This window comes from Paenibacillus sp. FSL R7-0302 (assembly GCF_038006885.1).
In the GTDB taxonomy this organism is placed as follows: domain Bacteria; phylum Bacillota; class Bacilli; order Paenibacillales; family Paenibacillaceae; genus Paenibacillus_AQ.
The window spans coordinates 53,183-110,853 of the sequence record NZ_JBBOWB010000003.1 but is presented as its reverse complement, the minus strand read 5'-3'; the positions used below and the strand labels follow the sequence as shown (position 1 = coordinate 110,853).

The following is a 57,671-nucleotide window of genomic DNA, read 5'->3' as shown; positions in this document are numbered from 1 at the left end:
CAAGTATTCTTTGACTGAAGAAGGTATTCAAGCGAAGGGATTTAAGCTTGAAGATTACACTTCGGAAGACGAACTTGATGCTAAGTTGGCTGAATTCGCTGGCGAAGAAGCTCCTGCTGCTGTTGTAGAACCTGACGTAACACCTGACCCAGAACCAGATAACAACAGTATAGATTTCGCTGCACAAGCAGAAGCGCTGAATACACAACTTACTACTCTACAGGGTGAGTTTGAAACTCTGAATGCTGAGTTTGAAGCGCTTAAGAAAGCGAATACTGATCTGGAAACGGAAGCCCAGGAATTGCGCAGCTACAAAAGTGCAAAGCTTGCTGACGAAAGACAGGCACAGGAAGACGAATTGTTTGAACAATTTGCTGAACAGCTATCAGAAGACGAAATGAAAGAAGTGAAAGCAGTAGCTTCGAATATGGAAATCGCTGATATCGAAAAGGAATTATTCGCAATTGTCGGCAAAAAGAACGCTAAGTTCTCTCGTAAAGAAAAGCAGCCAACGAACGTTAAGGTTGACTTTACGAAGCCAAAAGAAACTGACGTTTCTGATTACAGCTACATCTTGGAGAAGCATCTTAAGTAAAGGCTATCCAAGCAAAAAATAAAGTAATAATAGGAGGAAAATAGAAATGGCAAATGCAATTGTTCGTTTGGACAGAGTGAGAGCCGTATACAACGGTAACATTGAGTCTGTCGTTTATAACGCAGGTGTGCTTCAGAATGGATTCGTAGGGATCGCTGGTGGCTACGCTACTGCGGCTGATCGTGAACTGCGTACACTGGTACAACCTACCGCTGGTGCAGGTAATCTGGTACTTATCTATTCACCTGAAATCGTGAAGTCAGAGTACGTAAAAACTGACAACGCCTTGGAGAATTTCAGTATTCCAGCAGGCACAGCAGCTAGAGCATACCGTATTGAAGCAAATGACATCTACTCTGTAACAACTGATGGTCTGACACTGATTGGTGCTGAACCAGTTAAGGGTAACTACCTGGTTGCTGACAATGGATTCAAGCTGAAAGAGGTAACTGCTCACACTACTGAAAAGTTTGTAGCACGAATCCTTGATATTGAAGTTCTTGGTACTACAACTGTAGTTGGTCAAGCTGGTGCGATTTCACGTATCAACAAATACGTAGTAATCGAAGTAATCAAAAACGAAGCGTAAGATAAACCATTTACGCTTTATAGGCACAAATATATAGAAATTAAATAGGGGGTTCATATAGCTATGAATGAAAATCTTGTAAAACTTTGCGTCGATGCTGCGAGAGGTAACGTCGTTAACTTCTCTAAGGGCCAAGCTTCTGAAGCAATCCGCAAAGAGTTTATCGAATTGATGGGTACTGATAAGCCTGATTATCGTACATTCAAAAATCACGAAAGCCAAGTGTTCCAAATCTTGGAAGTTGTTCTTGACGACCTGATTACTAAAGGCATTTCTTCAACAAACTTCTTCGATCAGTTCGTTGAATATCGTGACCTTAACCTGGGCGACACCAACATCTTCTATGTTGAAGATCGCTCCACTCTGACAGTCAGCGAAATTGCCGATGGGCATCTTAACCTGCGCAGACAGAAGCTGAACATTGGTGACACCTTCACTGTTGCAACCAAAGTGTTCGGTATCAAAGTCTACGGAGACTTCCTACGGTTTGTTGCTGGTCGTCTGGATTGGGCGGGACTTGTTGCTAAAATTGACGAAGCAGTTCGCCTGAAGCTGGCTTCAGACATTTACACAAGCTTCATGGGCGCTTCCACATACCTGCCTGCACAATTCAAGAAAACTGGTTCCTTCTCTGATGCGAACATGAGTGAATTGCTGCAACGTGTATCTACCGCTAATGGTTATGCTCCACTGATCATTGCTGGTACTCGTAACGCTCTGAAGAAAATCGGCGCTTCCTACAACGCAACTTCATTCCTTGTATCTGAAGATATGAAGAATCAACTGAACCAGAATGCAATCCTGAATGTTTATGAAGGTGTCCCACTGATGGAAATCCCACAAGTGTTCAGCCCTAATACATTCGACTTCGCTCTGGACGACAGTAAGCTGCTGGTACTGGCTGCTAACACAAAGCCTGTTAAGGTTGTACGTGAAGGTCAGTCAATCATCAAGGAAGTCACTGAAGGCAACATGGACATGAGCATGGAACACACGTTCATCACTCGGTACGGCATAGTGGTAGTATTCAACAACGCTTACGGCGTTTACACACTGGCGTAAGTTGTCAAAGGTCGGGTGGAGTAATCCACCCTTCCTATTTTATCATTTACACCTAATTAGGAAAAAAGGAGGATTCATATGGCAGCGCAAAAAACAACAGCTAAGACGGCTGAAGCAACAGAAGTTGTGGAAGTTGTAGAAACTAAACCTGTAAAGCAGGAAGAGGTTAAGAAGACGAAAGTTGAAGTTGATCGCAATCAATTGGTTGAATGCAAAAACGTAACAAATGGTTCACTTACATATATCTCTCGGAATGGATATGTGGCAGAGTGGGGTAATTTTGGTGATGTAGAGTATCTACCTGTATCAGAATTAATGACTATGAAAGCATCACAAGGACGTTTTCTGAACGAACCTTGGCTAATTATAGAAGACGAAGAAGTGGCACAATTCCTGGGACTCAAAAAGGTGTATGAAAGAATCGTTGCGGCAGATGAAATCACTGCACTATTTTCTAAATCACCGAAAGAGATTGAGGAAATCTTGGCAACAGCACCAAAGGGAACGAAGGATCTTGTTGCAGACAAAGCGAGAGAAATGGTTGCCAACGAAACTCTTTATGATACTCGTATCATGAAAGTGCTGGACAAGGCTTTGAACATTGATCTTAAAATGTTCCAAGACTAAGGGGGGTTGTCATTATGGCAACACCTTACACAGACGTTTATGAATATTTCCTTTCTAAAATAAGCGACTATTCATTCCTCAACATGTCAGATATCGACATTGAAGAAGACCTGGGGATTTACTTGAAATCTTCAGTTATCCACTTTGATAGCGCTCTATCCAATCTGTACGACAGGGACGAAGAGTTGAAGCAATTCAATGAAGACCTGTCAGAAAAAGAGAAAGACATTATTGCAAGCATTATGGTTGTCAATTACTTAAAACCAAGAGTGGTTACAAGCGAAACATATAAAATTGCAATGTCGGACTCGGATTATAAAATTTATTCGCAAGCGAATCATGTCAAAGAAATGCTGAATCTCTACAAAGAAATGCGCAGAGAAGTTGAAGTGTTAATGACAAAGTTCTCCTATTCGAAGAAGGACTTAAGTGATCTAGCATGAGTAAATTTAAAATGAAAAGTAAACTGTTCTCAAACTATTCATCAGCATTGGTTGATAGAGTCTACAAGATTCTACCGCTGTATGAAGAGAAGAATGAGGGCTTATTTGCGTATGTTCAATCCCTGATATATGAGCTGGAAGGTTTGTATTGGGCGGTTGAAGGAGTGCGGGACAACCCTGATTACCTAACGCTTGTAGGAACATTAGAGTCTCTTTCTGAAGATGTTATGTTCTTCGATATGGGGGATCATTCGGTGGTCAAGAGAGAGGTATTCAAGTGCCTGGAAGTTGTTAAGAAGATAAAAACCACTAGCGAAAGCGGTGAGTGAAATGAGCTTTACTGATCATTATCGAAGAAAACTCTCCAGGGATGGAAATGGTGATGCAGATGCAGTTTTCAATCATACGATGCAGATCGCAGATCGGAAATTCATGAATTCACCAAATGCACGGAAAGTAAAGATTAACGGCATCGAGACGGATGTTCGTGTGCTAGACGGTGACACATCCCAGGAAAAGAATCTGCTTCTAAGACCGAATACAACAGCGGATATAGGCAGCTTAATCGAATTGAAAGATAGTGAGTATTGGCTTGCATTTGATATTTTAGGCGAAGAGATTTCGCCAAAGTTATCTATCCAGTCATGTAATGACTATTTGCGGTGGATTGATGCAAATGGATTGCTTCATGAACACATTGTTCGTGCTGCGGCAACTCGGAGTACAAAATACGATATTCAAACCGACAAGATGCAGGTTGAAATGCTGGTCGGCGGGATTTACGCCTACGTACAGGCCAATGAAGAAACGAAGACCATAACTTCATCACAAAGGTTTATCCTTGGTGGAAGTGTCTATGAGGTCGCTGGAGTAGATGATGTATCCAACGTTAACCAATACGGCAAGGGAGTATTGCAGATCACATGCAAGCTTACAACAAGGTCTGCTGCCGATGATTTTACTCTTCGGGTAGCCGACAACTCTCAGCTTTACAAGAGTGTTCTGGAAACAAATACAGGTGGAAATGGTGGTGACTTATGGTAAGTTTTGAACTTATGTCTGACAACCTAGTGATTTTGCTAGGTGAGATCATTAAAAATCAGAATATCGTGAAGTATGTCAGTAACAATGTGAAGAACCCATTGTCACAACCAGATATTTTACTTCCGGCAAAGAACCTTATTGGCAGCAAACTTCATCCTTATCCATTTGACCCTGTTACAACTCCTGAAGACAGTGTGGAGATTCGGGTTTATTATCCCGAAGGAGCGATTGACGACAGTAGAGCGGTTTTACAAACTACTATTTACGTGGATATTGTTTGCGCTAAATCATTATGGCTGATTAATGATGGGAAATCAGGGGTTAGGCCATACATGATCGTACATGAGTTGTTCAGGCAATTCAACAAAAAGAGTGTTAGCACGATCGGACGACTTGACATTACGGGATTTGATCACCTACACGTTAATGATAAATTCGATGCCATAAGGCTACACACTCAAATGGTGACGTTTGGTGGGTGACAACAATGGACGTAAAGGATTTTGATAATGACATTGATCTTCGGCTGAACTTGCTGTGCGGTGATCCTTTGCATGCGGATAGCGTAGAGGTAAGGCCGTTGACTTTGCGACAAATAAAGGATGTTGGATATAGTGCTTACAGCAAATATTTAAGCATTCTAACCATGGAAAAGAAAGACATTTTGCAGGATGTAGCAGAATTCGACGAATACTCATTAATCGACATTGTTATCATGTCGCAAAGTGACATTCTTTTGAAAGCGTTCTCAGAAGGTTTGGCGTTATTCCTGGGAGAGACAGTAGAAGATTTAGTGATTACGGATAAGGCGTTCATCTTCGGCGCTAAAGACTCAAGCAGAGACATTCGTGATTGCAAGGTAATTAACTTTTCGAACTTTGCGGACATTGTTCAGATTCTCAAGTATCAAAATTGCCTAATCGGAGCAACTGAGACGTACAAGCGTACCAATCCTGCTGATGAAAAAGCAAAACGAATCTTAGAGAAATTGAAGAAGTCGAAAGAGATTTTATCCAAGAAAAAGGCCGAAGAGAGTAGCCCGGATCAGGAAATTGATATTGCGGATATTGTCAGTGCAGTAAGCACAAAGAGCAATACATATAACAAGTCAAATATTTGGGATATCACAACCTACCAATTGTATGACGAATACAGAAGATTAGAAGCGATATCAACATATGAGACGAACATCCTGGCTATGATCCAAGGTGCTAAGATCGACAATCTCAAGCATTGGTCTGCAAAGATTGACTAAGGTTTCTAGGCACAAGCCTAAAAATAAATAAGCTCAAAATACAAGGAGGAAATAAAAATTATGTTGGATAAATATGGCGTAAAAGAGGTTGCGGACGTAACAATGTTCGACCTTTCAAGCAATTTGCCGTTCCTGTTCCTGGACACATTAAAAATGACGGTTATTGAAAACCAAGCTGAGACTTCTTACGCTCGGGGCGGTAAAGGTAATCCTAAGCTGCTAGGCTGGGACTTCAACCGTGAAGCTACAGTGCAGATGCAAGATGCTCTTATGAGTATGAAATCTATCTCCCTGCTAACAGGTAATAAGGTTGTTACAGGCGTGGCGAATGTACATTCCCGTGAAGTTCTGACCGCTGTAGTTGGTGCAACTGGCAAGACTAAGGTTACTCCTTCTAAGACTCCACTAGCTGGAACTGTAAGCGCATTCCTGGTTAGTGACGACTCCAATCCTGTTGAAGCTACTGTAGCCACTGGAGACATTACGTTTGACGTTGCTGACGTTGCTGTAGGTGCGCAAGTGGCTGTTTACTACCTGTTCGCAACAACTGCTGACGCTCAAACAATTCGTATCTCTGCTGACAAATTCCCTGCTTACATTAAGGTAGTTGGAGACACCGTTATTCGTAACGCTCGTACTGGTGAAGATGAAGCATTCCAGTTCATCATCCACAAAGCGAAGATCGCTCCTAACTTCACCTTGACGTTCCAAGCAGACGGTGAACCAACAGCGTTCGACATGAACCTTGACGTGTTCCGTAGAGACACTGATAGCGAAATGATTTCCATGATCAAATACTAAGTTTGTCAAGCGTGAAATATAATTGACTTGGTAGATGGAATGGTGTATAATATAGGGGTAGAGACAAGTTCTCTGCCCCTATACTTCGTTACATAGTTTCAGGGCATATAAAAAAGGACTAGCATTCAATAGCGAATGTTGGTTCTTTTTTTATTTGAATGCAAGCGTAATATAAAATACATGTTTCATTGAAGAGAATAGAAGGGGAAGTGTAGACAAATGGCTAAGAATTTAACCAGCACACTAATTACTAAAGAAGATAAGGTGCTTAACTATCGTTCGGATGCAAAGATTCAAAGTCCAGTAACAGGCGAGATTTACAAGCTTCAAATTGACAGAAAGTTCAGAAAAACAAAGATCATGGAACTAACCAGTGAATTGCTTGTCAAAATCCAAGATGCAAAGCAGAAGGGCATTAACATGGAAGCGATTTTCATTCCGTATGTAATGCTACTTATCGTTAAGCATTTCACGTCCATTGGTAATGATATGCCTGCCGATGTGACTAAACAGATTGGCCTTTTGAATAAGCTGATTGATCTGGAGCTGCTAAATCCAATCCTTATGTCTTTTGAAGATGGCGAAGTTGAGAGCGTTTACGAAGCTGTTACAGAGACGCTGGATAAGATTGAAGAAGATGCTAAAGCATTAAATGATCGCCTTGCTGCGATTGAAATGCAGATGGAGTATGACCGCATTACGTCTGAGGGGAATGAACCTGAAGACGAATAACTTTGGGGCTGATATGAATGGCGAGTAGAAAAGTTGAAAGTATTGCAGGATTGCAGAAAGAATTGAGCAAAATGATTCTTTCTGCAATGAACGATATCGCCAAATCTGGCGAAAGGACTCTGAAAGATCACATCGAGAATGAAGTTTACTCTCATAGGCCAATCAGATATGTGAGAACTAAGCAATTGCTCAATAGTACAACGCATGACGTATTCCAAACAGGAGACTTCACGACAGCAAGGATTTTCAATGATCATACTAAAATTAAATCCTATGCTCCTAGTTATGCGAACAAGTGGATGGGACAGCATCATAGCACAGTTAAGCATTACAATCCTCAAGAGTACAACTTTTTCCTAGTAGAGACAATCAATGACGGTACAAGCGGTCATATTTTCGGGGAAGGTTTCTGGACAAAGCCAAGACCATTCTTCAGCAAAGCTAAGGTGGAAATTGAAGCTTCATTCAAGAAAAAACTTCAGAGAGGGTTGCAATCCAAAGGACTGACGATTAAATAAGAAGGTGAGAATATGCCAAGGCAATACAAGCAATACGCTACTAAGGATAAGGTTAGTCAGATCAATCCGAAAAACACTGAACATATTCGGAAGTATTTTGTGGCAAAGAATATGAACTTATCAGATGCAAGTAAGAAAAGTTATGAGAACGATTACAATCAATGGCTCGTCTACATACTGGAGAATTACCGTAATGTAGATATTATGGATTTCGATGTTCAGGATGCAGCAGATATGATTGAGGATTATATTGCTTTCTGTAGTTCAGTGCTGGGGAATAATGAAAGACGGATTCAGCGAAGAATGTCTAGCATATCATCGTTTTACCTAAATCTGAAGAAGAAGCGCAGGATCGAATCGAATCCGATTGATTACCTGGATAGACCTAGAGTGGGCAAGGGAGAGAAGCTTCAAGTCAAACAGACGTTCTTAACCAAAGAGCAGGTTGAAGAACTGAGAAGACATTTAAAGAAGAAAGGGGAGTTGCAGCTAGAACTATATTTCGAACTTTCATTGAGTACAATGGCAAGAGTAAATGCTATCAGTAATATCAAGATCGAACAGATCGACTTCAAAACAGGCCGTATCAATGATGTGTTAGAAAAAGAAGGCTATCTGGTAACGCTGTTCCCATCTAAGAGAACGATGGAATTAATCAAGCAATGGCTTGAATATCGGAAGAAGAGTAAAATTGAAAGTGAATATCTTCTCCTGGCAAACTTCAAGAGTGAATGGAAAAAGGTTGAGAAGGTAACTCTTCAACAGAGCTGGGTTAAGCGTATTGGCAAGTTGATTAACCTTGATCTTCACGCACATGACCTGCGCCACAGTGGAAGCAATTTGCTGTTCCAGTCTGGAATGTCCCTAGAGACTGTATCAGGACTCCTGAATCACAAGTCCACAGCCGTTACGCAAGATCACTATCTGCAAATCAATTATGACAAAATATCTGATGAAAAGCTTAAGTATGAGATATAGGTCAGCAAGGAGATTTGTCCATATTGACAAGCGTAATATAAAATGATATAATAATAGACATAACAGGGACACGCCACGAAATGTGATGCGTGTTTATTCTATGTCAAAAATCATGAAAACGGCTATGAAAAGGGGATAAACATAATGAAAATGAAAACATTTGAAGTTGAAGGGTTCCACTCATTTTTGATTGGTTTGAAGTTGGGTGCGCAGGAATCAAGAATGCGTTCACGTCTCTGTAAATTCCTTGTTGCGAAAATGGAGCAAACGGATCAGGAACGTATGGAGTTAATCAATCAGTTCAGCGAAAAGAATGAAGAAGATGGCACACCAGTAGGTTCAGCAAATGAAGATGGATCAACTACCTTTAAAATTGCTGATATGCATGCATTTAACAGAGAGTTTCAAATCTTGATGAATGAAGACTTTATCATCGAAGAAACAGAGGACAAGAAAGCAATGTTCGAAGTAGTGCGACATGCTGCACTGAATACGGACGAAATATACAGTGGAGCCGAAGCAGTTATGTATGACCGCTGGTGCGACATTATCGAAGGCGAGTAAGGGTATTGAAAAATACCCTTCTTTTTTATTTGCAAATATGAGAGGGGTATTATAGATGCCGGATTTGAAAATTTTACTTACTGCTGACCTAAATGAAGTGCAGACGGTAGCAAATATAAATAGTGCGATTGAACGCATACAAAAGAAAATCATTAAGCTTCGACTTGAAGTTGATACTTCTTCATTAAAGAATGCTGACGTAATGCTTAAGGGTCTTGGAAGCAAGATGGCTGATCAGCAAAAGAAGATCAAAAGAGTCGTAGACCAAACATCTAATCTCAGTGGTGATGGCTTTAAAGACTTTGAAAAAAGAGTTAAGCAGATTGACACTATGATTGAGAAGACTGGTCGGCAGTCTAAGGCATCTTACGTTACAGATGATAAAGGAAAACTGAAATCGGCTACCATTGAGTACACGGATGCTGCTGGCAAAATGATTAGAGAACGAATGAAGTGGGAGACGTTTACGAACAAAGTCGTGACAGGGAAAGATTCCATCACAGGCAAGAAAAAATTCGACTATGTTCAGCAAAATGTATTCAAAACAGTTGGTCAAACCTATGTGGAAAATACCAAGCAGCTAAGACAGCAGACTGCCAAAATATTTGCTGATGCTCAGAAGGCTGCTACAACAGCTACATCTTCCACAAAGCCGTATGGCGCTAATTCCAGGAATCAAGATAATGGTCAAAGTATTGCGAACGCATACAAGAGAGTTACAGAGACTATTAAGTCTGCAAATGCTGTCGATAGGGAATTAACAGGGGAAGAAATGAAACGCATTCAGGCCCGTATGGATCGAATCAAACAATTGGAAAACAGATACAAAGAATTGGAGAAGGTTCGTGCGAAAGAAGCTGCCAAAGGAACTAAGCTTGCCGATGTTCCTGCAAGCGCTTTTAATGGAAAATATAGCGAACAAAAGATCAAAGACCTAATTGCTTCTCAGTATAAGGATGGAAAAAATAATACTATCGACAGAAGTAATGTTTCCTTCACAAAGGATATCAATACTGCAACGGGTAGGCTGATCGAATACAATGCCAAGGTGAAGCAGTCCGATGGAACAACCAAGGTGTTCAAAGGATCTGTAACGCAGGCTACGGGGGCGTTACAGCAGCTTGGTAATGGTCTAAACAATACAGCCAACCGCAACTTGGACTTCATGAGCAAGTTCAAGATCGCCTTACAGTCGATTCCGATCTGGATGGCTGGTATGACAGCATTTTACCAGACGCTACACTTCTTTACGGACGGCGTAAAATACGTAAATGAACTGAACAGATCGCTCACTGAGCTATCTATTACTCTGATGAAAAGTCAGGCTGAGGTGGCTCATTACGCTCAAGACTTCCATGATTTAGGTATGCAAATGAGTGTATCTACCCAGGAAATCGCAAGAGGGGCCGTAGAGTTTGCACGACAAGGTAAAACAGGTACAGACATGATCGAAAGCATGAAAGATGCTACTGTTTATGCCAAAATTTCCAACTTGGATTTTGTTACTTCTGCCAACATCCTAACAGCCACGGTTAACTCAATGGGTGTCTCTGCTTCACATGCGACAGACATTTTCTCATATATGGGTGATGCTACAGCAACAGGCGCAGATGAAATCGGGCGTGCTATGCAGAAGGTCGGGGGTTCTGCTGGCGCATTAAACATTCCATTTGAAAAGGTTGCATCCTGGGTTGCGGTTGTTTCTTCTCGGACGAGAGAAAGTGCTGAAACAATTGGTAACTCTATCAAGTCGATCATTGCTAGAGTTCAATCCCTTAAAGAAAGAGGTTTTGATTCTGAAAACCCTGATGGCGTAGATTACAACCAAGTAACAAAGGCGCTTGACGCTGTAGGTATTAAAGCTGTTGAAGCGAACGGCGACTTTAGAAACTTCGGTTCGGTTATGGATGATCTAGGGAAAAAGTGGGACTCATTATCGGGGAAACAAAAGAGCTATATCGCTACTACTGTGGCGGGATCATACCAACAGGCACGTTTTTTAAACATCATGGAAGGCTACGAAGATTCCGTTGATCTGTACGAGAAGTCGCTGACCAAGGCTGGTATTGCTCAGGATAAATTCAATCTGTATCAACAAGGAACAGAAGCGCAATTGACTAAGATGAAAAATGCTTGGACAGGAATTTTCCAAAGCACATTCCAGACTGACGGTATCAATAGTGCTATTGCAATGCTGACTGGCCTTGGGACTACTATTGACTCTGTAGTGAAGCATATGGGTGCATTCCCTGTAATTATGAACGTTGCAGCTATTGCGGTTATGGCGCTAAGTTCGACTTTCAGAAAAAGCTTAGGAACAATGAGTGCCGGATTGATCCCATTCGTTTCAGGACTGAATGCTAAAATCGCTGCTGTAAAATTGGAAATGGTAGGCATGACTGGTGCTGCATATGCAGGGAGAGCAGGCATGGTAGCGCTTGCTACGGCTGCGAAAGGTCTACTTGTATCAATTGCTCCGCTTGCGATCATCACAGGTATCACAATGGGGCTTCAGAAGCTTACTGAATCTTATTACGCAACTAAGCAGGCTGCTGCTGAAAAAGTTGCAGAAGAATCGAAAATTGTTGCCAGTGTTACTGAACACAGAGAAGTGCTTGATAACCTGCTTAAATCATACAAGGAATTGAATCAAGAGAAAGAAAACGGCACTTTAGATGCTGAGGGCGAAGAAAAGTATCGAGACGTTATTCAGCAAATTTCAGATATTATGCCAAGTCTAGTTGAGCGCATCGACAGTAAAGGCGAAGCACACCTTAAAAATGCCGAAGCAATCGACAGAGAAATTGCTTCAGCCAAGCAGCTTGCCGATCTTGATGGGCAATTAAAGTTAGAAAATTCTGACAAGAGCATTCAGGATTATATCGACAAGTACAAGAAAGCTCAAGAACTGATCGCTGACACAGCCATGAACCAATTTTTCATGAATCCAGTAAAAGATTACGATGCTCCTGAAGGAACCGAAGACTTCAAGAGAAGGATTGAAAATGAACGTGAAATGTTAACTGTTCAGCGTGAAGTTGCAGCTAAGGCTAATGACGCTAGGAATGAAATTAATAGCGTCATTTCGACAGCGGCAAAATTCGCTTCATTGACTATAGACGACAAGCTTAAGAATTCACTTAATGAAGTTGTTGAATCTATGGACTTTTCGAAGATTGATGGCGAAAAGATTGGATCAACTGTACGCTCTATTGTAAAAAGCCTTGCAAGCATTCAAAAAGATGGTGTTGAAAAATCATCGGTAGCTATTGCCGAACTTCAATCTGCACTGGATTCATTAGGTGTCGGAAATCAAGCTGCAAACCTATATAATAGCTTCAGCACGACGACTGAAAAAGTTGTTGAAGCTAAGGCAGAAGTCATGACGTATAAGGCCGCTATGGAGTCTTTGAATAGCTCATACGAGAACACTTCATCCACGTTAGAAATTCTTAACGGACTTCTTGAAGATAATGCTAACGGTAAGAAGGTTAGCGCTGAAGAGGTTATGAAACTTGTTCAAAAAGATGCTGCGCTTGTTAACATGTTTAAAATTGAAAATGGAATTATTCAACTGAATATTGATGCCATCAACAAGAAAAAAACATCTTCGATAAATGCAATGAACGCAGAAATGGAAGCTAAGAGACGTGCGCTTGCTCAAGATGGAGAAATCCTCCTGAAAAAGTTCGGACTTTTTGAACAAGAGATAAACGGAACTGCTCTTGTTGCTGAATCATACGACAAAGTTAACAACATGATGTATGAGAAGATGTACAATGCTACAAGTATTGCAGAAGCGCAATATTGGAATGAACAGGGAAACAAGGCTAAGGCGCTTGTGACTCAGTTAGACAATATTAAAAAGGCTGCTGAAATAGCTGCTGCTGCCGCTAAAACGGTAGGGACTTCGATCTCTCCTAAGAAAGAAAAAAAGGAAAAAGAGCCAAAAGACCCTGTTGAAGAATACAAGACGCAGCGAACTGAACTGGACAGGTTGAATGAGGAACTTCAGCGTCAAGAAAACCTCACAGCAACATATCCTGTGAATTCTGCCAAGTACAGAGATTCAATTTCAAAAGAGATCGTGCTTCTTGGGGCTTTGAAGAATGAAACTCACAAACAGGCAGAAGCTTTTAGAGCGAAAGAAGTAACTCTCAAAAGTCAGATCGCTGCAATGGGAGATTTCAACAGTCTTAATGACAAAGGCAGAGAGAAGCTAAATGATCTGAGGAAAGAGCTTGAGGACGTTCAAGGTTCGATTGCCGACATGTCAGACCAATGGTTCCAAGCTGCCAGTAAGATCAAATCAGGGAATTGGAATGTCGTTCAGAGCAAGCTTGGAGAGATTAACGAGCAACTTGAACTTAACGCACATAACACAGAATTCTCTCAGGCGAAAATGTCTGCTTATTCAGAAGATTCTAAAGAGTACCGAAATGAACTAAACCTTCAAATAGGGCTAATGAAGAATCGACAGACTGTTTTGAGTAAGGAAGCAGATTATATTAGACAAATGCTGAAGGATGATAAGTTAACCGTTGAGCAGAAAGCTGAACTTACAACTACTCTAAGAGGGTTAACTGTTGAGTGGTGGAATCTATCTGCATCAATCAAGTCGAACACAGATGCAATGAAGGCTCAACGTGAGACTGTTGCAGACGGTGCTATCCAGGCGATCAAGGACGCTATTCAGGCCCAAGCTGATGCAGTCAGTAAAATGGTTGAAGATATTGGGGAAAAACTTGAAAAAGCCCATGACGATGAAATGGATAGGCTGGAAGAAGAACAAGAGAAGTATGAGAGGAACATAAACGATAAAATCAAGGCCAACAAAAAGCTTTCCGATGAACGTTCATACGGTCAAAACCTGTCGGATGCAGAACAAAAACGCCAAGAGATTCTAAACAAAATCACTCTACTCTCTATGGACAACTCTGAAGAAGCCAAAACGCAGCTAAAAGCCCTTCAGAAGCAATTGGTTGATTCGAACAGAGAAATAGACAACCTTAAGTACGATCACGCAGCCACTCTTGAAGAAGAACAGCTTCAGAAACAGATTGAAGATTCCCAAAGAAAATTGAAGATCGACAAGGAAGAAGCCGAATTCAAGATTGAAATTTGGGATGAATACAATCAGAAAAAAGTTAGGATCGAAGAAGGCACATACAAAGAGCTGAAGAAAAAGCTTGAAGACTTTAAGGAAGATCAAGAGAAACATTATGACGATCTGCTTAATGACGAACAGCGCTTTGCGAAATTGAAAGCTGCAATTGTCGCAGGGAGCGTTCAGGGTGCAATCAATGAGCTTGGAACACTTAAGAAGTGGTTTGATGATAATCTTCCTGCTGTTGGGGAAGTGATTCAGAGAAACATGACTGACAAGATGCAAGAATTCATTGATAAGCTTGATCAAGCAAGAAGCCTTGAATCCACCATTGCGGCAATGAAAGCTAATTCTGAAGCCTACTTCTCTGCGACTGATGCAGACAAAAAAGCATTAGCAGAAGCTAATAAGAAGTATGCAGACAATATTGATGCGACTCAGGATAAGAACGGAAATTGGGTCGGTAAGGATGGCAAGCAGCTCTATACAATAGATGAAAATTCCATTGTTAAAGCCATGAAGGAAAACTCTGAAAAGTGGAAGACCGCCACTGCTACAGAGAAGGCTAAGCTTGAAGCGCAGAATAAATCGTATGGAGCAAAGATTGGAGCGACTTACAATTCTGCGACAGGAAAATGGATGAAGAATGGAATACCTCTTTACCATACAGGAGGTATTGTGAATGGTGCAGGGGATAAGCAGGTTAGTCTTGCGAACAAATTGTTCAATGCTGCACCAAATGAGCAGGTGATAATGGCCTTGAAGGATGAACTCATGGTTCCTTCTCAGAACATTGCCAAAAACTTCATTCCAAACCTGGAGAACTTTGTTCAAAGTCTGCTACCTAAAATCCCGACAAGTGGCTCTGCTGCTGGTGTGGCTGGTGGCGGCAATATCATCATCGAGATCGGAAGCGTAGTTGGCGACGAAAAGGGTGCTGATATTGTGACTAAGAAGATTGTTGCCGGAATCAAAAAACTAGGCGGTAAATTTTAAACTATAGGGGATGAATCCCCTATAGATTTTTTTATTAGGAGGGAAATATCAATGCCTATAATGGAAAGTGTCGCATTTAGCTATGACGGAAAGTACAGTAACGATTTTGGTATTGTAAATATTACTGCTGATTCAGGTATGTACAAAGAGCAATACCTTGCATCACGAAGCATTATTGAACAAACAATCGCAGGGAATCCAAAGCCTTATTTCAACAGAATTGAATACGAACCTATCGCTCTAAGTTTAACCTTTGCGTTTGAGAATGGTTGGGATGATAAGAAGTATCGGGAAGTTGCACGATGGTTAGGGAACCAGGAATATTACAAGCCATTGTTTTTTGCTGAAAACCCTACAAGGATATTCTATTGTATGCTGTCGGACGAACCAGAGTTGGTTCATAACGGTAATAAGCAGGGATACATCACACTTAATATGCGCTGTGACAGCCCATATACGTATTCTCCAATAATGGTGTCAAAGAAGCTGGACTATTCAAACAATGTTTCAGGTGCAACCTACACCATTGCAAATGATGGCGATTTGATCTGCAAGCCAGAAATCTTCATCAAGAAAATCGGTGTTGGGGATATTTCGATAGTAAATACCACGAACAAAAATAAGGAGTTCAAGTTTGTTGGGCTGGCAAACAATGAAATCGTATACATCGACAATGAAAGAGAGCATATCGAAACGGATGTGCCACTTACTTATCGTTATTCGAATTTCAATAATAATTATCTTGAACTTGTTAGAGGTATTAACACGCTGACGATCACAGGCAAGGCAATTATCAGCTTTAGATACCAATTCAAGACATTAGGATAAAGGGGAGTGAAGTGCAATGGCTATGGGCGATATTGACCTGTCGTTAAAACCTGCAAAGCTTGAACTATTCTTGGCTAAACCAGATAAGACAATTATCAAAAAGGTTAGCGAAGCGTACAATAAAACATTATCAGTTAAGCTGGGAAATATAAATGAATTGGTCTTCACGATTCCATTCAATATTGATATTGGTCATAAGCTTTCAGTGAATCCAACTGCGGACATTTTGAGGGATAGATATCTGATCAAAGCTGTGATCGGCACTGAAGAAGAATGGTATATCATCAATGCAATTGAAGATACGGCTGACGACAGTAATGAAGTGAAAATTGCTACAGCTTACCTTCTGCCTTATGAAATGGCAGGAAAGAATGTTCGAAGCTTCAGCGAAATCAGTATCAATATGACCACCGTCCTTTCTGGTGGAACCACAATTGATATAAATACAGGACAACCAAGAGAGGTTGTTGGCATTTTAAACAATACCCGATGGAAAGTTGGGTATATTGATGCTGCATTTGATGTTAAGTATAGATCGTTTGAATTTTCATCAACAACAGTGCTAGATGCGCTGTTCCAGGTTGCTGAAACGTTCAATGCGCTGATCATCTGGGATACGGAAAATAGAAAAATCGAATTCCACAATGCAGAGAACTATGGAGTTGATCGTGGATTATCTTTGAGCTATGGACACTATCTTCAAAGCCTTACAAGAGAAAGTAAGTCTGACGAAATGGTAACAAGACTCAAGGTATTCGGCAAGGAAGGTATGTCCATCCAGGATGTCAACTTAACAGGACAGAACTACATTGAAGATTATTCCTACTTCATGTATCCATTTCAAAGAGATACAAGCAAAAATGTAATTAGTCATAGTGATTACATGAGTGATGCTCTGTGTCATGCCATTCTGGACTATACAGCGTACCTTCAAGGAAAACAAGGCACTTTCTCTGCGCTCAAACAGCAAGTTGAAAAATTCCAGGTTACGTTGACTGAAAAGAATAACGATTTGTCGAAGCTTAAAGAGGAATTGAAGTACATTGATAATGAGCTGGATTCTTTTAATGCAAAGGGAGACTCTGTATCGGCTGCTGCGGAAGTGGTTAAAAAGGATGCCAAGCAAGCAGAGATCGTCACTAAGCAGGGAGAGATCACTGCTGCTCAAAGTAATGTAGTGGTCGCACAATCAAGTGTTCAGTCGCTTAGGAATTCAATGGCATATAATCAATTCTTTACTCCTGCATTACTGACTGAGCTAAATGACTATGTTATTGAGAAGGAATGGACAAACGAAAATTACAGTGACGCACAGGCGCTCTACGACGATGCTTTGGAAGACTTTGAAACTATGAAGATTCCACAGGTTGTTATTACGATTGATGCTGTTAACTTTCTTGATATTGTGGAATCTCAGCGTGACTGGTCGAAGCTTGTGCTTGGCGATATCATGACTATTCGCCATGACAGAGTGAAGGCAAACATGACTGCGAAGCTCATTGAATATACTATTGATTTTGAAGAGTCCAAGATTACTCTGACTATTGCGAACACCAAGGATATTTTGAGCGACGAAGAAAAACTGGTGAAAATGATTTATGCGTCCAGTTCGGCTTCGACAACCTTAAATGCAAGCAAGTCTATTTGGGATGGTGTGGAAGCTACCAAATCAACCGTAGAAGCCTATATTAATAGTGCTATGGATGCGACCAAACAAAGTATTCTTGCCGGGGTTAATAACACCGTTACGATCAGCGAAAGAGGTATCCTGATCAGAGATACGACAGACCCGAATACATACCTTGTAATTCAGAATGGAGTACTTGCTATTACCAGAAACAACGGGAATACTTGGTCACATGCTATTACAAAGGATGGAATTATTGGAGAAAGAATCATCGGTAAGATTCTTGCAGGAACCAACCTGACAATCGACGCTACGGACAACAAAGGTCAACGGCTGTTCCTGGTGGATGGTAACGGCGTGACTATCGCTGGTGGCTCCCTGAAGGTCGTAGGAGGGCTTCCAGCGTCAGAGCTTGACCCAACAATCCTTGCCAACATCGACACCGATATCGCTGAGGTAGAAGCGTCTGTGAACGCCCTGGAAGTTAACGTAGACAATATGCTAAGTGACGCAATGATCACTTCTATTGAAGCGAATTCCTTGAAAATCAGCTTGGCCCAGGTAGATTCGGAAAGCATTGACCTGATAAATGCTGCATCCGTGCTAGGTATTGCAGACGAAAGAACCAACTATGACACGGCTGTAAAGGCTCTGAAGACAGAGTTAAACAAATGGGTAGATCAGGCAAACTATCCGATTAGCGTCACCGCTGCTCAACGCTTGGTTATTAAACAGAGATTCAGCACCTTGCAGAGTACAAAGTCAGTCTTGATCAATAAGATTGCAGCAGTCCGGCAAGCAAACTCCCAGACGTACACCGATGGCAAGGTGACTACACTGAATGCAGCAATCAGCACTCTGGACAGCGATATCGACAGATTTTCATCTGACAATGTGATAACGCTTGCAGAAGCAAATTCGCTTAAGAATAGCTTGGCACAGGTTACTTCAGAAAGTGCAAGCATCGTTAGTGTTGCCGGAACGCTGGGGATCACAACGCTGACGACCAACTATTCCAGCGCATTAACTTCATTGACTACCGAAGTCAACAAGTGGATCGACAAGAGTTACCCTCTTACGATTACAGCAGCCAATCGAACAAGCATTAAAACAGCCTTTGAGAACCTGCAAAACCGGAAGTCGCTCCTGATCAACGAGATTGCAGCCGTCAGAGAGCAGAGGGCCAAGGATGCTTCAGTAGGTCTAGGCAAGGCGTACAACGGCGTTACAATCGACGCAGCGAATGGTTTGGTGATCGTGAAGTCGGATGTGTCTATTCGGACAGTGTTAAATGCTACACAGGGATTCATGTTCCAGAAGAATACAGGTAGCATGTCTTCTCCTACGTGGTCAAACATGCTGTTTTATGATGTCACTTCGGGGAATCTGACTGTAGACGGCATTATCAATGCCAGAGATATCAAGGTGAACGGTGCGAGTGTATTGACCAGTGATGGCAAGTTTAAAACGCAGTCGATTGAAACCTTGTACATTGGACGGAATGTGTTTATGGCTCCAGAAGCCACAATTTCGTATACGCAAATTTCGGATAAGCCGTACATCCCTACAGTTCCAGGATACATCACATCAACCAGGATTACTTCAACTACCATTGAGTCTCCGAACATATATGGGGGTACGATCACGATTGGTGCGGGTGAAGATGTATGGAAGGCTGATTCTCAGGGTGTTTATCTCGGGGCATCGACGTTTGCTGCTGCACCATTTAGCGTCTCAATGAAGGGTGTTCTTACAGCGCTTAACGGTAACTTCAAAGGGTCGATCACAGGTTCGACAATTACTGGTTCGACGATCACAGGTTCGACTATCAGATCACGGCAATCGGCAAATAGTGGTGCGGGAGTTGAGCTGTTGTCGAATTTCGGAGATATCAGAGTTTACGATGCTACTGGATCAAATATATTTAGAGTTGAGGATGGAGCTGACGGAAATATATGGCTGTATAATCCGCACAGTTTTGGGGCTTTGCAATTAAGTCGAGGTGGAGATAATGTATATGCGAATGGGAATTGGAAATTCACAGGCAATGTAACAGGGATTACGGCTACTTTTGCATAATAGTAGGATCGAGATTTATTAATCCCAAATTTTATAAATAATCTTCGGGAGTTCTAAAAATTCAATCCCTCTATCTTCAAATTCCTTCTGGATGATATTTATAGTTTCACCTCTGGAAACACCTTTATTCTTAAATTCTTTAATGACATAATTTTTAAACCTTTCGATTCTTGCACTCTTTTTGAGTTCTTCATCAGAAGAAATTATGCCAAGTTCATATTCGGAAAATGATATTCTTATCCGAATTAATTGCAGCAAAGACCATAGCTTATTTTCAGGATCATAAAAAAAGATGTCCACTGAACGCATAATTCCAACTCCTTAAGGATGTATATTCAATGCTCTGTCCTATTATATCATATGATTTTAAGGTTTGAAACTAACACAAAACAAGCTGCCTAGAAATAAAAGAAAGACTCTTAGCTGAGTCTTTCTTTTATTTCTTTTAGCTTTTCATCACTCAAGTAAACCGAACTATTGTATAGAAATGCTGTAGACGAAGCTGAGTATGCAGCATCAACTTGAATCGTCATAACAACACCGTGGCTTTCGTCATAGATGGTTATTTCTTTCTTTATTCCATCGTATAAAATGCTGTTCGGTTGAATTGAGTATTTATTTCTTCCATCACCTAGCTGATAGAATGTTTTCCCTTCTGCATTTATTGCAGGGAGCTTCAATCCATCTTCTTGTGCAAATGTGAAATTGTCCTCCATTGGTGTCACCTCACTTTCTATTGTGGATTTCGTGATGTTGACAGTTTGGTTGGATTTGTCCCATGTTGTAGTAGCGCCAAGTGCCTTTGCTACTTCAGCTACAGGTAAATAATTCACGTTATTATATGTTATCGGTTTGTTCGTCAAATTGACGTTATCACCATCGACAGTGATCTTAACAGACTTATTTATGTAAGCGTTTGTTATCTTTTCAAAGGCAGTAGCAGCAAATGAGGATGTTGAGGTTAGCACTGCTGCACCCACAACAAATCCAGTAAGGAATATTCTTGCTGATTTGAAATTCACACACGTCACTCCAATTATTATATTTTATGCTCAATAATATCACGGTTTTTATATTAAGGTCAAGTAGAAAAAGGGGATGAAGAGAAATGGCAATGAGTTATTCCGGTAGATCGCATGAATCGCTTACGTTTTTATGTGATTATCCACCAAGGGTAGTCAGCACAATCCCTGGGGTTAGCAAGTATGTATCCAAGTCTTATGATTGTACAATATCATGGGGATGGCTATGGTCAGGGGGGAAGTGGACGCAGAATGGTTGGAGTCATAATGCATCAGACACTAGAACCTATGGACCTGATACAGACGGTTACAGTGGAACAGTATCATTGGGTACTGTCTCCCCTGGAACAAGAACATCAGCGCCCACAGGAACAGGATCAGCAGGTGCTACAAGAACAACAACATCTATAGGTTCAGCATCTTACAGTGGTACAGTTAAAACACCTGATAGCACCAGTACTTCAGGTGCGGACATTACAAGAAGTACGATGTATCTAAATGGAAGTTATTATGCATCAGGTCAGGGTTCTAATTATTTCTGGTATACGTTTACAAATCTGCAACCCAACACATATTATAGCGTTTCGATAGATTGGTACTCTGGTTCGACCTACGTAGGCTCCAACTCTAGCAACGGGACGACAGATGTGCGACCATTGCCAGCAACTCCTTCAAATCTTACATCTCTAAATTTATACCCAATAACTGATTCTGGGAGAGTAGGAGGAAGAGTTACCTGGAGTGTCGGGGCGAATACCACATATGTTTCAGTAAGCCTGGGGAATGAAGTACACAATTTAACAATTGGGTCAGGAACATCTTATGATTTTTGGAGCAACGGTGGCGCTGGGTACAATGAAGGCCAATATTACACTGCTTACGCAACCCCATATAATACAGATGCTTATGGGCAGTCCAGTGCAGGGAATCAATCTGGTAGTGGAGCAGTCCAAATGTATTCTAGACCTTCCAGCACACCAGCTAATGTCAGGGTACAAGAAATAGGTTCGCCAAATGTATTCAGGGTTACATGGAACACTGTAGCGGATGCAACAACTGGCTATGCGATTTATGCCAATGACAATGAGGGAAGCGGAGACGTACTTAAGGCAAGTGTCAGCAATTCATATGACTATTACGCTGACATTGTACTGGATAGACAGTGGGTCAAATATACAGTTAAAGTCGTTCCAAGGAATAGCGTAGGGCTGGGGAGGAATCCAGGCTCCTACGACTTCAAAACGCCTGATCTAACACCGCCTACAACAAGTGGTTCTATAGGATATGGGGAAGTAACAGACTCTATGATTGATGTGTATGTTAATGGAGCTTATGATGCGGGTAGTGGAGTTTGGGGCTACATCTTCTATTATATTGCAGGCGCTAATAATGCAAATGTATTCAACTCTGGCGTTCAAACGAAATATTTTGTCAATCCTGCCGGGATGAAGATAACGGGGCTAACACAGAACACTAATTACACAATTGGAGTAAGGGCATTTGACTATTCTAATAATTTGGCAACAGACAGTAAAATGATCACTGTCAAAACAGCACAAAGCATCCCTACAATGGTTACAGTTTCTTCAAGATTCGATAATGGCTTTAACTTGTCTTGGGGTGGAGTCAATTACGCAACTCACTATGAACTGAACTATAAGCCTACAGTTAATAGCTTTTGGAATTCTTTGATTACAACGGGGAACACCGCAAGTGTAAATCTTGCTCCATATGGTATGCAGTATGATTTTAGAGTAAGAGTAAGTATGGATGGTGGAAGCTCATGGAATCCATGGTCTGGAGTTACAAATGCAACTACGAATCCAAAGACTCCAACACTAACGGGCGAATATGATGGAACAACTGCCAGCTTCATTATTGGTGGAATGTCAGGAACAACTTTCAATGCTGTTGTAGTAGAAAGAAGACTTAGATCGAATGATACATTTGTTGATCAGCAGGTAGTGACAAGTAATGGCGCTTATGTACAATGGTCAATTGCATCTAACATTGTGGGGAACTACTACTTTAGAGCGTATTCGAGCTTGACGACAAATTCAGGTGCGGTCTTGACTAGCTTAAGCTATTCTCAAAAAATCGAATTCCTTAGACCAGTAAGTTTTAACTGGACAGGTGGAGACAAGGTTGCAGGGGCCAAGCTGACAATAACTTCATCAGATTGGAATGAATTTACCAAGCGAATTAATGCCTTTAGAGCATATAAGGGATTTTCTGCTGCATCGTTCACAACAGTTTCGTCTGGAACACCAATTTCAGCCGCAATTTATAATCAAGCATCGAATGCTATAAATGCTATAAATCCACCCACAAAGGCGACGACAGTCACAAGTGGAGTTACGAGCATTTCAGCAACCTTAATCAATAGCATTAAGAACGCCCTGAATTCCATAGCTTGACAAGCGTAAAATATAATGATATAATATACTAGACAAGGAGGGGTTTTCTTGAACACATATTTACAGTACAATGACCCGATTCGGATTCAATTCAGAAGTGGGACAGCAAGTGACCCATATGTCAGCTTGAACGAATCACAGAAGATCATAAACAATGTAATCACCCTTCAGGAGATTCCAGACGAATTTACGCACGTAAATATTGCTGGTTATACTGAGGGTTATAATGATGTTCCCACATCTGCCGGAGAGTTTGTTGTTAACTATACAAACGGACTGATCACTTTTCACCCTACTCAAGAAGGTAAAACTGTAACCGCTTCCTATAAAGGTAGAGGATTCATCAAATATCCTGCTGAACGCATCTATGCTCACGGATCGAATCCTGATGTAACAATTACTCTTCAGGATATGATAGACCAGGGTATTGAAGGATTGAAAGGTTTAGAACAATTGACAACCGCATTAGCGGGAGTTGGAGCAGCTACCACTAACGCAGCTACTCAAGCTGGATACGCTAAGACTCAAGGCGACTATGCTAAGACTCAAGGTGACTATGCTAAGGTTCAAGGTGATTACGGTAAGGCTCAGGGTGATGCTGCTAAATCCGTTGCAGACGCTTTAGTTTATAAAGGTGTGTATTCATCTGGAAGCGCTTACATTTCGAGAAATATTGTATACTATAATGGTTCCACTTACATTTGTGTTGCAGCAAGCACAGGAAATCTGCCTACCAATACAACTTATTGGAGACGTATTTCTGGAACAACGTGGAGAGCAGTGTATTCGCCATCATCAACGTACAATTACGGAGACTTCGTATCCGATGCTTCTGGCAATACTCTTTACATGTCTATCATTGATTCGAACTTGAACAAGGCTCTAACAGATGCTACATCTTGGAATAAGATGATTAGTGTGCAGACTGCTATTGATAATGCTGTTACTGCAACAACAAATGCAAACGCTGCAACTACTGCTGCAAACACTGCTAAGACTAACGCCGATACCGCTACTACAAACGCTAACAATGCAACTACTGCTGCAAACACCGCTAAGACAAGTGCGGATACAGCTACAACGAATGCTAATGCTGCTACGACAAAAGCGAACACTGCTGCAACAAATGCAGACGCTAAAGCGACTTACGCAGATCAGCAAGGAGATTACGCAAAGAGCGTAGGAGATTCCCTTGTCCATAAGGGAACTTACGCTGCTGCTACTGCATATATTCCAAGAAACATCGTATATTACAATGGCTCCACTTATATGAATGTTGTTGCGAGTACAGGGGTATTGCCTACTGACACAACCAAATGGCAGAAGATCACGAACATGGCTTGGAAGGGAACCTATTCCGCTTCTATAACCTACAATTACGGCGAAACTGTTGTTGATAGCGTAAATCAAAATGTTTACATGTGTATCCTGGATGGCACATTGAATAAGGCGCTGACTACAACTACTAACTGGACATTGTTGATGAGTGTGGCTGCTGCGATTAATAGCGCAAATACAGCTACAACCGCTGCGAACACCGCAAAAGACGCTGCCAATACTGCTAAAACTAACGCTGATACTGCGACTGGTGCTGCTAATACTGCTGCTACTCACGCAAATACTCAAGGTGACTACGCCAAGGTTCAAGGTGATTACGCTAAAGAGCAGGGCGCTCTTGCTACAGCAAAGAAAGATGATCTGGATTCAAGTGTGACCAGGGCAAATACTGCAAAAACACAATTGGATGCCAGCATAGCAACTTCTGATCTGAAGAAGACTGCTCTTGATACTTCGATTTCCACTGCCGGAACTAAGCAGACGACATTAGATGCGACGAACTCAGCAGCAGATACGCTGAATACAAGTCTTGGTGGAAAGATTACTACAGGCTCAACGCTAAAAACTGATTTGGACAACAGGATCACTACAGGCTCGACACTGAGAAATGATCTGGATAGCCGGATTACTTCAGGAAACACGACAAAGACTAATCTAGATGGCTCTATTGCAACTGCCGGAACTTCTAAGTCTTCACTGGACGGAAGCATTTCTACAGCAGGCACAAAGAAAAACGATCTAGATGGTTCGATTACAACAGCTAATTCTACAAAGGTAATTTTAGATAGTTCGATCTCAAGCGGCAATGCGCTGAAGACAGAACTAGATGCTACTGTTTCGACAGGAAGTATCCTGAGAACCAATTTGGTAGATTTGTCCGCTAATGGCGAAGTTCTGAAGAGTGGCCTGCTAGAAGCGATCTCGAATGCCGATGTAGCAAGAACATTGATTGATGGAAGCGTGGTTAATGGTCAAAATAAGATTCAGCAAATGAATGACAAGATCGTAGAAGCGAATTTGAAAATACAGGACACTGAAAGTGCAAGAGTCAATGTTATTTCTACAGATGCAAGGCTTCAAGTATTCGAAGAGTATAGCGCCACAAAGACTTATTTCCCGTTAAACAAGGTTTCGTTTAACGGCAGTTCGTATGTCTGCATTAGAGAATGTAAGGGTATTTCTCCGACTTATACAAATAGCTGGCTGATCATTGCTCAAAGGGGCGCTGATGGAACTGGAACAGGAACTCTGAAGGAAGAACATTTTTCAATGACTGTAGATGAACCTGCTACAGCAGAACCCTTCTTCTGGTTTAAGGAGTTATCCAGTGAAGAAATCCAGAACTTCGGCCTTATCATTGCGAATGCATCAATGACAGAAGGCAAGTCAGACCTTTATCTTGACGAAGAATAATTACAGGAGGAATATATATTATGGCAACTCAAAAGAATATTCAAATGAAATATAATAACGGTGTTGATTGGGATAATCTATTTCCGAAAACCAAGGCAGGACTTGTTGAAGCAAGCAATGGCAAGACGCTTGAGCAGCATGTCATGGACACTGTTGCACATATAACAGCGGCTGAACGTGCGAGTTGGAGTGCAAAGGCAACACCATCAGACATTTCCGCAGCTATTGACGCTCTGGTAGGAACCGCACCAGAAACGCTCGATACATTGCAAGAAATTGTTGCAGCACTAGGCAATGACCCAAACTTTGCGCAAACCATCCTTAGTCAGTTAGCAGGCAAAGTTGATGTCGTAACAGGGAAAGGGCTTTCAACAAACGACTTTACGGTGGCACTGAAAGCAAAACTTGATGGGATTGCTGATGGAGCAACAAAAGTTCAGGTTAGTGGAAGCAACGGTAAGGTCAAAGTCAACGGAGTAGACATTGACGTTTACATTCACCCAGCAGGAACGAATCCACATGGAACGACTAAATCCGATGTAGGGCTAGGAAGTGTTGAAAACAAAAACTCTGCCGCAATTCGTGCAGAGTTAAGCGTCACCGATGTAAGCAATGCATTAGGCTTTACCCCCTCGAAAATGGCGAGTGGCAATGATGCAGGGAAACCAACCGCAACAGGTTCGAAGTCCTTATATATCGCTGTAGATACAGGTAAGATTTATTTGGATAACACTTCTGGAAGTTGGCTCCTTATCGGTGGAGGTGGAACTGTCAATTGGTCTAGTCTTACTGGAACGCCTTCAACGTCTGCTGGTTACGGGATTACTGACGTAGCTCCCCTGACTCACGTAGGAGCTGGTGGCACTGCTCATGCGACTGCAACGACTTCTGTAGCAGGATTTATGGCTGCACCTGATAAGACGAAATTAGACGGTATTGCTGCTGGAGCAAACTATTACACGCATCCTTCTGGAGACGGGAATCTTCACGTGCCAGCTACAGGTACAAGCAGCAACGGGAAGGTGCTTAAAGCTGGAGCGACAGCAGGTAGTGGAACGTGGGGCAATGTAGATTGGTCTGAAATCACGACTAAGCCAACAACATTTGCTCCGACTGCTCATACGCATGTTGCTACGGAGATAACGGAAAGCGCTTCCAAAAGGTTTTCATCCGATACAGAAAAAGCGACTTGGAACAGTAAATCTAAGGTAGCAGTAGGAACGACCACTCCTACCGATGCAGACATTTGGTTCGAAGAAGTATAAGGAAAAGAGAGGTGCGTTTTAAATGGCTGAAAAAGATATTCTTATTAAAAAGAAAAACGGTTCCGATTGGGATAATATATATCCAATAAGTAAGGCTAAGAACATCATTGCAGCAAGTGGGAAGAGTGTTGAAGACACTCTTCTTCTTAAGGCTGATCTGGTGGGAGGGAAAGTTCCATTGGATCAGCTTCCTGACGAAGCTAAGAGACAGGTGTATGTAGTTACAAATGGAACCGCCAGAAATGCCCTAACAGGTATGATCACTGGAGATATGGCCTTTGAGACAGCAACGGGCGACACGTATATCTGGAATGGAACAGCATGGAGTACGGTTGCTGATGCAGATTGGGCAAATGTAAATTTGACCTGGGCGAACATTTCAGGAAAGCCATCTTCAACAGTAGCCAATATTGATGCTGCTGTAACTAATAGTCACACACATAGCAATAAGGCTGTACTGGACGGAACAACTGCAAGCTTCACTGTGGCTTTGAATACGAAACTGAGCGGTATTGCTACAAGTGCTTCGGCTGTTGCGAATTCCGCAACAAACGGAAATATTAATATAAATGGATCTGAAGCTGTTGTGTATTCACATCCTTCTGGAGACGGAAATCTTCATGTGCCAGCTACAGGTACTGCGAATAGCGGTAAAGTACTGACTGCCGGAGCGACAGCAGGCAGCTTATCTTGGAGCGCTATTGATTGGAATTCTGTGATTAGCAAGCCGTCCACGTTTGCACCTGCTGCTCATGATCATGATGTCTTGATCACGAAGGCAGACAACTACAAGGATAGTGCGGCACTACCTTCTGCTTACGATAGAGGAACTACTGTATTCTTCAGCAACAATCCTGCTAACAAGTTTAATGGTACAGCGTACTGCACAGTACATACAATCAAAGGATATAACAATATGGCTGTGATGCAATATATCTATCCTTACAATGTGGACGCACCTATCTTTTATCGGTATGGGCTTTACAGCTCTGATACATGGACTGCTTGGAGAGCGATTGCGACAACTAATATAGTTACCACAAGTGATAACGGATTAATGAGTGCCGCAGACAAAACGAAATTAGATGGTATCACAGCAGGTGCGAATGTTGTAGCAAATCATGCAACAAACGGCGCAATTACGATCAACGGTTCACTTGTTACTGTTTACACGCATCCTTCTGGAGACGGAAATCTTCATATCCCTGCAAATGGCACATCTAATGGTGGTAAGTTTTTGAATGCATCTGCAACTGCTGGTGTCTATCAATGGGCAAGCGTTACTGCGGCTGATATTACGCAATCGTCAACAGCTAGATTCGTTACTGATGCCGAGAAAACATCTTGGAATGCCAAGTCAACTGTAGCAAGCCCTACATTGACGTTCACGGCTGGAACAGGCGCTCTGGCATTTGGACTAACCATCAATGGATCAGTGGCAAGTGCATCTGCGACTATTGCAGCAGCAACTACATCTGTGAACGGATTGTTGACAGCAGCAGATAAAGCGAAGCTTGATGGCATTACAGCGGGTGCCAACGTAGTTGCCAACTCTGCAACCAATGGTGTTATCACTATTAATGGAGCTAATCAGACAGTCTATTCACATCCGACAGGTGATGGTAATTTGCATGTACCAGCTACGGGTACTGCTAACAGTGGTAAATTTTTAACCGCTGGTGCAACGGCAGGTAGCTTATCTTGGAACACTATTCCTGATGCATCAACAGACAGTAAAGGCTTAGTGCAACTCTGCACTGACTCAGATAGCGATTCAACAACACTTGCTGCAACTGCAAGTGCGGTTAAAGATGCTAGAGATTTTGGGTCGTATGTTTTTTCTGAGTTAGAATCTGCAAAAACAATGAACTTGCAATATAAGGTGACTACTGGTATTGCGTCAAACGTAATTGCTTATTCTGTTCAATTTAACGTAATGCCGTCAACTCTAAATGGCGCTCCATATGAAGGTTTCAGATGTACAATCAAACCTCACGCACCTTCCCATCCAACAACACAACCCACGTTGTCGGTAAATGGTCTTGTTGGAGTACCTATTAGACAGGCAAATGGTGCTATAACTAGATTATTACCTAGCGGGGTATATACTTTGGTATATAACGGAAGCGCATACATTATTCAAGGTAGTGGTGGCTCCCCATCTGCTGCGGATGTAATTGAAACTACTACTAAGAAAATCATGACATCAGATGAAAGGACAAAGCTAGAATCTATTTCCAGTAGTGTTGCTAGTGTATACGCTGGGGCTTCAGCACCTTCAAGTCCAGCAACGAACATGATCTGGTTTGTGACAGAATAATAAATAAATAAATGAGGGGGGGCAGAAGCCTCCTCTTTTAATTAAAAAAGGAGATGTGAAGATATGCCAACAGTAAGGACAATAAAGCTTAACACAGGGACACCATCATCACCATCATGGACAGAGCTAACCCTTGGCGGTGGCGGTGGAGGAAAACCAATGTCTGTTTCAATAGGTTGGGTTGCATCAGACGGAGTTGACATTGTTGTTGATAGTAGCATGGATTTGGGGGCTGTTATCAATGCGCAAATAAGCAATCTGTTTATGGGTGGATCAATAATTATAAGAGAAGGTTCATATAATCTTAAAACGTCTATTGATATGAGGGAAGGAGTTGATGTTTTAGGGTGTGGAAGTAAAACCGCTATTTCTCTAGCTTCACCTGGAAGTAAATATGTTAGTTTTGGACCTAATTGCAATAGAGCGAAATTTGGAAATGTAAAGCTAGGTTCGTATTCCAGTAACGCTGGCGGTACTAATGGAGCGTTAATTGATGTAGCAGGAAGTGGTAACAGTGTGTGCAACCTGTATTTTCACGAAAATCAACTCTCTTCAGCAGACCTAATAAGCGTTACAGGAAATCAAAATCAGATTATTAATCTTCCGAATATTAATGGTGCTGGGCGAATATTGATTAGTGGTTCGGAAAATTTAGTTCATGGAGTTTCTTATAGAACTCATACCAACTATACATTTAATATGGTTGTTTCAGGAAACAGTAATATTGTTTCCGAAAATGTATTATCAGGCATTTCAATCACAGGGACTGCTACAAAAAATTCCATCTCAAAAAATGTAGTTAGGAATACTTACCAATCAATCACTACGGATGCTACAGCAAAGACAAATCTTATTATGGGTAATGTAACAGGTGGAGGAAGCGCTAGTGTCGTTGATGGTGCTAGTGGGCAGAACACACTACTAGGCAATATCTAAGTGCAGCAAGCAGATAGAGTCTACCATAAGGCAGAATGAATAAAATGTTGACATGCGTAAAATAAAATGTTATAATTTAATCATGAAGGAGAGCGGAGCAATTTGCCGCTCTCCTATTTTGCATTTCATTTTTATGAAAAGGAAGTGAAAATAGTGACAACAAGCGCTAATTACTCAAATAAGGAATTGCTTGACGCAATACTTGATGTGAGAGACAGAACAACACGTATTGAGGAAAAGCTTAATCGTGCTGAGAAGACAGAAGAAAAAGTTGATTACGCAAAGGACTTGGCAGAAGAAGCGATTGCCATGGCAAAAGCAAATGAAAGAGAGATTGAAGCGATTAAAAACAACAGCAAGTGGGCATGGGGTTTTGTAGCCACCCTGGTTGTAGGTTTGATTGCACAATTCCTTGGGTTCAGTGTGTAGACAATTGAAAGCGTTTACAGAAAGAAGGGAAAGTTATGAAGTGGATTAAAGATGGACTCTCCTTCGATGAAACAAGAATATCGGCGTTGATAATAGCTTTCTTCATCACGCTAGGGTTTTCGTTGTATCAAGTCGTGGTAGTCGGAGATATCTCTGATAATCTATTGATGCTGTTAGGCTATGAACTTGGTGCGTTCGCAGGTGTAAAGGTTGCTGAATCGCTAACTACAAAGACGATCACAAAGACTGTCGGAGATTCAATGACTCGTTTGACCACCACATCTTCGCCAAATAGCAGCGAATTAACGTTTAGTACAACTGAAGGCAATATGTATGAGGACAGTGAAATTGACACATCTAGATTGCCATAAGTAAATGATAAAACAAGTCAAAATAGAAAGGGGAAGATAAATAATGTCATTCAAAATGAAATATACGATTGCTACAAGTTATCTTACATCTAATACAAAGAGACGTTCTGGAATCAAGATGCCTGGAGTAAGATTCCTTGTCGCTCACGACACTGGTAATCCAGGTAGCACAGCAAGAGGAAACGTTAAGTTCTATGAAAATTCACGGAACGAACTCTCTGCTTCTGCACATACATTTATTGATGATGTAAGCATTATTGAGTGTATACCTGCTACTACAGGAACGCCAGAAAAGGCTTGGCATGTCCTATACAACGTAACAACAGATAACGCTCTGTATGGAGACGATGCGAACGATGTTGCTATCGGGATCGAACTTTGTTATGGCGGCAAGATCAATAACTCTGAAGCTTACAAACGCTACGTCTGGTACATAGCATATCTTTGCTACAAGTTCAAACTTGATCCAGCCAAGAAGATTGCAGGCCACAATGAATTAGACCCAAGTCGCAAGACAGACCCGTATAAGAATTCGCTAAAGGCCATGGGGATCAGCAAGACTCAGTTTATCCAGGATGTAGTCAAGGAATTGGCTGCATGTCAAGCGGTAGAACCTGTGAAGACAACTGTTCCGGCAAATACAAAAGAAGAGGATGATGAACCGATGCAACTGGCACAATGGCAAAAAGATATTATCATTAATGGTGTCAAGCAGTACAATAAGACGATCATAAACGGAAGCGCTATCATTAACAGTCCTGAAGTGTGGATTGATAAAGTCAACAAAGGTACGCTGACTGCTGGCGAACTTTCCGTACTGAATCTGTCAATTCTTATGAGAACACAGAAATAGGAGTGATTTAGATGGAATACTTAATAGCGTTACTTGTAGTGGCCTTGATCGCTGTTTTATACTTCAAGAATTCAAGTAAAGTGTACAAGGTTATTGTCGGTACACTGATTGAAGCATTAAAGAATAAGGAAGCAGAGATTGTTTACGGCTTATACAATAAGCTGCCGCAGAGCATTAAAGACAAGGTTGACTCCAGGATGATCGCAGAGATTGTAGGATTTACAATTGGAGTTGTAGCCGATATTTTGAGCGATAAAGCAGCGAAGCTAACCGAATAATAAAATGAAGCAGACCAACAAGCGGTCTGCTTTTTTTATTGCCCATATCAGACAAAATGTGGTATACTTAGAATAAGGCAGTGCAAGGTGTAGAGTGATGCGTCACCCTTCGTTTAGAGAGAGGGGGTGATGCTGATGGGAAACTTCATGGATTTTGTTGAGATAGCAGGAGTAGTGGTAGCTCTGGCTGCGGTTGTAGTCGAGATAGTGAAGCTTTCCTCTAGCAATAAAAAACAGAAGTAAGCCACCTCTTACCCTCGCAAAGTTTGAGTGGCTTACTTCTTGTCGCTACGTAGGATGAGAATGCAAGCACCTTGCACTGTCGATCCTCTCTCTAACATATGTTGATTATGCCACTATTATACATGTAAAAGTGGGAGTAGTCAATTTTTTTTGCTTATTTTTTTACAGTACATCGTGCCAAGGGGGAACTAAATTGGGTAAAAGCAAATCACTTTCCACAATACTTGCAATGTTCGATGAAGACGACGACTTGAGGGTTATGGCCTATAATGTAGGCTTCCAAAGAGATAATCGCAAAGACTTTGACATTCTATACTCCAAGGCAAAAACAGATAAAGACATTCTGCTTTGTTCCTGCGACAGTTCTTTCACAACAGGAGAGAGTGAAGAGGACTTAGTGAATCGTGAAGATTCGATTAATTCTCTGACGGACGCTGAAGCAACTCTTTTGGCAAATCATCTGTACTCAGCTTACCCCGACATGTATGCGAATGCGCACGAAAACGACGAAGACGAAGATAACTAAATTTATAAAGCGACAAAGCGCAGCAGAAATGCTGGGCTTTTTGCGTTTTGGGAATGCAATCACGTAAAGGGAAAAGATGTAAACTATGTAATTGACCAATGGATGGAAAAGGAGTAATATTGATGTCATAAAATGGAACATAAGGAGTGGACTAGGAGTTGCTGGAACTAGCTGATCTGAACGCTGATTCATTAGTAAAAATGCTAAAAGCTTCCTTCTCGCTTCGCAACTGGACAGCAATGATAACAATAGCAGACAAACTTTTAGAAAATGTTGCGGTGATTCATGGGACAAGTCCGCAGGGATCAGAAGCCAAAGAATTGCAGCGATCCCTTGTATATTATTTTGGATTTAGTCTTTGTGCGAAGGGTATAGCCTTGCAAAAGTTGGGCGATCATAAGGGTGCAAGGCAGTGCATTGAAAAATATGCTGATTTAAGTTGGACAAAACTTGAAGATGAAGAGTCATTGTCTGAAATCGAATATTATAAGAATATCGCAATTGCAAATTCTTATGTCGTCGATTTGCTTGATGGGAACCAAGAAGTTTTGCCTGAATATGTTCAATTTGTTATGGAGAATAGTAGAGAGTTGATACCTGGATTAATTACCATCCTGGAATCGGCGCTGAAGCACAATTACTCTGTGAATTGGGCTTTAAATGAATTACAGGATGAAGTGGAGATAGATGTAGATAATGAGTCAAGAGAAAGAGTTCGTAATTATACTGAATATCTTTATTTATTGTCCGTTTACAATTTTAAAGAAGGAAAAATTATTGATGCAATAAATCAAACCCTGGAAAATATAGTATTAAGTGGTAGACTAAATGATGAAACGGGTTTTAGGAAAGGTGTAGCATTTTTTGAGATGGTAAGAAGTCATGCCGATGCTTCCCAGCAACAAGAGTATTACTACATAATGAAAAATATCTTAGAGAGGGAGTTTAATGATGAAAAAGACACTTTTGTTGTTAACAACCGTTTTGCTGATTAGTTCGTTCTCAATTATAGTAACCCCTAGTGCAGATGAATTTTCAGACGCATCCAACAGCATAATAATAACGACTAACAATCACGGAATAGATCACTAACGCTAATTTGATTTTTCTTTGATGGAATGTTAAAATATCCTTGTTCATTAGAATGTGGTGTTGTGATATCAACAAAGGCTCTACCGAAAGGTGGAGCTTTTTTTTATTGCTCCGGCATGGACATTTGTCTAAAATACGTGTTTTGTGCAGATGTCTGAATGAATTGAATATTTTTAACGAACTTAGGGGCATATATCATCAATGATATATGCCCCTAAAATATTAATCCCTTTTCTTTCTGTATTTCCTAATCACATCTACTGCAATAACCGCAAGTGTTACACAGAACGATTGTATTAATGGCTTCACATAGCTAGGATCATCATAAAGAAAGTATGCTAATGCGAAATTAGCTATGAAAGTAATCAGGTATCCCAAAATTCAATCATCCCATTTCTTTCCTTAGAACCAAGGATCAATTATGGTAGAACGTCTTGCGTCTGTCGAGAGAACACCGCCAGAATAGTCGGAGTTATTTGTAACATGTATTTCTTTCAAAAGTTCATAATCGCCCATGAAATTGCCATTCGCATCAAAATATCCTGCTCCTAATTCTCTGTAGAAATATTGAATTTTGAAAAACAAGTTTTCTTCGTTACGATGAATAAAGTAATAAACTCCATACCCCATTCCTGCTGCGGCCCCGACTTTCCATGGGTCTAAAATCCCTTTACTCTTTACGAATTCGGTCACAGCAGCTCCTAAAGCATATTCTGTCGCTGCTGTAAATTTACTTGAAACGTATCTATCATATCCACCCATATGTGTATAGGGAGTAGGATAACTTCTAGCCGCAAAAGAACTATTTTTGAATTCTAAAACCAGTAAATTATTTACCTCTGTTAAAACTTCAGGAGACGTATCGACTAATTTAAGAGTACCATCTGACACGATAAAGTCAATGTTGTTTTCGGTTAGAATATTTACAATTCTATCGTTGACTAAAGGTATGCCCTTTTCGACTTCATCCACACCAACATTATCAGCTCCAGTAGCTCCGGCTAATGGAACTGCGACAAGCAATAAGCAGGCAGAGAGAAACAGTATGAGTAACTTCTTCATAATTAAACTCCTTTTTCAAACCATATTTAAGGTTTAAGAAGTTGGCGCCAACCCGTCCTCTTTGCCATTATACCATAAATGGGATAAATATCTACAAAAATCCATATAGTAGGGAATAAAATCGAATTTATTCCATTTATGCCGTCTTGATTCTTGTGAATATATGTAAAAAATACAAACTTCGATTCAATATCCTGCCAGGGATACTGAAGACAACACGAATAGCCAGAAATCCGTCGATTTCCGGCTAGGGCATTTTCTTTCCGTTCGGCTAAAGGAAATGCTGCGGTGCGCACCGCATTCGCTTGCGTATATATAAAAAGTCGGCCGACTCTCTTACGCTTATTTTTAGTATTACCCGTATATCTTTAAAGCATACAATATTACCTGATCAATATTTTTGATTTTGGTTTAGCCCAGGTTGATTCGAATGATATATCCAATGGCATCAACGGTCTTAGCAAATCAGGAATATTCTTATTATCCTCTATAGCCTTCGCATATTCGTCCAGATCGTCAAACACTTTAAATGACGCATATATCTTCCTGGCAACCGTTTCATCATTCCTATTCCCTATTGCGAATATAGTTGGATCAATAGCCTGCCCTGCACGGTTGACGATAAAGCAATGACGTACCATGAGGTTATCGACGCTACTCATATATCCATAAGCAATTTTCCAACCTTCAAAATCAAACTTGTACAGATTTTCAATTGCAATATTGAATATATTGATATAACAGTTCTTGATGCTCACACAGTCTGTATGCTCGTCATACAGGCTTTGGGATAGATCGGGTTCAAGTGTATGCTCTTTGATCATAAGGAGCTATATCCTTGAGCTAGAAGCTGTTGCAACGCCTTAGCGTGTTCGGTGTAAGCTTCTTCTTCAGTGTCCCATCTTCCTATCGTCTCAGGACTACCCGCAGAAGGGAAAAACATTGTCTCGAATATGCGAAGCCTGTCTTCGTATAGCTGCATTCCTGTAAATACTGTCGATAGCCATGATCCGTCTTTGAATGTGTTTTTTGAAACTCTATGTACATTTGGATCTTCTAGCAGTTCAGCAAGCTGTAAGAATTCAATAGGGTTACCCTGACGATCATAGAACATATGGAATATACTCATTTAAATTCTCCTTAAATTAGTGTGTCAATAGTAGCTTCTTAATTATAAGCTAGATAAGATTTAAACTCAATTAAAATACAAACTATCTAACATTATGTTCTTGAATTAATTCTACTAGAATATGGTTTGCCCTTCTCAAAATTTCAGTATACAATTAGAAACAAGGTAGATTTTAATTGAACAATATTAAAGTTGGTAATTGGCATTTACTAAAGGGAGCTGAGACATTGATAACCTTTGAAAGTTTAGAGACATATTATGATGAAAGATACAATAAACCAAAAAATGATCATGAAGCATTGGTAGTACTTTGGACTGTTTACAAGAAAGAAATGAAACACTTTGATGCAACAATTAAAGATGGAATCGCTGAGACCTACAGGGAAATGAAGAGTAAGGGGATTCCAGCATTCTATTGGTTCTTAGAAGCAATTCACAGGACTTCGAAGAAAAAACAGATTAAACACTCCTACTCATATATTGTAGGAATGCTTCGGAATTGGGTGTTATATGGGTTTGGAAACACTATGACTTCTGAAGAAGAAGAGGTTTTCACCTTTTTCGCTGAGATGGCAGACGTAGAAATGTCCAATGATGCAAGACATGCTGTATCTGCACTCATGGGGAAATATGGATCATTTAAGCTCATGAGAGTAATGCACCAGTTGGCTGCTGTAGATAAGGGTGTCCTAATGGCTGATATGCTAAACAGAATGATGATTGAGCGATTTGGCGGTGTAGCTCCTGCATTACCTCCTTCTCCATCAGATTTCGTTTCTCCTGCAATCGAAGAAGTTTCTTCATCCTCAGAGGTGGTGTCTTATAAGGATGAAGAAAGTCAGAATGAAGCGATTAAGGAGAAGAAAAAATATCACATCAGCACCCCTGCCGAATTGAAGAAAAAGCTTAATGCGACCATCAAGTTCTTAAAAGATAAAAAAGAAACAGCAAGTCCTAGTGAAATCTGTAAAATGCTAAATGAAAAAGGATTCGAAAATATTACTCAAAAAAATATGACAACACACTTGAATTCAATGATGAAGCAAACCCCTCTAATAGTTAGAGTGGGAAAAGGTCAGTATAAGTATTCAATTGAGGAAGAATAAGCAACCAGCTCTTTAGAGAGATTGCTTAAAAGTTGTAAGTAAATTGATAAACACCTAGCTAGTTTGCCCCTTCTTTTTGGGTGTTGCAGAAGTTCTCTTTTTTGCTGTCTGCTGCTTTCGGCTCGATTTTTCCCAGGGCATCTTACACTCTTTAATAAAGTAAGTCAGACCTACTGCAAAGGCATCTGACTCGTCTTCATTCTCGAACTGAACATGGGGATAAGCAAGCAGGAGCTTCTTCTGGATCGCTTCCTTAGAAGCTGTCCCAACAAGGATTGCTTCCTTGACAGACTTTGGTGTGTAGTAGAACTGTTCGTATTTGTAGAATAGCCAATTAATCAGGCCATGCACTCTGAAGATCACCTGAGTCGCTGTGTTGAATCGACTGAAGCCACGTTCGATTGCTACTACCTTACATGGGTAATTGTGCTTAAACTGCTTCACGCCCTCGTAGACTTGGTTTAGGCGCTTGCCATGGCTCCATGCCTTCTTCGTCGGAAATGAAGTGATCACCATTGGCTGCTGAGTGTCGATGTTGAATATGACAAGACCTGTGCAGTCCATGGATAAGTCAAATGCGTATAAATAATTCATCTTGTTTCCCCCTAACGCAAAAAGAAGAAAGAGATAACCCCTTTCTTCGAAACGTAATATAGTTATATTTTGTGCTTTATGAAACGTATTATATTGCCTTTCCGATTCACCGTTCGTGGTACTTTGGTAAGGTCGATATAATAATCTGGTGCTGTTGACTGATCAACCACAACCTTATCGACATGATCAGTTTCTTTAAAATGATATTGATCGTGATTTAATTGGAATCCATCATAATCGGGGTTGCGCACGTATGACCAAGCTACAATCCGTGAGTTACCCTTCCCTCCAGTTACATACACTTGCATTAGAAACTGACAACCGTATTGAATCCCAGATTAAAAGCAGCATTACCGTCAAAGCTTCTGTCTGTATGCATGCAATGAACTTTTTCACGAAACTCCAATGGTATTAACTTCTCTAGTTTCTTCAGAGACATATGTACATTGCCATCATAGTCAGCCGAACAAGTATCCTGGAAGATGTAGTCGTACAGGCCAACATGCTGCATGAACTCTTCGGGGAACATGTTTGAGTCTCCACTGTAGTAGGCAAGCTCACAATTGCTATGATCATAGATGCTATATGCGTAACTGTTCTCAAGTTCCGGTGCATGTGACACCTCAAGGGCATCAATCAGAAGATGAAAGTCCTCAGCTCTTAACACTTGTGTCTTATCAGCAGGGAAACCATTATAAGCATACGTGCCGATCTGAACCCCCATGATTTCAAGCAGCTTAACAACACTCAGATCGTTCGGAGCGTGTACAATCAACTTAGGCTCCATGAATGGCTTCATCTTGTAATAGGTATAGAATATCAAGTCTCCAAGTGATCCTACATGATCTGGATGAAGATGTGTAAGCAGAACATGGATTTCTTCTATCCCACGAAGAAGTCCAAGTCCAAGAATTCTGTCGAAGTTTGCACTGCCACAATCAATCAGCAACAAAGTCTTTCCACGTTTAATGTATGCGCTGTTGTTTCCACGCTTAGTATGAAATGCACTCCCTGTGCCTACGAAGTTAAACATAATGCATCCCCTACTTTCTGTATCTTTTCATGTATCTACTAAAGTTTATTTTTTCTATTGCGAAAAAGAAAATCCATAACACAAGAGATACGACCGCAATAAATACAATGACTATTAATGCGCCGATGATCCTAATTAAAATAGCTGGTATAGCTATAACAATCAGGACTATCGCCAATACAGCCAAGGCTAATAGTATAAAAATCTGCACAACTTCACTTCCTTTCAAAATCAATATTCTTCTTCCATCATCGTCATTGCATCACCGTAACCGCTCCAATTATCAACGCCGCAATTCTCCAGGCATTCCAGCTTTTCGCTTCGTCTCAGCAATTCATGGTACTCTTCCATTGGAATCTCAATCATTAGCATGTCTTAAAACTCCCTTCTAATTGTCTAAATTTTGTACGACAACCCATTCTCCGTTAGTGACATACTTAGCAACTTGTTCGAAGCTATAGACTGTTCCAGACGGATACCCATCATCATCAATCCACATAACAATGTATTTTCGCTCTGACAATACATCGAAAGAAGTCCAATCGGCTGTGTAAATTTCTAAATCATCGTCATTGGGGATAGTGAATGTAAAACGTAATGGCAATACTTCCATTATTAAAAACTCCTTTATTATTTATTTGATTTTTTAAAGTTACATTTGCAACACATCGTATCGTAGTTGTCGATGTGATTTTTGCCACCTTTACTCTTAGGAAGGATATGGTCTTTAGTCATAAGGACTTCATCTCCATTAGCATCCAGGGCATAAAGGTTGAAGTGATAGTGATTAGCCTTGCGGTCTTTTTCTTTTGCAAAGAATACGCCGACGATCCCGCAGCGCTTGCATACGACACCCTTATGTTTGAACAACCAGTACCGATGTGAATCCATGCTGATTAGGTCGCCATCGAAATCAACTTTATGTAAATCGTTGTTCCTGATCTTTTGAACAACTCTTCCGTCTTCGATTGGATCAAGCTGCTTTGAAAGCACTTCTTCAATGGAGTATGTTCCTGCTCTAAGGTAATGTCCGTTTTGGCTGGTTGTCGTGATCATAGTTGCGCAGTCCTCACTTTGTTGTATTCTTTTTTGATCTCACAGGCTCGTAAGATTGACCTGCCTTCGGAGAAGGAGACTTTCGTTCTCAGATCGCATTTTGGACAATACAGATACATAAATGTTCTATACTCACCTACAGGATAATCGACAACAAATTCTCTGTCAGTATTAAGTTCATGCCAATCATGGTCACATGTCGTCTGCTTGCGTTTACGGCTCCAAAACATCTTGCACCCCTCCATGAAATCCGAATTTTATCTATACAAACAAGCATGAAAAATAGTAGATATCATAAGGGGATTATTTTCATACTTACCTAAAGTAAGCAAGTGAATTCCCTTATGATCACTGATTCAGCCCATTGCTGGAGTGGGTTTGTTCTGCTGCGCTTCCTCTAATTCCTTTGTAAGCAAGGAGATACGGTTAGTTTGCAAAATCAGCAATGTTTTCGCCAATTCAAGAAGACTCTTCTCTATAATATAATCATCAACAAACTCCTGCGTTGCCTTAACCCCGACAACCTCAGCCCTTGCTTCCATTTCAACCAAACCAAGAAATGCTTGTACAGCATCATCTTTTGCACCCAACTGACGAATAGTATTAAGCAGATATATTCCATCTTGCTTCCGCATAAAATCAATTCCCTTCGAACATTAATTATATTTTACGCTTAGAAACTTTATGAAAAGGTCTAAGCGAAAGCTGACCATCTGTTTATTTATTATATCTTACGCTTGATTAAAAGTAAAGAGGTTTATTTAACCAACGAACACTGCTCAAGGTAGTATTCATTGACTCCTGTTCCCTGCCAACCATCATCAGTTTTCTTCATCTTTTCACGTTCAGACATGCGCTTGATCTTGATGGTATCATTAGCAGTAAATGCTTCGATATCCTTCCGACCAAAATACTTGTCCTTCCGCACTTTGAATTCAAGAATCTCCCCTGATCTGAAGATGATTGTCTTCACTTTTGGAGTGTACTTCATATCAATCTCCAGCACTCCTACCACATGACCATCGACCAAAGGAAAAACGGAATGTATGAATCCGTAAATCTCTCTCTCAAACAAGATGATCTCCATTGGACTGAACTTCTTCAAGGAATCATTGTTGAAAGTATCCTCATAGGCACTCAGCGCTTCTATACGCTTCACCTTAGTCTTGTCCTTATGAGTCTTGCTGTACTTGATCTTGCCGTCCGTAAACTCCTTGCAGATCGTCAAGAGACGTGGTACGCTTCCGAACTCAGAGAAGTATCCCAGGCGAATCAATATATCAAGCTGCTTGCTGTTGATGATCGTGTGTTCCTTAATGTCGATCAGCAGTTCGATGAATCGGCTGTACTTGCGGAAGGAAAGTCCGCTCAGGTCTTCAGCAATCTGTCTGTTGCAGTGCTTCAGGAGTGTCAGGCCGTAAGTCAAGGCTCCGTTCTCGATCACGCATACTGGAGAAGCGCTGCGGAAGTCAGCCTTGTTAATCTTAACTCCCAGACGCTTCATTTCCTTGTGGCAAGTCTCAAGCTTCTTGTGATGCCCTTCAAGGGAATTGTACCAAGCGCACATGAATTCCAAAGGATGTCTCTTCTTCAGCATTGCGCAGATGAATGCAATGATTGCATATGACTGACTGTGCGATTTGTTGAAGGAGTATTTTGCGAACTCAAGCATGATCTCCCATAGAGTATCTACCTGCTCCTTTGTCCATCCCCGATCATACAGCCCTTGACGCAATTCAGGCTCAACCTTGTTCAACTTCTTGATATCCTTCTTACCAGTTGCCTGCCGGAGTAAGTCTGGATTCCGAAGCTTCGCCAATCTACCAATTTCAATAAGCTGCTCCTGGAACACGATGATGCCGTAAGTATTTTTCAGGATTGCTTCAAGATCGGCATGGAGATATTCAAACGTCTCTAATCCGTTCTTGCGGTTGATGTAATCGTTGATGTATTTCATCGAACCTGGACGATACAAGGCATTTACTGCGGATAGATCGTCAAGGCAAGTAGGCTGCATATTGATCAGAGCGCTTTTCATGCCTTCAGACTCGAATTGGAATATGCCGTCCGTGAATCCATTCTTGAAGATAGAGAGAACATCATCATCCGTATAGTCAAGGTTTCGAATGTACTCAACGTCCTTGCCGATCATATGAAGTGTGTCGTATATCACCGAAATGGTTCTCAGGCCAAGTAAATCAACCTTAACCAAGCCAAGTGCTTCAGCATCCTTCATATCAAGGTGCAGTACCATTTCACCTTCGTTTTCCGATATAGCAGTGTAATGCAACACTTCTTCGATAGTAACCACTTTGCCGCAAGGGTGCATACCGTAAGAGCGTGGTATTCCTTCAAGCTTCTTGGCGTATTCGAACAGCTTAGGATACTTCTTCTCATACTGTTTCATTGCCAAGTTGGTCAGCATTGCGCCTTCAATGGATTCATCATCATCGTCCATGTGCTTCGTGATTTCGTTCGTCTCTTCAAATGGAATGTTGAGAACTCGACCAACATCCTTAATCGCAGATTTTGACTTGATGTATCCGAACTGCCCCAAGGCAGCTACACGCTCTTGACCATGTTCTTCTACGATGTTCTTAACGATCAGGTCACGTTCTTCAGGTGCGAAGTCCAGGTCGAAGTCGGGGATTTTCAGTTCCTCTTTAGTAATAACTCCATCCTTCAGCAAGTCCAATTGCGCAACGTCGATGAATCTTTCGAAGTACAGGCCATGTTCGATAGGATCAATGTCAACGATATTCAGGAGATATGCGATAAGACTGCCACCGCCAGAACCCCTGGCAATACCTCTTCGTTCTACTGAGTTTGCGTAGCCATGAACCAGCAGATAGTATCCGGCAAATCCCATTTCACTAACTGCTTCGAACTCATACATTAGCCTGTCTTTGTATTTCTTAACAAGTCTCTTATCTTTTCTGTTTATTTTACGGTAAATCCATCCTTTATTGCACAGGTGTTTCAAGAAGTCTTCCTGTGATCCAAACTCAGGCGGTATATTCATTTTTGGGATCAGAGCTGCTGAAAGTGGAATTGTCACATTGCACTTGTCCATAATAATAGAAGTGTTTCGGATCGCTATATCACGTTCGTCTTCGGTCAGTGATTGCAGCAGGTTCCAGGCTTCCTTCTCACTCTGAATCTGTGTATCCATATATGTTGTATCAGACTCGTAACTGTCCTGATTGCGGTTGATCGCAATGAAGATGCTATGTAATTCCAAGTCTTCTTCATTAACAAAGTGACTGTCTGCTGTTGCTACGATCTGGATTCCCAGGTCATGAGCAATGTCGGTAATGGCTCTATTTAGGTCTTGCTGGCTCTGCTCTCTGTGTGACTGGACTTCAAGGTAATAGTCTTCACCAAAAGCCTTTCGATAGCGTATAGCGACCTCTTTGGCACGTTCTACATTGCCGGAGAGGATTTCTATACCGCCATTCTGAATCTTCCCTCCAGCAAGCGTCTGCTGTAACTCTGAAGCCATGCAGCCGCTTAGAATAATTAAACCTTCACCGTACTCTTCAAGCAGAGCGAAGTCGATACGTGGCTTGTAGTAGAAGCCTTCCAGGAAGCCAAATGATACCAGTTTATTGATGTTCAGGCGGCCTTTTTCATTCTTTGCCAGAACAGTCAGATGGTAATACTTCTTGTTTTTATCCTTCTCAAAACGATTGTCGCAAATGTAGAATTCGCAACCGTAGATGAACTTTAGGCTATTTTCCTTTGCAAGCTTGTACATCTTCACGCTGGAATGCACGTTACCATGCTCTGTAACTGCAAACCCCTTTTGATTCATGCTCTTTACCTTCTTGACTACATCTTCAGGTCTGCTCATTCCATCAAGCAGTGAATACGCTGTGTGAAGATGCAGATTCACAAATGTTTCGTCAGAGTGGCAGCAGCTACATGGAACTGCCACTATCTCTTCAATAATCTCAAATGTACTGTTTTCGCAACTCATAACAACACCCTTTTCTGTCTTCTGGTTATGAACACTCTAGTTGAGGTATAACGATCAGATTGACTAATTATATTTTGTGGTTCAATCAAAAATGGACGATACTATATCTGCAATACCTTCCAATATGTCTACTAATGCGCAGCCTACTGCTCTGAAGAATCTCTCTATCCTGGTTCGAATCCGTTTAAACATCATGGAACCTCCTAGTATTGGAACTTAGGTCTGACTGTAGGCAAGGCGCATTCACTGTGGTAATCAATGTTTTGAGTCAGGTTGAACAGATGTTGGCAACGTCTGCCCCTGATGTTGATGCTCTTAATCATGAAGCTGATTGTGTGTCCAGTAGTGGTCTGAATTCTTGCATAATCCTTTTGCAATGCAGCCTGAAACACTTGCTCCTTCCCAACAAGACTAATGAAATATTCAAAACGTTCTTTTACTTCTTCCGGCGTATCTACGATCACAAGCGTATGTTCATTCATTTCAATCGCTCCTTTTAGATAAGAAAAAGGCGCTCTGCACAGCAGAACACCTTTCAAATTAACTGCTCTTTTCTTCAATCCACTTCTGGCCTTCTTTTTCAAACACTTCAACCTTGATGTTAGTTTGATGCATGGCTCGATCCACCTGTTGCTCAAGCGAAGGCAATCCTTGAAGTTCAAGCATCATCTTGGAAGTCTTCAGCTTATGCCACTTCTTGAAAACATCTGATGCCACTAGACGTTTCAAGGCTTCAGCTTTGTTCTGGTGCTGCGAACGATAGGTTGTTGATTCACCTACTGCCTTAGATTCAAGGTGCGTAATACGTACACCAGAACTCGTCTTATTGACATTCTGCCCACCATTACCGCTACACCGAAAGGTATCGACTCTGAAGTCTTTAGCGGAAATGGAAAACAATAGCTGCTTATCCTTGCCCATTGGTCTTCTCTACCTTTTCAGGCTGTTTGAACTCGTAAATCTTCATGCGGAAAATCGCACGAATCAACGGGAATAAGAGTCCCAGCAGCGCAGGTGGAATATCAATGATCATTCGTAAGATGTGATGTAGGCGAAGGTATTTAGGCTTGTGTCCAAGGAATACGTATTTGTATCCTTCCTTCAGTCCATCATCAGTTGTCTGTTGCCAAATGTACCAAGCACGACAGATGAAGTAGATTGTGTACGCTCCCCATAGGGTCATAACCCACCAAGGTAGAGCAATTAATGCTGTCCATAAAAACATGTGTGTTCCTCCTTTAAAAATCTGGCATTAACAATAGAAATACTTCTGAAATTGACCCAAGAACATTCTGAGGTTCTAAAGGCGCATTTTTAGCGACAAGCAATGCACCTTTTCCTTCGGAGTAATGTATATCAGTTCGAATTCCATGTGATTCGAAGTAATTTTTCTGCACTTTTAACAAGGCTGACTCAATATTCATCTTCCACACTCCCACCGCAATGCTTGCAAAGTTCTTCAGCTTTAGCGCATGACTCGCAATACTTATCTGTAAGGGAGTTGCTGAACGTCATTGAGGTTCCGCATCCTCTGCAAGATGTATCAGTGAACGCTTGAAATACCATTCGTGGCGGCTCATAGAAGCAAACCTTACAGTTTTGCTCGACTCTGCGTTCTTCGGCTTTCGGATCATTGTCGCAATTTGAAACCCATTCACGCATTTCCTTGATCCTGTTTCGCTGCATCCTAGTCGTCATATCCGCATGGATTTTACTCATTGAACAACTCCCGGAATCACTCCGGCAAACATAGCTTTCAGCACGGCAGCATGAGCATGGTTTCCTTGAATCCAGCCGCTATCAATCAAGTAGGGCAACTTCTTGAAGGGCTTTTCCTCGATGGCGATATACTCGTCCGAATCCAGGTCTTGCTCCTTACGATCCCCGCTAACCTGGACATAGAAGTGATGAATCCTTTCGTTCGTGAAGCCAGTAGATGAATTTGAGTTGCCCAGGAATTCAATAGCTACAGGCTGGTATCCCGTCTCTTCGATTGTCTCCCGAATAGCTGCTTGAATAGGCTGCTCATTCTTGTCGATCATTCCGGCAATAAGGCCCAACTCTTCATCAAAGGTTCCGATACGAAATTCCTTGGTCAGTACAACAGTGTCAAAGTCGATGTTGTGGACTATACAGACAACACAGGGACTCTTCATGACAACATCCCGAACGATCTTATTGCCGTTAACCGTCAAAGTCTGTTGAATGACTTCGAAGATTGGGCTTCTGTATTTGTGGTCTTGGCTCAAGAATTTAATTTCCATTAGATTCAGTCTCCTTATATGCATCCATTTCAAGTAATGCGTCACGCAGGTCGTCAAAATAATGATGAATCTTTTCGTTGGCATACTGCCGCCACTTCCAGAAGTTATTAGCAACAAGATATTCACGCATCTTTGTAGCACTGATCACAATCTGACCTCTGCTCACTACAAGCTGCGAAACTCCTGCGATATCTTCAGGATCAAACCAAGTTGATCGTTCTTCATCGTTGCCAAAAATCATCAAGTCCGGCATGATCTTCAGCTTGTTTCTGTCTGCTGTTTTAGCGACCTGCGCCAGCACGAATCTGCCCCAATCGTGTGAATGATCGTTTTCATGCGTCAGATCAGGAATGAAGTCTACGATCACTCTTGAATCGTCCTTGTATATCTCCTTGATCAGCATCTTCCGTCTCACGGAATCGTAAGGATTCCTCAGTGTCTCATCCTCTTGTGCAGAACCAATCAGAATGATTAGTTTGTCACATACAGCAAGAGCCTGATTAATCACATGTTCGTGTCCGATGTGGATGTGCTGGAAACGTCCAAGCATGAACCCAAGCTTGTAAGGCTTGAGTACACTCGGGGTCTGAAATGCTACTGGAAAGGTAGATGTAATAGATTGTGCGCCATCCGTCCAAGGTTGGTAAGGTTTACGATCATAGATATATCCATGATCAGTAACGGGGCCGCTAATAATATGCCGCTCATTAATACTATTCATTATATTTCACCCTTAACTTTTATAGATTTTACGGAATTGTTCTACCAAATCGTTAATCTCTTCCGATACGTAGATGTTGCCCTGAGTCTTGTCGGCATCTTCCAAACGTTCCCGCATCTCGTTGTAGTCAGATCGAACCATAACCGGAATATCATTGACGTTCTCTGCATCGTGCAGGTAAACGTAGTTGTACAGATCATCCATTTCGTTCTCAATCGAATCATGAGGTACAACGAACAGATCGTTGCCCTTCCGCACAACACCTACACGTCCAGGGATGCTGCGTTTAATAGGCTCCATGGAGAACTTCATACGTGGCTTACCATTAGAGAAAGCCGTCTTCATAGCCCAGCCAAGTGTGTCACGTTCGATGTGTTTGTAGAATCCACCGCCGATGCCGTAGAATACGAAGCTGATTGGAACTCCATGCTGCATCAAGTATTCGTCGCATTTCTTGGCATTCTCAAACGACATACCTTCACCGATAATGACAGATACATTAGTGATACTTGCCTGCTTGCACTTCTTGTAGATACGAACAGCTTGCTCCCAGGTATCTCCACTGTCAGGTCGCATAACGATCTTCACGTCATGGAAGCTTGCCAGATTAGACAAAGGAACCAGGTATTCATCAATGACACGATATGCATCATATGTATCAATTACCAAGGCAACCACCTTTTCTCCTTTTGCAGCAGTCTCACGAATTGCATGTTTGAAGCAATCGAATTCATTGTCGAACTGTTGTGTTACTTTGTGTGCCAGTGCTGCGATACTGCCAATTGGAGCGTTAGGAGTGTATTGAGCAGTGTGGAAGTCGTCAGTACCTTGCAGAACTGCATTCCAAGCTGTGCCAGCCCAATAAGCATCTTCCAGCGATCTGTGACCACGGAAACCGAAGCTGTGGAACTTCCACATGAACTCTTCACCGTAACCGAATTGATTTGCACGTTGCTCCAGGTATTGTCGCATGTCATATGCTTCAGTCAGGCAAGCACTTGGGAAATAAGCCATCATGAACACGCCTTCCCACCAAGTAACCAGATCGCCAAAACCCTTTTTGGTGTTGCGGATTTGTGCGAAAGGCGTTCCGGCAGGACACCATGTACCTTCAGGCAATGCTTCGACAGCCAACGGTGCATATCCGTTGCATTCCGTGACAACACGCATCCATAGTTCAGTTGGGAAGGTGATTCCCATTCTCTTTGCAGCAGCTTCGGCTTCATATACATCATGGAAAGTCACTTGGACTGACAGGACAGATAGTGCGATCTCGCTGAATCCATATAAGAACATTCCCTGCGAACGGTTGTACATATGGGATACTTCCCAATCGGTATTGCATTTCAGGTGTTGGTGCGATAGATTATAAGCATCGGTAAGCATAATTGGGTTTTTACGAAGATTGTAAATAGGCATATCAACCAGCCTGCTCAGAATCTTTGCAATCCGCTTAAGAATTTTACTCATGTTTTCAATCCCCTTATTTGTTATATTTTACTCTTGTATATAATTTTTAAAGGGACTAATTGTCCCTTCCTTCCACGCCTATTTTCCTATAGCATCCCTACTGGCAAAGCATACTTGCCCTTAAGTCGATCTATTTCGGTTTGATACTCTTTGATCGCCCATAAATGCGGCTCAATTGCTGTTTTCGCTCCGTAGAAATATGAAGCCCATCTTACATAAGCTTTGCGCCATTGTTTGAATACAGGAATGAAGAATTGTTCAGTTTCCAAAGCTTGTTTCATACGCTTTTCAAAACTGGCATCTTTCAAAGTGGAGAAGTTGTGCTTGCGATCTGCTGTCTTTATCAACGCAGTCCAGACATGCTGACCAATACCACTTAAATACGCTAGGAGATTTGACGGAATGCTGTAGTCAACGTTAGGATTCTTACTAAGCAGTTCGACGTATTTAGCAACCTCAAACCCAAATTGCCGTTCGATAAGTTCGAACGTCACTCCTGGAACGTCCTCCATGTAATCGTGCAGCAATGCTGCCACAATACAAGGCTCGTAACGCACTCCATGACTCAACAGGTCTTGTGCAACATCTACCAAGTGGTAGTAGTAATGATCACCGTTATGGCGCTTATATCCATTTTCTGCGCACATAATGACCTTCATAAGATCAAGTGCTTTCAATGCTTCGGTAAGCCCTAGTTTAGTTAAATAATCTTCAAGGAATAATACTCTGCTGCTCATTTAGCACCGCCTTTTGTGATACACTAAAGTAGAGACGGCCTTGATTTTCGCCCCTCCCTACGCCGTAGCCCCTTGCGGGGTCAAGGTTTCGGGTCTTCCTACTTGGTAAGCAGGATGTTGAGGGTGAGGATGGAGTAACAAGGCGAGGATAGAGTTTGTCAAGATGACGACTGCAATCGTCATTTTGGCGTTTAACTCTCTATCCTCTTCCGTCTTTTCTTATTGTATAATTTATTATATCTTACGCTTGATTTTATGTCAATGAAATAATTTATTATATCTTACGCATGCGATGAACATAGAAAAGCCCCAACAAGTAAATGATGGGGCTTTCAATTTAGATTTTGTTTAAGTAATTGACAATCTCATTGGCTTTGTCCAAATACTCCGAATCAATGACACCAGTGGAATTTAATAAGGAATGCAGGTTCATGTATTGATTGTGCTTGTCTAATAGCTTGTCGATTTCAGCTTTGTCTAACTTTTTAGGCTCGTCAATCGCTCTCATGCTTGTATCCTCATGATCAACGTATTCCAACATCAGTCCTGACTTTTCACTTCTCAGGTCGTAGTGTCCGCTCTCCCACTCACCGTCTTCGTCAAATGAGTATTCATAGAAGAATGATTCAACAATAAAGATGCCTTCATAGCCATCGACAACAACCTTTTGTCCACGCTTATATTTCTGTTCCGTCATTTGAATCACCCTTTCTTATTTCGATCAGTAAGTCAATCATTTCCTGGCTTGTATCTTCAAAGATAGGAATTGTTTCGCTGATTTTAATGAAGAAGTCACGCTTTTGCTTCCGAAGATGCTTTTTAACGGAGTCTTCCCAATAAGTATTCATGGTTCTCACCACCTGTTTTAAATCTTCCCTTATGCTCTGGTGGAATTTGAGAATAAAAAATAAGGCTGAAATTAATCAGCCTTACCGTCTGTTCATTTAAAAGGTTCAAGTAGCTTGCGCAGATTCGCAACCGTTGTGCGCTGATACAGCTTAAATGGTTCAATAAGCGACCACTCAATCGTACCCTCTTCCTCGTCGATCATAACGTAGACTACGGTAGAATCTGGCACTTCGACTGCACTATTGACACTAATACTAAATAAGTCAATAGCAATCACACCTGCATCTATTGCGTCATAGCCCCAAATTAGTGCTTCGCCATCATTAATTGAAAACAGCTTCATCCTCATTCTCTCCCTCTATTATATCGTTATATATTTCGCTTGTCATACTGATAAATATGGTGCTGGTACTTGTTATTTTCATCTGCTGAAAATCCCTTCATATCTTTTAGCATCCACTCTGTATCGCTTCCCCACTCTAATTTTGGAAAGTATGTATCAGGCTTTTCGAAATCGCCAATTACGATTGTTTGATAGACACGATCAGCATATGGAAAGAAGTGTTTGTAAATCTCTCCCCCGCCGATCACAAACACTTCTTCTTCAGGGTCAGAGCATTCCCATATATCCTGTTCCAAAGCTTCGAATGAATCGTATACGTAGCAGCCATCAGGATTAAAGTCATTGTCCCTGGAAAGAATAACGTTCATTCTTCCGGGTAGTGGCTTTCCAATGCTGTCATATGTCTTCCTGCCCATGATCACGATATTGCCGATAGTTTTGTCGATGAAGTGTTTCATGTCATACTTCAGCTCGCCAATCTCCCAAAGCATCTTGCCATCTTTGCCTATTCCGTTATTTGGTGTTGTAGCAACGATCAGACTTATCATATATATCCTCCTAAATTGCTACTTCCATCTTGATTGATGGATGATGTTCGTAGCCAATCAGTTTAAAATCATCAATGGTGAAGTCGTCAAAGTTCTTCACGTCTGGGTTAATCCAGAGTTCAGGAGCCTTGAAGCCTTCTAATTCGATTTGATCAAGCAGAGGATCAATATGTCTATCGTATATGTGACAATCATTGATATTGAAAGTCACTGTACCAACTTCGTAACCTGTAATCTGAGCGATCATTCGTAGCAGCACATAGTACTGGAATACATTGAATGGTTGCCCCAGGGCCACGTCATTGCTTCTAACGCCTACAATCAGGTGCAGCTTGCCATTCTTCACAAGCCATTGATTGTGCCACACACAAGGCTGCAAGGCCATGTCCCAGGCATCGTCAATGTTGTTCAAGGTGATAATGTGCCTGCGTGATGCAGGATCATTGATAAGCCCCTGGATCAATCGTTCTACTTGATTGGTGAATTCAAAGCTTACGTGACCACTAACAGGGTTGACTTTCCAATTCCCTGTACGAATCGGCTTGCCAAGTTGGTATCCATATGCTCTGCCAATTGTATTATCCGAACGTGTCCACTCACGCCAAATCTTCACGTTATTCTCGTCAAGGTAGTCAGCCTTGCTGGTACGATGTACATAGAACCAAAGCAGCTCATGTATTGCTGACTTCCAGGCTACACGCTTCGTTGTCAGAATTGGAACCTCTTTGCAGTCAAATACCAGCTTCTCCGATATAGTGCTTAGTGTATGAGCTGGTGTTCCATCTGCCCATACAGTTCTTACGTTTTGACCTTTATCCGAATATCCATTCTGCACGATATTCTGGACAAGAGCCTTGTATTGTTTGTCATAAAAACTCATTCGTCTTCACCTTCATTGTCCTTATTCAAAACAACTCTTTCAATGTCATGGGGTATGCAAAGATGATTGAGACAGGTGAAGAATCCGTCAATCCGTTCGTCAATCTTGTCATGATACCAGTCGCCCTCCATGATCACTTGTGTTGTATTAGCATTAACAAGTCTGGTATATACACCGTCTTCACCGTACTCCCAATTCTTTTCAATAATAAGCTTCATCAGAACCTCACTCTCTGTTCAGAGCGAACATGATTTTTCAAGTCGTCACAAACACGATCCATGATCTCTTTATGCGATTCAACTTTCTTTTGGCTAATGTGACACAGCGCCACACGTCCTGTCGGTTCAGGCTCTCTAAGGATAGTTGTCCTGGTTTGACTGCACTTGCTGCATTTCATGACAATCACCCTGTCGCAGTTCGGCAGAATATTGTCAGTCTTTTTGTCAGAGAAGCAGCAAGTGTGAGGATTTTTAAAAATCCAATCCAGGAACTTGTTGATTCTAAACATTAAGAAATGCGCATGTGTCTGTTGGTATTAATGAGGTAAGCGCCTTCAATGCTTTCGCCCTCTTTGAGTCTCTTCAGTGCCTTCAGCAGATCAGCCTTGAGGATTTTGTCGGGCTGCTTCACTCTGAACTGTTCAGGAATACGTTCCTCATTAATAATGCCAACCGAAGCATTACTTGTTTGGAATTTGACCTTGAAGTTTCCGGCATTCACAACATCAATGTTCGCAGCAGTCAGCATGTTCGCCATATAGTCTTCAAGCCCTTTTACTTTGTTCTCCATGTATTTCCGGCGTTTAGCCAAACGCCCTTCTTCATTCTTGTATGCAGCAATATCTCCCTCGATATTACGAATGAATTTGACGATGTTTTCTACCTTGATTTCGATCAGATCGGTGACACCTTCGATTGTGTCGATGAACATCTGAAGATCATCTTCAGACAGTTCTTCGCCGCTATCAAGCGCATCTTCAACATAGTCATTAAGCTTGCGGTAATGCTCACTCAGTTCGTATAATTTAGGCATCTTCTTCATCCCCCTCTAATTCGGCAGCGCAGTATGGGCAGTATCCATCTTCATTTAATCTGTCTGCATCAAACTCGTCTCCGCACTCTTCGCAATAAAAATTAACGGAGTCAAGAGGGTTTATCCCACTCCATGTTCTACCAAGCACAGCACTTACCTTTTCAAGTGATGCAGGGTCAATTTGAACCTCAGTAATATCGCCTTCATCAATTGTTCCGTAGATTTCACTGTGCTTTCCTAACACTTCACCGAAATTCACGTTATGACCAATTGCAGCATTCACTTCGGCTTCGGTTGCCACAAACATTCCGTCTAAGCTTCCGGCTCGTCCGCAATCCCAATAGAACGACCACAATCGTTTATCACTATCTGGACAAACGATTGTGGACAAGGAATCAACCAATAGTTTTGCTTGATCGACTGCCAATGTCATGCCAACCGAATTAAGAATTTCATCTTCATCGTTATCAGATAGCTCAATGAAAACTGGGCTTTCTGCATTCGATTTATCAATGCGTAGCAGCATTCTTGTAAAAAGGTTGATATTTGTTATTCCCGTATCCCAATGTTCTACTAAAGTTAAACACTCTTGATTTTCTGCGATACTCATGTCGTAACCTCTTCTCATGTATTAGTTATATTTTATGCTTCTGTAGTAATGATGCCCAGAATAGTATCTTTGGAACCTGCGCCATTTAGTATTGTTACTGCTTCCTTATTCTTGATAAAATAAGTCGTCGGCACAGACATGATGCGGAACTGTCCAGCCAGCTCAGGCAGTTCATCAACGTTCACCTTCAGGACGGTTATCCCTGTTTCTGCGGACACTTCTTCCAGTGTTTTGTCGATCACTTTGCAAGGCGCACACCAAGGCGCTCCGAACTTCACGATCATCAACCCTTCGGCTGCATCTGTCTCTGTCTGAAACTCTGCTTCCGTTGCGATATTCTTAATCATTTGAATCTCTCCTTTTCTATTCACCATTCTGTGTGTACATAGGTCACGCTGCCGAACTCCCTATTCCATACTTTTAAGAATTCACGCAGGTCTTCATCATCTTTATGCGAAATTTCATGAAGGTTTGTATAGACATGGACGAATCCACCGTTGTACACGTCTCCCCATTCCATCAGTTCATCCCAATGCTTATCAGCATGACTCTTAGTGATGTGGTCGTACTTTTCAATAAGGAAATCCCTTATTTCGAAGTAGTCATAATACGGTTCGCTCTTGTGAAGTGTCGGCCTTTGGATTGGCTTAGTGATCTCGCAATAATCAACCTTCTTAATATGTTCAACCCAATACAATCTATCTCCACGATCTTGCTTTGCGCTGCCGATTTCCGCAAGCATATCAACCTCATAAAACTTGTCACCAATCTTGCAGATTTTTGTAACCTCTTCTTCGTAGTAGCCCTGACCTGTTTCGAAGTATTCGTGTCCATCACTGAAGAAGCTAACAATATCGGCTTCGTTTTGCAAGTAATTTTCATCTTCAATAACACCGTATTGATCTTTTAGATACTGTTCCATGTCTAACCCTCCCGTTTCTCATGTTGGTAATCCGTGATCTTAAAATAAATATCTTCGTCTTCGTCACAGCTTGCGTCATTCGCAAGAACTATGTCATGGAAACAGTGTTTGTGGACAAATTCACCAACCCAGCGCACTCTTGTCTCCCTGGAGACTCCAGCCATATCAAGCTGTGTTTCGCATGTGTGACAGCCTATTGCATAATAAACTGACATTCCAATCACCATGCATCCTTTCCGTCTTCGTTTTTGAAGAATTTTAGATTGCCGAAGTATGCCGAACCACTAAGCATATACTGCACTCCATGAATGCGGTAACTTGTCCAGTAATCCCACTGCCATCCGTTAGTGTCAGTATTACCTTGATCAGCGCCGTATTCGTCCTTCAAGTGTTCAGCAACATGCGCAGGTGCGAGGAATTTCGATTCAAACATGTCCGAATGTCCCTCAATTACTGCCAATATGCCTTCTTCCATGTCTGGAAATATAATATCTTCCAGTAAGCTTGTGCGATTCATAGCTATCTCTCCTTAGATGAAATCTTACTTTTATGTAAGGACGACCCACTGGTACACTAGCTTGAGCGGATTGAAGCCTGGAAGCACGTCCTTGCCTAGCTGAAGGAAATCTACCCTGCCACCTATGTCCACTAGCACTCCAGCCACAGAGCCTTCCTCATACGCTGTGACGGCATCCTTCATAGAGACGATATTATGCGGAGTTTTAAATCGAAGGTCGAAGAATTTTATATCTAAGACCTCCCTAATTCCCCAATTATGATCATTTACCATGGACAATCGCCTTCGCCATCTTCTCCCGCATGCAGAGTGACAAACTCGTAGAAGGTTGAAGCAAATCCGCAATCATCCAGTCCAAGACGCTCCAAGACTTCTGACTCTTCTTTGGTGATTTCGATGAACTTTACAGCTTTCAAAACAGATTGTTTGCCTTTATACGTTATCTCTTCATTAGTGCCAACATAGAAGTCTGAATAATCAACCATTTCGGCAGAGTCGATAAAGTATTCCATATCATTCTGATTAATGATGCAATGCCCTTGCACGTCCATTTCGTCGGCCCAATTGTCGGAATATTTCATAAGGTAAAGTTGTGTAGTCATGTTGTTCTCCTTTAGTTTAAGATGTAGCGTTTTTCAACTCTGGCGTGGTGGATTGTTGGAGTATTAATGGTAGGATGCGGTTTTTCCTTGAAATGTTCTAAAGCATCTTTCACTTCGCTATTCGCCGGATAAGTATCATATGTCTTGTAAACCCAATCGCATGTTTTCATGTTGTATGAAACATTCACAAAAATAATAAATTCCTCTTTCATCTCTTCACCTCATTTTACTTTGCGCTTATTGCGACCATTTGAACAACCGAACGTCCGTCACCGTCAATGACTTTCTCTTTGCATCTTAGCTGAGAAGAACCGCCACCATCCAAGAATATGCCGTCAACCAACGTTCCGCTGCCAATGTTCTTCTTGATCGCCAATCTAAACTGTTCTGCTGTACAAAGTGTATCCGTGACGATCAACCAGATATTAAGCCCTGAATTCCATACCAATGCTGTTCGGGTAGTCTTACCGTCAATGTTTGGCATTCCCTGAAGCTTCGCAAGAGTTTTCCAGGTCGTATCATCCTGGAGAGTCATACTAATACCACCCTGCGCCCAATACCGTGATCTGTCAATCACTTCGATTTCGCTGGCTGTGGGTACTATCTGAACGCTATATTTTCCTGCTGCTGCGTCCCAGACCAATGTTCCTCTTGCGTACTTCTCGTTGAACCAGCCGGAACCATATCCACCGACAACGCCACGCACTGGAACATCGTTGTTCACAGCAATAGAGATTTGATCCTTCAGATAGAAGAATCCACCATTCACTCCGTATTCCTCTGTCTTAACAACGTTCTTGCCAGCAGTCTTCAGTACAATATTATTCGGTGATGTTTTAATGAAGTGGAGATTCGTGCCTGTTGAAACATTGCCGTAAGTATAACTTGCCATTTCGCATAGCTCCTTTATCGTAGTTTTCTTTCATCGTATGAATCGAAGCTAATGACCGCTTCGCAGACTTGCATCTTGCCATTTTTGAAATATTTGTACCACATATCTTCGTTGTCTTCGCCTTCTCCGTGCAGTTCAAACACAACGTCAGGAAATGCTTTTGATAAATCTTTCATGTTGGCTTCATGATCGTACCAATTATAAGAATCGTGAAATGCATAACCAAAATCAGATTCTTCAATGTAGTCCTCTATTGTTCTGTAAATCTCAACAGGGACGTTATGTACAATTGACCATTCGAAATTTGTTGAATAACCCATTCACTCTCACTCCTTTAATAACCATTGGGCAAGAAAAGATATTATTCTTACCTAAAAGTTAGTTATATTATATGCTTGTAAGGAACTTATTTAACGCCCGTAGTTCCGTGACCTCCACGGTTAGGAGTCTTTAGCTCAGGAACAGTAATCAGATTCACAGGTTCCATCTTCTTCTGAATACGGAACTGACAAACACGATCACCCTTTTCGATTTTGCCGTCACGCATAGCCAGGAGTGGCATAAACCATTGATCATCATTGCCACGATACGATTCGTCAACAACGCCTTTAGAATTGGTTTGAATCACACCGAAATTCTTGAACGTGCTGCTGCGTGGTAGAACATGCGCTTCATGATCAAACGGCAAAGACATAGCTACTCCCAGAGGAAGCTTGATGAAGTCTCCAGCCTTGTATTCGACTGTTTCTGCCGAACGCAGGTCAATCCAGTCACCCTTCTCGATCTTTTTCAGTTCAGTTGCATCGCCATCAAAGTACTTCACAAGGATGGTTAAAGGCTTTTGAGCCGAACCAGAAGTCTTGATCCGCAGCTTGTCGATCTCAGTGAACTTGAACGTCTTTACATCCAATCCACCTGTTTCGTTGAAATATGAAATTTTTGCTTCCAGTTCAGGTATATTCAATTCCTGAATCATG

General features: G+C 41.5%; 66 protein-coding genes (1 of these 66 cut by a window edge). 29 read left to right on the top strand and 37 right to left on the bottom strand.

Going from position 1 to position 57,671, the window contains the following annotated elements; genetic code table 11:
- The 17 genes from MKY96_RS33185 to MKY96_RS33105 all read left to right on the top strand — a co-directional run.
- Positions 1–595 carry the 3' end of a hypothetical protein gene (locus MKY96_RS33185; RefSeq protein WP_340947102.1) on the top strand. Its footprint begins 728 nt before the window's first position, so 595 of the gene's 1,323 nt are visible here — the last part of the coding sequence; its start codon lies beyond the left edge, outside the window; its stop codon occupies positions 593–595.
- Between the two features lie 46 nt (positions 596–641).
- Positions 642–1,184 carry a hypothetical protein gene (locus MKY96_RS33180; RefSeq protein ID WP_340947099.1) on the top strand — a complete coding sequence of 181 codons (543 nt, stop codon included), beginning with the start codon at positions 642–644 and terminating at the stop codon, positions 1,182–1,184.
- Positions 1,185–1,247: 63 nt separating this feature from the next.
- Entirely contained in the window at positions 1,248–2,246 is a 999-nt protein-coding gene (locus MKY96_RS33175; protein ID WP_340947097.1) for a hypothetical protein, read from the top strand.
- 78 nt (positions 2,247–2,324) lie between these two features.
- Positions 2,325–2,873 carry a hypothetical protein gene (locus MKY96_RS33170; protein WP_340947095.1) on the top strand — a complete coding sequence of 183 codons (549 nt, stop codon included), beginning with the start codon at positions 2,325–2,327 and terminating at the stop codon, positions 2,871–2,873.
- Between the two features lie 14 nt (positions 2,874–2,887).
- Positions 2,888–3,316, top strand: a complete 429-nt coding sequence (locus MKY96_RS33165) for a hypothetical protein (protein ID WP_340947094.1) — start codon at positions 2,888–2,890, stop codon at positions 3,314–3,316.
- Complete coding sequence (locus tag MKY96_RS33160) at positions 3,313–3,645, top strand: hypothetical protein (protein WP_340947093.1); 333 nt, start codon at positions 3,313–3,315, stop codon at positions 3,643–3,645. Before MKY96_RS33165 ends, MKY96_RS33160 begins: the two co-directional genes overlap by 4 nt.
- 1 nt (position 3,646) lies before the next feature.
- Positions 3,647–4,360 carry a hypothetical protein gene (locus tag MKY96_RS33155; RefSeq protein WP_340947091.1) on the top strand — a complete coding sequence of 238 codons (714 nt, stop codon included), beginning with the start codon at positions 3,647–3,649 and terminating at the stop codon, positions 4,358–4,360.
- Positions 4,354–4,842, top strand: a complete 489-nt coding sequence (locus MKY96_RS33150; protein WP_340947088.1) for a hypothetical protein — start codon at positions 4,354–4,356, stop codon at positions 4,840–4,842. Before MKY96_RS33155 ends, MKY96_RS33150 begins: the two co-directional genes overlap by 7 nt.
- Positions 4,843–4,847: 5 nt before the next feature.
- Positions 4,848–5,615, top strand: a complete 768-nt coding sequence (locus tag MKY96_RS33145; RefSeq protein WP_340947085.1) for a hypothetical protein — start codon at positions 4,848–4,850, stop codon at positions 5,613–5,615.
- Positions 5,616–5,675: 60 nt separating this feature from the next.
- Positions 5,676–6,416: a hypothetical protein gene (locus tag MKY96_RS33140; RefSeq protein ID WP_340947083.1), complete on the top strand. Its 741-nt coding sequence runs from the start codon at positions 5,676–5,678 to the stop codon at positions 6,414–6,416.
- 219 nt (positions 6,417–6,635) lie between these two features.
- Positions 6,636–7,148, top strand: coding sequence for a hypothetical protein (locus MKY96_RS33135; protein WP_340947082.1), 513 nt, complete (start codon positions 6,636–6,638; stop codon positions 7,146–7,148).
- Between the two features lie 17 nt (positions 7,149–7,165).
- Positions 7,166–7,666: a hypothetical protein gene (locus tag MKY96_RS33130; protein ID WP_340947080.1), complete on the top strand. Its 501-nt coding sequence runs from the start codon at positions 7,166–7,168 to the stop codon at positions 7,664–7,666.
- Between the two features lie 12 nt (positions 7,667–7,678).
- Positions 7,679–8,644, top strand: coding sequence for a tyrosine-type recombinase/integrase (locus MKY96_RS33125; protein ID WP_340947077.1), 966 nt, complete (start codon positions 7,679–7,681; stop codon positions 8,642–8,644).
- Between the two features lie 144 nt (positions 8,645–8,788).
- Positions 8,789–9,208, top strand: a complete 420-nt coding sequence (locus tag MKY96_RS33120; RefSeq protein ID WP_340947076.1) for a hypothetical protein — start codon at positions 8,789–8,791, stop codon at positions 9,206–9,208.
- Positions 9,209–9,263: 55 nt separating this feature from the next.
- Positions 9,264–15,311, top strand: a complete 6,048-nt coding sequence (locus MKY96_RS33115) for a phage tail tape measure protein (protein WP_340947074.1) — start codon at positions 9,264–9,266, stop codon at positions 15,309–15,311.
- 51 nt (positions 15,312–15,362) lie between these two features.
- On the top strand, positions 15,363–16,139 hold the full coding sequence (locus MKY96_RS33110; protein WP_340947072.1) for a phage tail domain-containing protein: 777 nt from the start codon (positions 15,363–15,365) through the stop codon (positions 16,137–16,139).
- Between the two features lie 16 nt (positions 16,140–16,155).
- Positions 16,156–19,845: a phage tail spike protein gene (locus MKY96_RS33105; protein WP_340947070.1), complete on the top strand. Its 3,690-nt coding sequence runs from the start codon at positions 16,156–16,158 to the stop codon at positions 19,843–19,845.
- Between the two features lie 18 nt (positions 19,846–19,863).
- On the opposite strand, the gene MKY96_RS33100 is transcribed toward MKY96_RS33105, so the two are convergent.
- Both MKY96_RS33100 and MKY96_RS33095 read right to left on the bottom strand, forming a co-directional pair.
- Positions 19,864–20,154, bottom strand: a complete 291-nt coding sequence (locus MKY96_RS33100; RefSeq protein ID WP_340947068.1) for a hypothetical protein — start codon at positions 20,152–20,154, stop codon at positions 19,864–19,866.
- A gap of 110 nt (positions 20,155–20,264) precedes the next feature.
- Positions 20,265–20,867, bottom strand: a complete 603-nt coding sequence (locus MKY96_RS33095; protein WP_340947065.1) for a stalk domain-containing protein — start codon at positions 20,865–20,867, stop codon at positions 20,265–20,267.
- 86 nt (positions 20,868–20,953) lie between these two features.
- Here MKY96_RS33095 and MKY96_RS33090 point away from each other — a divergent pair, with 86 nt between their 5' ends.
- The 11 genes from MKY96_RS33090 (at position 20,954) to MKY96_RS33040 (ending at position 34,251) form a co-directional block, all read left to right on the top strand.
- Positions 20,954–23,284 carry a hypothetical protein gene (locus MKY96_RS33090; RefSeq protein ID WP_340947063.1) on the top strand — a complete coding sequence of 777 codons (2,331 nt, stop codon included), beginning with the start codon at positions 20,954–20,956 and terminating at the stop codon, positions 23,282–23,284.
- 48 nt (positions 23,285–23,332) lie between these two features.
- Positions 23,333–26,035: a hypothetical protein gene (locus MKY96_RS33085; protein WP_340947062.1), complete on the top strand. Its 2,703-nt coding sequence runs from the start codon at positions 23,333–23,335 to the stop codon at positions 26,033–26,035.
- 20 nt (positions 26,036–26,055) lie between these two features.
- Positions 26,056–27,300, top strand: a complete 1,245-nt coding sequence (locus MKY96_RS33080) for a hypothetical protein (protein ID WP_340947059.1) — start codon at positions 26,056–26,058, stop codon at positions 27,298–27,300.
- Positions 27,301–27,322: 22 nt separating this feature from the next.
- Positions 27,323–29,620 carry a tail fiber protein gene (locus MKY96_RS33075; RefSeq protein ID WP_340947057.1) on the top strand — a complete coding sequence of 766 codons (2,298 nt, stop codon included), beginning with the start codon at positions 27,323–27,325 and terminating at the stop codon, positions 29,618–29,620.
- Positions 29,621–29,683: 63 nt separating this feature from the next.
- Complete coding sequence (locus MKY96_RS33070) at positions 29,684–30,556, top strand: hypothetical protein (protein WP_340947056.1); 873 nt, start codon at positions 29,684–29,686, stop codon at positions 30,554–30,556.
- Between the two features lie 102 nt (positions 30,557–30,658).
- On the top strand, positions 30,659–30,985 hold the full coding sequence (locus MKY96_RS33065) for a hemolysin XhlA family protein (protein WP_340947055.1): 327 nt from the start codon (positions 30,659–30,661) through the stop codon (positions 30,983–30,985).
- Positions 30,986–31,020: 35 nt separating this feature from the next.
- A complete protein-coding gene (locus MKY96_RS33060) occupies positions 31,021–31,356 on the top strand; it encodes a hypothetical protein (protein WP_340947052.1) in 336 nt (111 codons plus the stop codon).
- A gap of 43 nt (positions 31,357–31,399) precedes the next feature.
- Entirely contained in the window at positions 31,400–32,209 is an 810-nt protein-coding gene (locus MKY96_RS33055) for a peptidoglycan recognition protein family protein (protein ID WP_340947051.1), read from the top strand.
- 11 nt (positions 32,210–32,220) lie between these two features.
- Positions 32,221–32,487: a hypothetical protein gene (locus MKY96_RS33050; protein WP_340947048.1), complete on the top strand. Its 267-nt coding sequence runs from the start codon at positions 32,221–32,223 to the stop codon at positions 32,485–32,487.
- 436 nt (positions 32,488–32,923) lie between these two features.
- Entirely contained in the window at positions 32,924–33,256 is a 333-nt protein-coding gene (locus tag MKY96_RS33045; protein WP_340947046.1) for a hypothetical protein, read from the top strand.
- Positions 33,257–33,414: 158 nt separating this feature from the next.
- Positions 33,415–34,251: a DNA-binding protein gene (locus MKY96_RS33040; protein WP_340947043.1), complete on the top strand. Its 837-nt coding sequence runs from the start codon at positions 33,415–33,417 to the stop codon at positions 34,249–34,251.
- A 499-nt stretch (positions 34,252–34,750) separates the two neighbouring features.
- On the opposite strand, the gene MKY96_RS33035 is transcribed toward MKY96_RS33040, so the two are convergent.
- The 3 genes from MKY96_RS33035 to MKY96_RS33025 form a co-directional block, all read right to left on the bottom strand.
- On the bottom strand, positions 34,751–35,410 hold the full coding sequence (locus MKY96_RS33035) for a hypothetical protein (protein ID WP_340947040.1): 660 nt from the start codon (positions 35,408–35,410) through the stop codon (positions 34,751–34,753).
- Positions 35,411–35,793: 383 nt separating this feature from the next.
- Positions 35,794–36,234 carry a hypothetical protein gene (locus MKY96_RS33030; protein ID WP_340947039.1) on the bottom strand — a complete coding sequence of 147 codons (441 nt, stop codon included), beginning with the start codon at positions 36,232–36,234 and terminating at the stop codon, positions 35,794–35,796.
- Positions 36,231–36,539 carry a hypothetical protein gene (locus tag MKY96_RS33025; RefSeq protein WP_340947037.1) on the bottom strand — a complete coding sequence of 103 codons (309 nt, stop codon included), beginning with the start codon at positions 36,537–36,539 and terminating at the stop codon, positions 36,231–36,233. The genes MKY96_RS33030 and MKY96_RS33025 overlap by 4 nt, the downstream gene beginning before the upstream one ends.
- Before the next feature lie 176 nt (positions 36,540–36,715).
- Between MKY96_RS33025 and MKY96_RS33020 the strand changes: the two genes are divergently transcribed.
- Entirely contained in the window at positions 36,716–37,645 is a 930-nt protein-coding gene (locus MKY96_RS33020) for a Rok-like winged helix domain-containing protein (protein ID WP_340947035.1), read from the top strand.
- 54 nt (positions 37,646–37,699) lie between these two features.
- On the opposite strand, the gene MKY96_RS33015 is transcribed toward MKY96_RS33020, so the two are convergent.
- The 32 genes from MKY96_RS33015 to MKY96_RS32860 all read right to left on the bottom strand — a co-directional run bounded on the left by MKY96_RS33015 (position 37,700) and on the right by MKY96_RS32860 (position 57,559).
- Positions 37,700–38,239, bottom strand: a complete 540-nt coding sequence (locus MKY96_RS33015) for a crossover junction endodeoxyribonuclease RuvC (protein WP_340947034.1) — start codon at positions 38,237–38,239, stop codon at positions 37,700–37,702.
- A 307-nt stretch (positions 38,240–38,546) separates the two neighbouring features.
- Positions 38,547–39,272 (bottom strand): MBL fold metallo-hydrolase, encoded by a 726-nt coding sequence (locus tag MKY96_RS33010; protein WP_340947033.1) that lies wholly within the window; start codon positions 39,270–39,272, stop codon positions 38,547–38,549.
- 231 nt (positions 39,273–39,503) lie between these two features.
- Positions 39,504–39,644: a hypothetical protein gene (locus tag MKY96_RS33005; RefSeq protein ID WP_340947031.1), complete on the bottom strand. Its 141-nt coding sequence runs from the start codon at positions 39,642–39,644 to the stop codon at positions 39,504–39,506.
- Between the two features lie 16 nt (positions 39,645–39,660).
- On the bottom strand, positions 39,661–39,885 hold the full coding sequence (locus MKY96_RS33000) for a hypothetical protein (RefSeq protein ID WP_340947030.1): 225 nt from the start codon (positions 39,883–39,885) through the stop codon (positions 39,661–39,663).
- A gap of 17 nt (positions 39,886–39,902) precedes the next feature.
- Positions 39,903–40,328 (bottom strand): HNH endonuclease, encoded by a 426-nt coding sequence (locus tag MKY96_RS32995; protein ID WP_340947029.1) that lies wholly within the window; start codon positions 40,326–40,328, stop codon positions 39,903–39,905.
- A gap of 356 nt (positions 40,329–40,684) precedes the next feature.
- A complete protein-coding gene (locus MKY96_RS32990; protein ID WP_340947027.1) occupies positions 40,685–40,963 on the bottom strand; it encodes a hypothetical protein in 279 nt (92 codons plus the stop codon).
- Positions 40,964–41,085: 122 nt separating this feature from the next.
- The gene (gene dnaE / locus MKY96_RS32985; RefSeq protein WP_445671519.1) at positions 41,086–44,265 is read right to left on the bottom strand and encodes a DNA polymerase III subunit alpha; all 3,180 of its coding nucleotides are present in this window, start codon (positions 44,263–44,265) and stop codon (positions 41,086–41,088) included.
- A 245-nt stretch (positions 44,266–44,510) separates the two neighbouring features.
- Positions 44,511–44,867: a hypothetical protein gene (locus tag MKY96_RS32980; protein ID WP_340947024.1), complete on the bottom strand. Its 357-nt coding sequence runs from the start codon at positions 44,865–44,867 to the stop codon at positions 44,511–44,513.
- Complete coding sequence (locus tag MKY96_RS32975; RefSeq protein ID WP_340947022.1) at positions 44,848–45,228, bottom strand: peptide chain release factor family protein; 381 nt, start codon at positions 45,226–45,228, stop codon at positions 44,848–44,850. The genes MKY96_RS32980 and MKY96_RS32975 overlap by 20 nt, the downstream gene beginning before the upstream one ends.
- Positions 45,215–45,532: a hypothetical protein gene (locus MKY96_RS32970; RefSeq protein WP_340947020.1), complete on the bottom strand. Its 318-nt coding sequence runs from the start codon at positions 45,530–45,532 to the stop codon at positions 45,215–45,217. The genes MKY96_RS32975 and MKY96_RS32970 overlap by 14 nt, the downstream gene beginning before the upstream one ends.
- A 13-nt stretch (positions 45,533–45,545) precedes the next feature.
- Positions 45,546–45,731: a hypothetical protein gene (locus MKY96_RS32965; protein WP_340947016.1), complete on the bottom strand. Its 186-nt coding sequence runs from the start codon at positions 45,729–45,731 to the stop codon at positions 45,546–45,548.
- A 291-nt stretch (positions 45,732–46,022) separates the two neighbouring features.
- Positions 46,023–46,571: an NUDIX hydrolase gene (locus MKY96_RS32960; RefSeq protein ID WP_340947015.1), complete on the bottom strand. Its 549-nt coding sequence runs from the start codon at positions 46,569–46,571 to the stop codon at positions 46,023–46,025.
- Positions 46,561–47,292: an adenylyltransferase/cytidyltransferase family protein gene (locus tag MKY96_RS32955; RefSeq protein WP_340947014.1), complete on the bottom strand. Its 732-nt coding sequence runs from the start codon at positions 47,290–47,292 to the stop codon at positions 46,561–46,563. The genes MKY96_RS32960 and MKY96_RS32955 overlap by 11 nt, the downstream gene beginning before the upstream one ends.
- A gap of 12 nt (positions 47,293–47,304) precedes the next feature.
- Positions 47,305–48,762 (bottom strand): nicotinate phosphoribosyltransferase, encoded by a 1,458-nt coding sequence (locus MKY96_RS32950; RefSeq protein ID WP_340947013.1) that lies wholly within the window; start codon positions 48,760–48,762, stop codon positions 47,305–47,307.
- 86 nt (positions 48,763–48,848) lie between these two features.
- Entirely contained in the window at positions 48,849–49,499 is a 651-nt protein-coding gene (locus MKY96_RS32945; protein ID WP_340947012.1) for an HD domain-containing protein, read from the bottom strand.
- A gap of 337 nt (positions 49,500–49,836) precedes the next feature.
- Positions 49,837–50,196: a hypothetical protein gene (locus tag MKY96_RS32940; protein ID WP_340947011.1), complete on the bottom strand. Its 360-nt coding sequence runs from the start codon at positions 50,194–50,196 to the stop codon at positions 49,837–49,839.
- Positions 50,177–50,347 carry a hypothetical protein gene (locus MKY96_RS32935; protein ID WP_340947009.1) on the bottom strand — a complete coding sequence of 57 codons (171 nt, stop codon included), beginning with the start codon at positions 50,345–50,347 and terminating at the stop codon, positions 50,177–50,179. The genes MKY96_RS32940 and MKY96_RS32935 overlap by 20 nt, the downstream gene beginning before the upstream one ends.
- A gap of 92 nt (positions 50,348–50,439) precedes the next feature.
- A complete protein-coding gene (locus MKY96_RS32930; protein WP_340947006.1) occupies positions 50,440–50,691 on the bottom strand; it encodes a hypothetical protein in 252 nt (83 codons plus the stop codon).
- Positions 50,692–50,717: 26 nt separating this feature from the next.
- The gene (locus MKY96_RS32925) at positions 50,718–51,239 is read right to left on the bottom strand and encodes a dihydrofolate reductase (RefSeq protein ID WP_340947004.1); all 522 of its coding nucleotides are present in this window, start codon (positions 51,237–51,239) and stop codon (positions 50,718–50,720) included.
- Between the two features lie 10 nt (positions 51,240–51,249).
- Complete coding sequence (gene thyA, locus MKY96_RS32920) at positions 51,250–52,119, bottom strand: thymidylate synthase (protein WP_340947002.1); 870 nt, start codon at positions 52,117–52,119, stop codon at positions 51,250–51,252.
- Positions 52,116–52,337: a hypothetical protein gene (locus MKY96_RS32915; RefSeq protein WP_340946999.1), complete on the bottom strand. Its 222-nt coding sequence runs from the start codon at positions 52,335–52,337 to the stop codon at positions 52,116–52,118. The genes thyA and MKY96_RS32915 overlap by 4 nt, the downstream gene beginning before the upstream one ends.
- Positions 52,338–52,626: 289 nt before the next feature.
- Entirely contained in the window at positions 52,627–53,151 is a 525-nt protein-coding gene (locus MKY96_RS32910) for a siphovirus Gp157 family protein (protein ID WP_340946997.1), read from the bottom strand.
- Positions 53,144–53,761 carry a hypothetical protein gene (locus MKY96_RS32905; protein ID WP_340946996.1) on the bottom strand — a complete coding sequence of 206 codons (618 nt, stop codon included), beginning with the start codon at positions 53,759–53,761 and terminating at the stop codon, positions 53,144–53,146. The genes MKY96_RS32910 and MKY96_RS32905 overlap by 8 nt, the downstream gene beginning before the upstream one ends.
- A gap of 32 nt (positions 53,762–53,793) precedes the next feature.
- Complete coding sequence (locus MKY96_RS32900) at positions 53,794–54,108, bottom strand: thioredoxin family protein (RefSeq protein WP_340946994.1); 315 nt, start codon at positions 54,106–54,108, stop codon at positions 53,794–53,796.
- Positions 54,109–54,128: 20 nt separating this feature from the next.
- Positions 54,129–54,683, bottom strand: a complete 555-nt coding sequence (locus tag MKY96_RS32895; protein ID WP_340946992.1) for a hypothetical protein — start codon at positions 54,681–54,683, stop codon at positions 54,129–54,131.
- A gap of 220 nt (positions 54,684–54,903) precedes the next feature.
- The gene (locus MKY96_RS32890; protein WP_340946990.1) at positions 54,904–55,200 is read right to left on the bottom strand and encodes a hypothetical protein; all 297 of its coding nucleotides are present in this window, start codon (positions 55,198–55,200) and stop codon (positions 54,904–54,906) included.
- A 30-nt stretch (positions 55,201–55,230) separates the two neighbouring features.
- The gene (locus MKY96_RS32885) at positions 55,231–55,473 is read right to left on the bottom strand and encodes a hypothetical protein (RefSeq protein WP_340946988.1); all 243 of its coding nucleotides are present in this window, start codon (positions 55,471–55,473) and stop codon (positions 55,231–55,233) included.
- Positions 55,467–55,802 (bottom strand): hypothetical protein, encoded by a 336-nt coding sequence (locus MKY96_RS32880; RefSeq protein WP_340946986.1) that lies wholly within the window; start codon positions 55,800–55,802, stop codon positions 55,467–55,469. The genes MKY96_RS32885 and MKY96_RS32880 overlap by 7 nt, the downstream gene beginning before the upstream one ends.
- A gap of 11 nt (positions 55,803–55,813) precedes the next feature.
- Positions 55,814–56,014 carry a hypothetical protein gene (locus tag MKY96_RS32875; RefSeq protein ID WP_340946984.1) on the bottom strand — a complete coding sequence of 67 codons (201 nt, stop codon included), beginning with the start codon at positions 56,012–56,014 and terminating at the stop codon, positions 55,814–55,816.
- Positions 56,015–56,028: 14 nt separating this feature from the next.
- On the bottom strand, positions 56,029–56,694 hold the full coding sequence (locus tag MKY96_RS32870; protein ID WP_340946983.1) for a hypothetical protein: 666 nt from the start codon (positions 56,692–56,694) through the stop codon (positions 56,029–56,031).
- Between the two features lie 14 nt (positions 56,695–56,708).
- Positions 56,709–57,014 (bottom strand): hypothetical protein, encoded by a 306-nt coding sequence (locus MKY96_RS32865; protein ID WP_340946981.1) that lies wholly within the window; start codon positions 57,012–57,014, stop codon positions 56,709–56,711.
- 86 nt (positions 57,015–57,100) lie between these two features.
- Positions 57,101–57,559: a dUTP diphosphatase gene (locus MKY96_RS32860; protein WP_340947168.1), complete on the bottom strand. Its 459-nt coding sequence runs from the start codon at positions 57,557–57,559 to the stop codon at positions 57,101–57,103.
- Positions 57,560–57,671: the final 112 nt, after the last annotated feature.

Excerpts from the sequence above, each read along its gene's own strand:
- MKY96_RS33180 (WP_340947099.1), top strand. The coding sequence starts at position 642 with ATGGCAAATGCAATTGTTCGTTTGGACAGAGTGAGAGCCGTATACAAC.
- MKY96_RS33175 (WP_340947097.1), top strand. The coding sequence starts at position 1,248 with ATGAATGAAAATCTTGTAAAACTTTGCGTCGATGCTGCGAGAGGTAAC.
- MKY96_RS33170 (WP_340947095.1), top strand. The coding sequence starts at position 2,325 with ATGGCAGCGCAAAAAACAACAGCTAAGACGGCTGAAGCAACAGAAGTT.
- MKY96_RS33165 (WP_340947094.1), top strand. The coding sequence starts at position 2,888 with ATGGCAACACCTTACACAGACGTTTATGAATATTTCCTTTCTAAAATA.
- MKY96_RS33160 (WP_340947093.1), top strand. The coding sequence starts at position 3,313 with ATGAGTAAATTTAAAATGAAAAGTAAACTGTTCTCAAACTATTCATCA.
- MKY96_RS33155 (WP_340947091.1), top strand. The coding sequence starts at position 3,647 with ATGAGCTTTACTGATCATTATCGAAGAAAACTCTCCAGGGATGGAAAT.
- MKY96_RS33150 (WP_340947088.1), top strand. The coding sequence starts at position 4,354 with ATGGTAAGTTTTGAACTTATGTCTGACAACCTAGTGATTTTGCTAGGT.
- MKY96_RS33145 (WP_340947085.1), top strand. The coding sequence starts at position 4,848 with ATGGACGTAAAGGATTTTGATAATGACATTGATCTTCGGCTGAACTTG.
- MKY96_RS33140 (WP_340947083.1), top strand. The coding sequence starts at position 5,676 with ATGTTGGATAAATATGGCGTAAAAGAGGTTGCGGACGTAACAATGTTC.
- MKY96_RS33135 (WP_340947082.1), top strand. The coding sequence starts at position 6,636 with ATGGCTAAGAATTTAACCAGCACACTAATTACTAAAGAAGATAAGGTG.
- MKY96_RS33130 (WP_340947080.1), top strand. The coding sequence starts at position 7,166 with ATGGCGAGTAGAAAAGTTGAAAGTATTGCAGGATTGCAGAAAGAATTG.
- MKY96_RS33125 (WP_340947077.1), top strand. The coding sequence starts at position 7,679 with ATGCCAAGGCAATACAAGCAATACGCTACTAAGGATAAGGTTAGTCAG.
- MKY96_RS33120 (WP_340947076.1), top strand. The coding sequence starts at position 8,789 with ATGAAAATGAAAACATTTGAAGTTGAAGGGTTCCACTCATTTTTGATT.
- MKY96_RS33115 (WP_340947074.1), top strand. The coding sequence starts at position 9,264 with ATGCCGGATTTGAAAATTTTACTTACTGCTGACCTAAATGAAGTGCAG.
- MKY96_RS33110 (WP_340947072.1), top strand. The coding sequence starts at position 15,363 with ATGCCTATAATGGAAAGTGTCGCATTTAGCTATGACGGAAAGTACAGT.
- MKY96_RS33105 (WP_340947070.1), top strand. The coding sequence starts at position 16,156 with ATGGCTATGGGCGATATTGACCTGTCGTTAAAACCTGCAAAGCTTGAA.
- MKY96_RS33100 (WP_340947068.1), bottom strand. The coding sequence starts at position 20,154 with ATGCGTTCAGTGGACATCTTTTTTTATGATCCTGAAAATAAGCTATGG.
- MKY96_RS33090 (WP_340947063.1), top strand. The coding sequence starts at position 20,954 with ATGGCAATGAGTTATTCCGGTAGATCGCATGAATCGCTTACGTTTTTA.
- MKY96_RS33080 (WP_340947059.1), top strand. The coding sequence starts at position 26,056 with ATGGCAACTCAAAAGAATATTCAAATGAAATATAATAACGGTGTTGAT.
- MKY96_RS33075 (WP_340947057.1), top strand. The coding sequence starts at position 27,323 with ATGGCTGAAAAAGATATTCTTATTAAAAAGAAAAACGGTTCCGATTGG.
- MKY96_RS33070 (WP_340947056.1), top strand. The coding sequence starts at position 29,684 with ATGCCAACAGTAAGGACAATAAAGCTTAACACAGGGACACCATCATCA.
- MKY96_RS33060 (WP_340947052.1), top strand. The coding sequence starts at position 31,021 with ATGAAGTGGATTAAAGATGGACTCTCCTTCGATGAAACAAGAATATCG.
- MKY96_RS33055 (WP_340947051.1), top strand. The coding sequence starts at position 31,400 with ATGTCATTCAAAATGAAATATACGATTGCTACAAGTTATCTTACATCT.
- MKY96_RS33050 (WP_340947048.1), top strand. The coding sequence starts at position 32,221 with ATGGAATACTTAATAGCGTTACTTGTAGTGGCCTTGATCGCTGTTTTA.
- MKY96_RS33035 (WP_340947040.1), bottom strand. The coding sequence starts at position 35,410 with ATGAAGAAGTTACTCATACTGTTTCTCTCTGCCTGCTTATTGCTTGTC.
- MKY96_RS33030 (WP_340947039.1), bottom strand. The coding sequence starts at position 36,234 with ATGATCAAAGAGCATACACTTGAACCCGATCTATCCCAAAGCCTGTAT.
- MKY96_RS33025 (WP_340947037.1), bottom strand. The coding sequence starts at position 36,539 with ATGAGTATATTCCATATGTTCTATGATCGTCAGGGTAACCCTATTGAA.
- MKY96_RS33015 (WP_340947034.1), bottom strand. The coding sequence starts at position 38,239 with ATGAATTATTTATACGCATTTGACTTATCCATGGACTGCACAGGTCTT.
- MKY96_RS33010 (WP_340947033.1), bottom strand. The coding sequence starts at position 39,272 with ATGTTTAACTTCGTAGGCACAGGGAGTGCATTTCATACTAAGCGTGGA.
- MKY96_RS33005 (WP_340947031.1), bottom strand. The coding sequence starts at position 39,644 with ATGCTAATGATTGAGATTCCAATGGAAGAGTACCATGAATTGCTGAGA.
- MKY96_RS33000 (WP_340947030.1), bottom strand. The coding sequence starts at position 39,885 with ATGGAAGTATTGCCATTACGTTTTACATTCACTATCCCCAATGACGAT.
- MKY96_RS32995 (WP_340947029.1), bottom strand. The coding sequence starts at position 40,328 with ATGATCACGACAACCAGCCAAAACGGACATTACCTTAGAGCAGGAACA.
- MKY96_RS32990 (WP_340947027.1), bottom strand. The coding sequence starts at position 40,963 with ATGCGGAAGCAAGATGGAATATATCTGCTTAATACTATTCGTCAGTTG.
- MKY96_RS32975 (WP_340947022.1), bottom strand. The coding sequence starts at position 45,228 with ATGGGCAAGGATAAGCAGCTATTGTTTTCCATTTCCGCTAAAGACTTC.
- MKY96_RS32970 (WP_340947020.1), bottom strand. The coding sequence starts at position 45,532 with ATGTTTTTATGGACAGCATTAATTGCTCTACCTTGGTGGGTTATGACC.
- MKY96_RS32965 (WP_340947016.1), bottom strand. The coding sequence starts at position 45,731 with ATGAATATTGAGTCAGCCTTGTTAAAAGTGCAGAAAAATTACTTCGAA.
- MKY96_RS32960 (WP_340947015.1), bottom strand. The coding sequence starts at position 46,571 with ATGGAAATTAAATTCTTGAGCCAAGACCACAAATACAGAAGCCCAATC.
- MKY96_RS32955 (WP_340947014.1), bottom strand. The coding sequence starts at position 47,292 with ATGAATAGTATTAATGAGCGGCATATTATTAGCGGCCCCGTTACTGAT.
- MKY96_RS32950 (WP_340947013.1), bottom strand. The coding sequence starts at position 48,762 with ATGAGTAAAATTCTTAAGCGGATTGCAAAGATTCTGAGCAGGCTGGTT.
- MKY96_RS32945 (WP_340947012.1), bottom strand. The coding sequence starts at position 49,499 with ATGAGCAGCAGAGTATTATTCCTTGAAGATTATTTAACTAAACTAGGG.
- MKY96_RS32940 (WP_340947011.1), bottom strand. The coding sequence starts at position 50,196 with ATGACGGAACAGAAATATAAGCGTGGACAAAAGGTTGTTGTCGATGGC.
- MKY96_RS32935 (WP_340947009.1), bottom strand. The coding sequence starts at position 50,347 with ATGAATACTTATTGGGAAGACTCCGTTAAAAAGCATCTTCGGAAGCAA.
- MKY96_RS32930 (WP_340947006.1), bottom strand. The coding sequence starts at position 50,691 with ATGAAGCTGTTTTCAATTAATGATGGCGAAGCACTAATTTGGGGCTAT.
- MKY96_RS32925 (WP_340947004.1), bottom strand. The coding sequence starts at position 51,239 with ATGATAAGTCTGATCGTTGCTACAACACCAAATAACGGAATAGGCAAA.
- thyA (WP_340947002.1), bottom strand. The coding sequence starts at position 52,119 with ATGAGTTTTTATGACAAACAATACAAGGCTCTTGTCCAGAATATCGTG.
- MKY96_RS32915 (WP_340946999.1), bottom strand. The coding sequence starts at position 52,337 with ATGAAGCTTATTATTGAAAAGAATTGGGAGTACGGTGAAGACGGTGTA.
- MKY96_RS32910 (WP_340946997.1), bottom strand. The coding sequence starts at position 53,151 with ATGCCTAAATTATACGAACTGAGTGAGCATTACCGCAAGCTTAATGAC.
- MKY96_RS32905 (WP_340946996.1), bottom strand. The coding sequence starts at position 53,761 with ATGAGTATCGCAGAAAATCAAGAGTGTTTAACTTTAGTAGAACATTGG.
- MKY96_RS32900 (WP_340946994.1), bottom strand. The coding sequence starts at position 54,108 with ATGATTAAGAATATCGCAACGGAAGCAGAGTTTCAGACAGAGACAGAT.
- MKY96_RS32895 (WP_340946992.1), bottom strand. The coding sequence starts at position 54,683 with ATGGAACAGTATCTAAAAGATCAATACGGTGTTATTGAAGATGAAAAT.
- MKY96_RS32890 (WP_340946990.1), bottom strand. The coding sequence starts at position 55,200 with ATGAATCGCACAAGCTTACTGGAAGATATTATATTTCCAGACATGGAA.
- MKY96_RS32885 (WP_340946988.1), bottom strand. The coding sequence starts at position 55,473 with ATGGTAAATGATCATAATTGGGGAATTAGGGAGGTCTTAGATATAAAA.
- MKY96_RS32880 (WP_340946986.1), bottom strand. The coding sequence starts at position 55,802 with ATGACTACACAACTTTACCTTATGAAATATTCCGACAATTGGGCCGAC.
- MKY96_RS32875 (WP_340946984.1), bottom strand. The coding sequence starts at position 56,014 with ATGAAAGAGGAATTTATTATTTTTGTGAATGTTTCATACAACATGAAA.
- MKY96_RS32870 (WP_340946983.1), bottom strand. The coding sequence starts at position 56,694 with ATGGCAAGTTATACTTACGGCAATGTTTCAACAGGCACGAATCTCCAC.
- MKY96_RS32865 (WP_340946981.1), bottom strand. The coding sequence starts at position 57,014 with ATGGGTTATTCAACAAATTTCGAATGGTCAATTGTACATAACGTCCCT.